At 66.3% G+C, this 55874-nt stretch carries 54 protein-coding genes (2 of these 54 running past the window's edge); 29 read left to right on the top strand and 25 right to left on the bottom strand.

All coding sequences use genetic code 11. The annotated features are described in order from the left end of the window. Together Q0Q48_RS13705 and Q0Q48_RS13710 are read right to left on the bottom strand one after the other, a co-directional pair. Window positions 1-313, bottom strand: the beginning of a protein-coding gene (locus Q0Q48_RS13705) for an aminotransferase class III-fold pyridoxal phosphate-dependent enzyme (protein WP_295138469.1). It extends 980 nt beyond the left edge of the window; only the first 313 of its 1293 coding nucleotides appear in the window; its start codon is at window positions 311-313; the stop codon falls past the left edge of the window. Between the two features lie 14 nt (window positions 314-327). Continuing rightward, window positions 328-678 (bottom strand): hypothetical protein, encoded by a 351-nt coding sequence (locus Q0Q48_RS13710; RefSeq protein WP_295138471.1) that lies wholly within the window; start codon window positions 676-678, stop codon window positions 328-330. A gap of 49 nt (window positions 679-727) precedes the next feature. On the opposite strand from Q0Q48_RS13710, the gene Q0Q48_RS13715 reads away from it, so the two are divergent. Further along, the gene (locus Q0Q48_RS13715; protein WP_295138472.1) at window positions 728-1390 is read left to right on the top strand and encodes an HAD family phosphatase; all 663 of its coding nucleotides are present in this window, start codon (window positions 728-730) and stop codon (window positions 1388-1390) included. A 63-nt stretch (window positions 1391-1453) separates the two neighbouring features. Beyond that, entirely contained in the window at window positions 1454-2269 is an 816-nt protein-coding gene (locus Q0Q48_RS13720; protein WP_295138474.1) for a MipA/OmpV family protein, read from the top strand. Between the two features lie 13 nt (window positions 2270-2282). Here Q0Q48_RS13720 and Q0Q48_RS13725 read toward each other — a convergent pair whose 3' ends face one another. Then, the gene (locus Q0Q48_RS13725; RefSeq protein ID WP_295138827.1) at window positions 2283-2984 is read right to left on the bottom strand and encodes an SDR family NAD(P)-dependent oxidoreductase; all 702 of its coding nucleotides are present in this window, start codon (window positions 2982-2984) and stop codon (window positions 2283-2285) included. Between the two features lie 68 nt (window positions 2985-3052). Here Q0Q48_RS13725 and Q0Q48_RS13730 point away from each other — a divergent pair, with 68 nt between their 5' ends. Further along, window positions 3053-3724: a DsbA family oxidoreductase gene (locus Q0Q48_RS13730; RefSeq protein ID WP_295138476.1), complete on the top strand. Its 672-nt coding sequence runs from the start codon at window positions 3053-3055 to the stop codon at window positions 3722-3724. Between the two features lie 21 nt (window positions 3725-3745). Here Q0Q48_RS13730 and Q0Q48_RS13735 read toward each other — a convergent pair whose 3' ends face one another. The 4 genes from Q0Q48_RS13735 to Q0Q48_RS13750 all read right to left on the bottom strand — a co-directional run bounded on the left by Q0Q48_RS13735 (window position 3746) and on the right by Q0Q48_RS13750 (window position 10267). Then, window positions 3746-7033: an AsmA family protein gene (locus tag Q0Q48_RS13735; RefSeq protein WP_295138478.1), complete on the bottom strand. Its 3288-nt coding sequence runs from the start codon at window positions 7031-7033 to the stop codon at window positions 3746-3748. 133 nt (window positions 7034-7166) lie between these two features. Continuing rightward, on the bottom strand, window positions 7167-7619 hold the full coding sequence (locus Q0Q48_RS13740) for a YaiI/YqxD family protein (RefSeq protein WP_295138830.1): 453 nt from the start codon (window positions 7617-7619) through the stop codon (window positions 7167-7169). Window positions 7620-7628: 9 nt separating this feature from the next. Further along, complete coding sequence (locus Q0Q48_RS13745) at window positions 7629-8735, bottom strand: enolase C-terminal domain-like protein (RefSeq protein ID WP_295138480.1); 1107 nt, start codon at window positions 8733-8735, stop codon at window positions 7629-7631. Continuing rightward, the gene (locus Q0Q48_RS13750; protein WP_295138482.1) at window positions 8732-10267 is read right to left on the bottom strand and encodes a carboxylesterase/lipase family protein; all 1536 of its coding nucleotides are present in this window, start codon (window positions 10265-10267) and stop codon (window positions 8732-8734) included. The genes Q0Q48_RS13745 and Q0Q48_RS13750 overlap by 4 nt, the downstream gene beginning before the upstream one ends. 146 nt (window positions 10268-10413) lie before the next feature. On the opposite strand from Q0Q48_RS13750, the gene Q0Q48_RS13755 reads away from it, so the two are divergent. The 5 genes from Q0Q48_RS13755 to Q0Q48_RS13775 all read left to right on the top strand — a co-directional run bounded on the left by Q0Q48_RS13755 (window position 10414) and on the right by Q0Q48_RS13775 (window position 19863). Beyond that, window positions 10414-11139, top strand: a complete 726-nt coding sequence (locus Q0Q48_RS13755; protein ID WP_295138484.1) for an ABC transporter substrate-binding protein — start codon at window positions 10414-10416, stop codon at window positions 11137-11139. Window positions 11140-11145: 6 nt separating this feature from the next. After that, window positions 11146-11838, top strand: coding sequence for a hypothetical protein (locus tag Q0Q48_RS13760; protein WP_295138486.1), 693 nt, complete (start codon window positions 11146-11148; stop codon window positions 11836-11838). Between the two features lie 334 nt (window positions 11839-12172). Then, entirely contained in the window at window positions 12173-17644 is a 5472-nt protein-coding gene (locus Q0Q48_RS13765) for a HAMP domain-containing protein (protein WP_295138488.1), read from the top strand. 23 nt (window positions 17645-17667) lie between these two features. Continuing rightward, window positions 17668-19536 carry an HWE histidine kinase domain-containing protein gene (locus Q0Q48_RS13770; RefSeq protein ID WP_295138490.1) on the top strand — a complete coding sequence of 623 codons (1869 nt, stop codon included), beginning with the start codon at window positions 17668-17670 and terminating at the stop codon, window positions 19534-19536. Between the two features lie 135 nt (window positions 19537-19671). Continuing rightward, complete coding sequence (locus tag Q0Q48_RS13775; RefSeq protein ID WP_295138492.1) at window positions 19672-19863, top strand: hypothetical protein; 192 nt, start codon at window positions 19672-19674, stop codon at window positions 19861-19863. Here Q0Q48_RS13775 and Q0Q48_RS13780 read toward each other — a convergent pair. Next, on the bottom strand, window positions 19860-21188 hold the full coding sequence (locus Q0Q48_RS13780; protein ID WP_295138493.1) for a histidine-type phosphatase: 1329 nt from the start codon (window positions 21186-21188) through the stop codon (window positions 19860-19862). The genes Q0Q48_RS13775 and Q0Q48_RS13780 overlap by 4 nt on opposite strands. A 73-nt stretch (window positions 21189-21261) precedes the next feature. Here Q0Q48_RS13780 and Q0Q48_RS13785 point away from each other — a divergent pair, with 73 nt between their 5' ends. After that, window positions 21262-21642 carry a hypothetical protein gene (locus Q0Q48_RS13785; RefSeq protein WP_295138495.1) on the top strand — a complete coding sequence of 127 codons (381 nt, stop codon included), beginning with the start codon at window positions 21262-21264 and terminating at the stop codon, window positions 21640-21642. A 37-nt stretch (window positions 21643-21679) separates the two neighbouring features. Next, window positions 21680-23536 carry an ABC transporter ATP-binding protein gene (locus Q0Q48_RS13790; RefSeq protein WP_295138497.1) on the top strand — a complete coding sequence of 619 codons (1857 nt, stop codon included), beginning with the start codon at window positions 21680-21682 and terminating at the stop codon, window positions 23534-23536. A gap of 84 nt (window positions 23537-23620) precedes the next feature. Here the strand turns inward: Q0Q48_RS13790 and Q0Q48_RS13795 are convergent, their stop codons facing one another. Both Q0Q48_RS13795 and Q0Q48_RS13800 read right to left on the bottom strand, forming a co-directional pair. Further along, window positions 23621-23965, bottom strand: a complete 345-nt coding sequence (locus tag Q0Q48_RS13795; RefSeq protein ID WP_295138499.1) for a hypothetical protein — start codon at window positions 23963-23965, stop codon at window positions 23621-23623. 64 nt (window positions 23966-24029) lie between these two features. Further along, the gene (locus tag Q0Q48_RS13800; protein WP_295138502.1) at window positions 24030-24452 is read right to left on the bottom strand and encodes an OsmC family protein; all 423 of its coding nucleotides are present in this window, start codon (window positions 24450-24452) and stop codon (window positions 24030-24032) included. Window positions 24453-24592: 140 nt separating this feature from the next. On the opposite strand from Q0Q48_RS13800, the gene Q0Q48_RS13805 reads away from it, so the two are divergent. The 3 genes from Q0Q48_RS13805 (at window position 24593) to Q0Q48_RS13815 (ending at window position 26840) form a co-directional block, all read left to right on the top strand. Continuing rightward, window positions 24593-25516: a hypothetical protein gene (locus tag Q0Q48_RS13805; protein ID WP_295138505.1), complete on the top strand. Its 924-nt coding sequence runs from the start codon at window positions 24593-24595 to the stop codon at window positions 25514-25516. 27 nt (window positions 25517-25543) lie between these two features. Continuing rightward, a complete protein-coding gene (locus Q0Q48_RS13810; RefSeq protein WP_295138507.1) occupies window positions 25544-26518 on the top strand; it encodes a tripartite tricarboxylate transporter substrate binding protein in 975 nt (324 codons plus the stop codon). Window positions 26519-26684: 166 nt separating this feature from the next. After that, entirely contained in the window at window positions 26685-26840 is a 156-nt protein-coding gene (locus Q0Q48_RS13815) for a hypothetical protein (protein WP_295138509.1), read from the top strand. Window positions 26841-27096: 256 nt separating this feature from the next. On the opposite strand, the gene Q0Q48_RS13820 is transcribed toward Q0Q48_RS13815, so the two are convergent. The 4 genes from Q0Q48_RS13820 to ugpC (Q0Q48_RS13835) form a co-directional block, all read right to left on the bottom strand. Further along, window positions 27097-27999, bottom strand: coding sequence for a carbohydrate ABC transporter permease (locus Q0Q48_RS13820; RefSeq protein ID WP_295138511.1), 903 nt, complete (start codon window positions 27997-27999; stop codon window positions 27097-27099). Then, window positions 27992-28891, bottom strand: a complete 900-nt coding sequence (locus Q0Q48_RS13825) for a carbohydrate ABC transporter permease (RefSeq protein ID WP_295138833.1) — start codon at window positions 28889-28891, stop codon at window positions 27992-27994. Before Q0Q48_RS13825 ends, Q0Q48_RS13820 begins: the two co-directional genes overlap by 8 nt. Before the next feature lie 121 nt (window positions 28892-29012). After that, window positions 29013-30344, bottom strand: coding sequence for an ABC transporter substrate-binding protein (locus Q0Q48_RS13830; RefSeq protein ID WP_295138513.1), 1332 nt, complete (start codon window positions 30342-30344; stop codon window positions 29013-29015). A gap of 48 nt (window positions 30345-30392) precedes the next feature. Further along, window positions 30393-31445, bottom strand: coding sequence for a sn-glycerol-3-phosphate ABC transporter ATP-binding protein UgpC (gene ugpC, locus Q0Q48_RS13835; RefSeq protein ID WP_295138515.1), 1053 nt, complete (start codon window positions 31443-31445; stop codon window positions 30393-30395). Window positions 31446-31654: 209 nt separating this feature from the next. On the opposite strand from ugpC (Q0Q48_RS13835), the gene Q0Q48_RS13840 reads away from it, so the two are divergent. The 4 genes from Q0Q48_RS13840 to Q0Q48_RS13855 all read left to right on the top strand — a co-directional run bounded on the left by Q0Q48_RS13840 (window position 31655) and on the right by Q0Q48_RS13855 (window position 33856). After that, window positions 31655-32053 (top strand): DoxX family protein, encoded by a 399-nt coding sequence (locus Q0Q48_RS13840; RefSeq protein ID WP_295138517.1) that lies wholly within the window; start codon window positions 31655-31657, stop codon window positions 32051-32053. Window positions 32054-32162: 109 nt separating this feature from the next. Next, the gene (locus Q0Q48_RS13845; protein WP_295138519.1) at window positions 32163-33146 is read left to right on the top strand and encodes a tripartite tricarboxylate transporter substrate binding protein; all 984 of its coding nucleotides are present in this window, start codon (window positions 32163-32165) and stop codon (window positions 33144-33146) included. A 13-nt stretch (window positions 33147-33159) separates the two neighbouring features. Next, entirely contained in the window at window positions 33160-33498 is a 339-nt protein-coding gene (locus Q0Q48_RS13850; RefSeq protein ID WP_295138521.1) for a Lin0512 family protein, read from the top strand. 13 nt (window positions 33499-33511) lie between these two features. After that, complete coding sequence (locus Q0Q48_RS13855) at window positions 33512-33856, top strand: Lin0512 family protein (RefSeq protein ID WP_295138522.1); 345 nt, start codon at window positions 33512-33514, stop codon at window positions 33854-33856. Window positions 33857-33872: 16 nt separating this feature from the next. On the opposite strand, the gene Q0Q48_RS13860 is transcribed toward Q0Q48_RS13855, so the two are convergent. The 6 genes from Q0Q48_RS13860 to Q0Q48_RS13885 form a co-directional block, all read right to left on the bottom strand. Next, complete coding sequence (locus tag Q0Q48_RS13860; RefSeq protein ID WP_295138524.1) at window positions 33873-34097, bottom strand: hypothetical protein; 225 nt, start codon at window positions 34095-34097, stop codon at window positions 33873-33875. A gap of 70 nt (window positions 34098-34167) precedes the next feature. Continuing rightward, a complete protein-coding gene (locus Q0Q48_RS13865; RefSeq protein WP_295138526.1) occupies window positions 34168-34695 on the bottom strand; it encodes a UGSC family (seleno)protein in 528 nt (175 codons plus the stop codon). Between the two features lie 12 nt (window positions 34696-34707). Then, window positions 34708-35763 (bottom strand): hypothetical protein, encoded by a 1056-nt coding sequence (locus tag Q0Q48_RS13870; RefSeq protein WP_295138528.1) that lies wholly within the window; start codon window positions 35761-35763, stop codon window positions 34708-34710. Window positions 35764-35877: 114 nt separating this feature from the next. Then, on the bottom strand, window positions 35878-36798 hold the full coding sequence (locus tag Q0Q48_RS13875) for a LysR family transcriptional regulator (RefSeq protein WP_295138530.1): 921 nt from the start codon (window positions 36796-36798) through the stop codon (window positions 35878-35880). A 25-nt stretch (window positions 36799-36823) separates the two neighbouring features. Then, window positions 36824-37912, bottom strand: coding sequence for an LLM class flavin-dependent oxidoreductase (locus Q0Q48_RS13880; RefSeq protein WP_295138532.1), 1089 nt, complete (start codon window positions 37910-37912; stop codon window positions 36824-36826). 2 nt (window positions 37913-37914) lie between these two features. Continuing rightward, a complete protein-coding gene (locus Q0Q48_RS13885) occupies window positions 37915-38880 on the bottom strand; it encodes a tripartite tricarboxylate transporter substrate binding protein (protein WP_295138534.1) in 966 nt (321 codons plus the stop codon). A gap of 96 nt (window positions 38881-38976) precedes the next feature. Between Q0Q48_RS13885 and Q0Q48_RS13890 the strand changes: the two genes are divergently transcribed. After that, window positions 38977-40590 carry a gamma-glutamyltransferase gene (locus Q0Q48_RS13890; RefSeq protein WP_295138536.1) on the top strand — a complete coding sequence of 538 codons (1614 nt, stop codon included), beginning with the start codon at window positions 38977-38979 and terminating at the stop codon, window positions 40588-40590. Window positions 40591-40594: 4 nt separating this feature from the next. Here Q0Q48_RS13890 and Q0Q48_RS13895 read toward each other — a convergent pair whose 3' ends face one another. Then, entirely contained in the window at window positions 40595-41032 is a 438-nt protein-coding gene (locus tag Q0Q48_RS13895; protein ID WP_295138538.1) for a CBS domain-containing protein, read from the bottom strand. Between the two features lie 118 nt (window positions 41033-41150). Between Q0Q48_RS13895 and Q0Q48_RS13900 the strand changes: the two genes are divergently transcribed. From Q0Q48_RS13900 to ugpC (Q0Q48_RS13950), 11 genes are all read left to right on the top strand, one after another. Then, window positions 41151-42746 carry an ABC transporter substrate-binding protein gene (locus Q0Q48_RS13900; protein ID WP_295138540.1) on the top strand — a complete coding sequence of 532 codons (1596 nt, stop codon included), beginning with the start codon at window positions 41151-41153 and terminating at the stop codon, window positions 42744-42746. A 59-nt stretch (window positions 42747-42805) separates the two neighbouring features. Beyond that, window positions 42806-43741 carry an ABC transporter permease gene (locus Q0Q48_RS13905; RefSeq protein ID WP_295138542.1) on the top strand — a complete coding sequence of 312 codons (936 nt, stop codon included), beginning with the start codon at window positions 42806-42808 and terminating at the stop codon, window positions 43739-43741. Next, window positions 43738-44592, top strand: coding sequence for an ABC transporter permease (locus tag Q0Q48_RS13910; RefSeq protein WP_295138544.1), 855 nt, complete (start codon window positions 43738-43740; stop codon window positions 44590-44592). Before Q0Q48_RS13905 ends, Q0Q48_RS13910 begins: the two co-directional genes overlap by 4 nt. Window positions 44593-44602: 10 nt before the next feature. Further along, window positions 44603-45580: an ABC transporter ATP-binding protein gene (locus Q0Q48_RS13915; protein ID WP_295138546.1), complete on the top strand. Its 978-nt coding sequence runs from the start codon at window positions 44603-44605 to the stop codon at window positions 45578-45580. Further along, window positions 45573-46550, top strand: a complete 978-nt coding sequence (locus Q0Q48_RS13920) for an oligopeptide/dipeptide ABC transporter ATP-binding protein (RefSeq protein ID WP_295138548.1) — start codon at window positions 45573-45575, stop codon at window positions 46548-46550. The genes Q0Q48_RS13915 and Q0Q48_RS13920 overlap by 8 nt, the downstream gene beginning before the upstream one ends. Window positions 46551-46565: 15 nt before the next feature. Next, the gene (locus tag Q0Q48_RS13925) at window positions 46566-47783 is read left to right on the top strand and encodes an adenylate/guanylate cyclase domain-containing protein (protein ID WP_295138551.1); all 1218 of its coding nucleotides are present in this window, start codon (window positions 46566-46568) and stop codon (window positions 47781-47783) included. A gap of 67 nt (window positions 47784-47850) precedes the next feature. Then, window positions 47851-48333, top strand: a complete 483-nt coding sequence (locus Q0Q48_RS13930) for a Dps family protein (RefSeq protein ID WP_295138553.1) — start codon at window positions 47851-47853, stop codon at window positions 48331-48333. 130 nt (window positions 48334-48463) lie between these two features. After that, window positions 48464-49783, top strand: coding sequence for an extracellular solute-binding protein (locus Q0Q48_RS13935; RefSeq protein WP_295138555.1), 1320 nt, complete (start codon window positions 48464-48466; stop codon window positions 49781-49783). Between the two features lie 28 nt (window positions 49784-49811). Next, window positions 49812-50741: a carbohydrate ABC transporter permease gene (locus Q0Q48_RS13940; RefSeq protein WP_295138557.1), complete on the top strand. Its 930-nt coding sequence runs from the start codon at window positions 49812-49814 to the stop codon at window positions 50739-50741. A gap of 16 nt (window positions 50742-50757) precedes the next feature. Then, complete coding sequence (locus Q0Q48_RS13945) at window positions 50758-51609, top strand: carbohydrate ABC transporter permease (RefSeq protein ID WP_295138559.1); 852 nt, start codon at window positions 50758-50760, stop codon at window positions 51607-51609. Between the two features lie 6 nt (window positions 51610-51615). Next, window positions 51616-52707, top strand: coding sequence for a sn-glycerol-3-phosphate ABC transporter ATP-binding protein UgpC (gene ugpC / locus Q0Q48_RS13950; RefSeq protein WP_295138561.1), 1092 nt, complete (start codon window positions 51616-51618; stop codon window positions 52705-52707). Between the two features lie 102 nt (window positions 52708-52809). On the opposite strand, the gene Q0Q48_RS13955 is transcribed toward ugpC (Q0Q48_RS13950), so the two are convergent. The 4 genes in view from Q0Q48_RS13955 to deoA are tightly spaced (each overlapping or abutting the next) and all read right to left on the bottom strand, a layout consistent with a single transcriptional unit that may run on beyond the window. Continuing rightward, window positions 52810-53664, bottom strand: a complete 855-nt coding sequence (locus tag Q0Q48_RS13955; RefSeq protein WP_295138563.1) for an HAD family acid phosphatase — start codon at window positions 53662-53664, stop codon at window positions 52810-52812. After that, the gene (add, locus tag Q0Q48_RS13960) at window positions 53661-54620 is read right to left on the bottom strand and encodes an adenosine deaminase (RefSeq protein ID WP_295138565.1); all 960 of its coding nucleotides are present in this window, start codon (window positions 54618-54620) and stop codon (window positions 53661-53663) included. Before add ends, Q0Q48_RS13955 begins: the two co-directional genes overlap by 4 nt. Next, a complete protein-coding gene (locus Q0Q48_RS13965; protein WP_295138567.1) occupies window positions 54617-55408 on the bottom strand; it encodes a phytanoyl-CoA dioxygenase family protein in 792 nt (263 codons plus the stop codon). The genes add and Q0Q48_RS13965 overlap by 4 nt, the downstream gene beginning before the upstream one ends. Beyond that, a protein-coding gene (gene deoA, locus Q0Q48_RS13970; protein WP_295138569.1) for a thymidine phosphorylase crosses the window boundary here: on the bottom strand, window positions 55405-55874 show its final stretch. The gene runs 853 nt beyond the window's last position; 470 of the gene's 1323 nt are visible here — the last part of the coding sequence; its start codon lies beyond the right edge, outside the window — the gene reads right to left on this strand; its stop codon occupies window positions 55405-55407. The genes Q0Q48_RS13965 and deoA overlap by 4 nt, the downstream gene beginning before the upstream one ends.

Raw genomic sequence — 55874 nt, forward strand, 5'->3', positions numbered from 1 at the left:
CGCAGGGAACCGCATCGACGATCGCCTCGGCGAGCGCGATGCCGTGGCGGTTGTTGCCGAAGAAAGTCGTGCCGAGCGGCACCTGCGCCTGCACCGCGGCGGTGACCTCGGGATGGGCGTGGCCGATGAACATCGGGCCGGAGCCCAGCAGGAAGTCGACATATTCCTTGCCGGCTTCGTCGTAGATGTGGCCGCCCCGGCCCTCCTTGAGGATCACCTCGGCCGGCATGTTGCCGAAGCTGCCGCCCGGCAGCACGCGGCGCGCCTGTTCGACGAGCTGGTTGGTGGGATCGACCGGAGTCTGGATGTTCATGGGATACCCTTACGCTATTCGATGGGAACGAAGATCGAGTGCCGAAGCTGGCCGTTGATCGCCTTCGAGAAGTGGCCCTTGCCGTGCGTGTCCTCGACCAATATCACCTCGCCGGCGCCGATGATGCGCGTCTCGCCGTCGCTGGCCTGGATGGAAACGCCGGCGTCGAGGTTGATGATGTACTGCCGGCGCGGCGCCGGATGCCATTCATAATCGTAGGTGCCGGGCGTCTCGCGGAAAATGATGCCGGTCGCCGGCAGCGTGGCGGAGGTCTTGCCGCCGCGACCTTCATTCTTCCACTCGATCTCGATGTCGCGGAAGTGCGTCTCGCCGTCGGCGTCTACATACAGGTTGTGGATACGCATGAATTTTTCTCTCCCTTGCCCTCTTCGCCCGGCAGCTTAGAACGAAAGCATGCTGAAGAAACCCGTTGAAGCCATCCTTTTCGACATGGACGGTCTGCTGATCGACACCGAGGCCGTCTACATCGATGCCCTGCAGGATGCCGCCCGCGATTTCGAGATCGAGATGACCCTGGAATTCTGTCACTCGATGATCGGCGTCTCGGGGCGCGAATGCGACGTCATGATCCAGAATTTCTATGGGCCCGACTTCCGCATCGATCATTTCCGCGAGCGTTTCTCCGGCCATGCCAAGCGACGGCTGGAGAGCCATCTGCCGATCAAGTCCGGCGTCGTCGAGATGCTCGACTTCCTGGCGGGCCGCGGCCTGCCCCTCGCCGTCGCCACCGGCTCCGGCCGGATCACCGCGGAGCGCCATCTCGGTCGCGCGGGTCTCATCGATCGCTTCGCCGCGGTCGCGACGCGCGACGATGTCGAGAACGCCAAGCCTGCGCCCGACGTCTATCTCGAGGCCGCCCGCCGGCTCGGCGTGACGCCGGAGCGCTGCATCGCCTTCGAGGATTCCAACGTCGGCCTCACCGCGGCCCATGCCGCCGGCACGATGGCCTTCATGGTGCCCGACATCCTGCCGCCGTTGCCCGAAGTGCGCGCCAAGTGCCTGCGCGTGTTCGAGGATCTTCACGCGGCGCGGCTGATGCTCGAAGAGTCGCTTTAATTCACAGCGACTGATCCGCCGGTCCGCTGGGCGCGTAGAGGAGCGTCAACAGCGGAGTTGCCCGTGCGCTTGCTACGTTTTCTCGTCTCCTGCCTCGCAGTCGTCACGGTGCAAGCTGGAACGGCCCATGCCCAGCCCACCAGTATCGGCAGCGAGCCTGCGGGCCCGCCGCCGAAGGATTGGACCTTCGACATCGGACCGGGCGTGGTGATCGCCCCGTGGTTCGAAGGCAGTGCGAACTATCGCGTGCTGCCGATTCCGAATCTCGACCTGCGCTACCAGCGCGACAAGGTCTTCATCTCGGCGCGCGACGGCATCGGCGCCACGCTGCTGGATGTCTCCGGCTTCAAGGCCGGTCCGATCTTCCGCTACCGCTTTCCGCGCAACCAGGGTGATGGTGGCTACCTCTACGGCACGGGCAACGTCCCCTTCACGATCGAGGGCGGCGCCTTCCTGCGCTACGATCAGCCCTTCCTCTCGGCCAAGGTCGAGTTGCGGCGCGGCATCGGCGGCAGCAACGGCCTGATCTTCGATGCCCTGATCGACGGCAAGCTGAGGGTGAGCGACAGCGTGTTCCTGTCCGGCGGACCGCGGCTCTCGGTGACCGATGGCACCTTCAACCAGGCCTACTTCGGCATCACCGCGCTGCAATCGATCAACTCGGGTTATGCGCAATACTATCCCGGTGCCGGGCTTCGCAGCGTCGGCGTCGGGGCGAGCGCGTTGTGGCGCATCCACGACCAGCTGAGCTTCGTCGCGTTCGGCAGCTACAACTACCTGGCCGACACGGTCGCCAATTCGCCGATCGTCACGGGACCCGGCGGATCCCGGAACCAGTTCGTGGCCGGCGCCGCGCTCACCTGGCGCTTTTCCTGGTAGCGCGCGGGTCGCCCTAGAACTTCTCGACCCAGGGCCGCACCTCGACCTCCCAGCTCCAGGCGCTGCGGTGCTGGTTGAGCACATGCCAGTAGGTCTCGGCGATGGCGTCGGGATCAAGCAGGCTGTCGGGCCTGTCGTCTGACACCGGCCGGGCGGCGCTGCGAATGCCGCCGTCGATCACGAAATGGGCGACGTGGATGCCCTTGGGCGACAGCTCCCGCGCCATGGACTGCGCGAGCCCCCGCAGCGCGAACTTGCCCATGGCGAAGGTCGCCGACAGCGCGAAGCCCTTCACGCCCGCCGTCGCCCCCGACAGGAGAACCGCGCCTTCCCCTCTGGGCAGCATCCGCTTCACCGCCTGCTGCGACACCAGGAAGGCGCCGAAGGCGCTGATCTCGATGGCCCGCTTCACGTCGTCCGGCGCCAAGTCGACCAGCGCGCCGCGCACCCGGTTGCTGGCGTTGTAGACCACGACGTCGGGGGTGCGACCGGCTGCGTCGAGTGCCTCGAACAGGGCCGCGACTTCCGATGGCTCGGCGGCGTTGCAGACGTGAACGGATGCCGCGGTCTCTTTCGCAAGTGCAGCGAGCTTGTCGGTCTGGCGGGCCGCCAGGGCGACCGACAGGCCGTTCTTCGCGAACAGGCGGGCCAGCGAGGCGCTGAGGCCTGGACCAGTCCCCACGATCAGGGCGGAGCGGTATTTCGGCATGTGCAGGGGTCCTCTCGTTGCCGGGGATTCCCGGCAGGTATAGGCTTCCCGTCAATAGGGAAGGAAACAAAGCCATGGACCAGGTCCAACCGACCGGCCGCATCGACGTCATCTCCGACGTGATCTGCCCCTGGTGCTACATCGGCAAGCGCCAGCTCGAACGTGCGCTCGATCTCCTCGCTACGCAGCATTGCCGGGTCGCCGTTGCCTGGCACCCCTTCCAGCTCAATCCCGAGATGCCGGCAGAGGGCGTCGAACGCACGAGCTACCGCATCGCCAAGTTCGGCAGCCTCGAGCGGTCCAGGCAGATGGACCAGCGCATCACCGAGACCGCTGCCACGGTCGGGCTCGAATTCCATCTCGATAGGATCGTCCGCACTCCCAACACGGTGAATGCCCATCGCCTGATCCGCTTCGCGGGCCAGCGCGGCGTGCAGGACGCGGTCGTCGAGGAACTGTTCGAGAGCTACTTCTGCAAGGGCGCCGACATCGGCGACTCGAATATCCTGGGCGACGTCGCCGCCGAAGCCGGACTCGATCGTGCCGAAGTGCTGGCCATGCTGGCCAGCGACGAAGGGCGTCGCGAGGTGCTGGCCGGCGACCAGATGGCGCGCAACGCCGGCATCCAGGGCGTGCCAAGCTTCGCCCTGCAGGGCCATGTCCTGTTCTCCGGCGCCGTGCCCGCCGAGGAAATGGCGCAGACCTTCCGCCGGGCCTGGGAAATTCTCAAGGAACGCGCGGCTTAGAGCGGCGTCGCAGCGACCGCGTCACTTCCCGCGGATGCTCATCGTCGGCGCAGAGACGGGTCCGCTCACCGTCATCACATAGTCGGTCGCACCGTTCGAGCCCGAGTCGAGCGCGATGGTCGTCTCGGTCGTCGCCGCGGTCAGGCTGGTACGGCTGTTGATTCGCGCCGTCGCATTCGGCCCCTTCAACGCGTGATTCTGCAGGTTGATCTCGCCATTGGACAGGGTGATGTCGCCTTCAATGGTGCTCTGCGCATTGATAAAGCCCGAGATGACCGCCGAGTTGAAACCCATCTCGGTGCTGAAGAGACTGCCGATTCCGGTCGCGAAGGAGGCGAAGCCCAGCGACCCGCCGGCCACGGAGGGATAGACGACGCCCGACAGGTGGCCCTGGCCCGTCAGCGAATCGCGAAGCTGCTCGGGCGTGTTCCCCTGCCCCTGCAGCGCCACCTTCATGACGTTGATCTTGCCGTCGACCGCCACCTTCAGATGCTCGTTGCCGAAGACATTCTGCCCGGCCGCGCCGCGCAGCAGCTCGCCGACGTAGATGCCCTGCAGGGTCCCGGCGACGTCGACCGTCATCGTGTCCTTCGACGCGTCGACCGTGCCCGTGAAGTCGACGGCGCCGCTGTAGAACTGTCCCGTAAGCTTCGATACCTGGAACACGCCGTTGCGCAGGGTGGCGTTCATGTCGGCGTAGGTCACGCGGAGCGCCCCGACCTCGATGGCACTTGTTTCGAGGTTGAGCGAAGCATCGAAGGCGCGCAGGCCCGAAAGATCGATCTGCTTGCCCGTCGCGACGCGCGGCCCCTTGGAGGGCAGCGGCACAGCCTCAGCGTTTGCGCCGCCCGGAGCGACCGGCAACGCAGGCGTGGGCACGGAAGGCACGGGCCCGTCGGTGACGCCCAGCCAGTGGTCGAGGTCGAGCGTGCCGGGGATACGCAGGTTGGCTGCGAAGTTCGGCCTCGCCCCGAGCGTGGCATCGATACGCCCCGACATCGGCGTGCCGATCGCCGTCAGGTTGCCCTCGAACGAAGCGCGCTGGTCGTTACCCTTGAAGGCGCCTTCGGCGGCCAGTCCGCCGAGGCCCGTTTGCGGCTTCCCGGTGGCCACCGACACCAGGCCGCTCGCATCCTGCGCCTGCACGTTGAAACTCGAGAGGTCGAAGGCGAACTTGTCGCCCAGCACCAGCGATCCGGTGGCGCGCGCGGTCGCACCGGCCGCGGTGACCGAAGCATTGCGCAGGGTCAGCGCCTCCATTGTGCCTGCCACGTTGCCACTCGCGGTCGAGGCCCCGAGCTTCCCGTTCACGAACTTCGGCATGCCGGCATAGACCAGCAGCTTGTCGGTGTCGGGCATCGTGGCGTTGAAGGTGAAGTCGAACTGTGGCGCGGTGCCGAAGTCGGCCACCTGCCCCTTGAGGTCGAACTTTGCCCCCAGAAGCTCGGCGACCTTCAGGCCGTTCACCTTCAGGAGGTTGCCCTGCACGGCGAGATCGGCATCGATACCGTTCAGGGCCCCGCCGCGGAACAAGAGCTTCGCCACCTTGGCCTTGAGCCCGAGGACAGGCAGGGTCTTGTCGGGCGCTGCGGGGGCGGCGGGCGGGACCGGGACCGGCGCCGTCGATGCCGCGGGGTCCGAAACGACCGATTGCTCGACGGGCGGCGGCAGGTAGGCATCGAGGTCGAAGCTGTCGAGTTGCACCGAGGTCGCCACCGTGAGCGGCAGGCCGAAGGTGATGCTGCCGCTGCCGGTCGCACGCTGGCCATCCAGATCCATCGTGAGATCGGAGATCTGCAGGCTGCTGGCGGTCGATGCCACCTTGCCCTCGATCGCCAGGGTCTGGAGTTTGCCGGCCGGCACACCCGACGTATCGATCTCCAGCCAGGCCAGCGTCTCGCGCAACCGCGAGCCGGCGAGACTGAACTGCCCGGTGGCCTGTACGGAAGGAGCGCTGGCCGGCTTGGACGCAGGCGCGACCGCTGGCGGCGTGGCGTTGGCCTTCAGGATCATGTCGCCTGGCAAGGTGGCGTTCAGGCGCGGCACGGTAATGACGCCTTTGCGAATTTCCACGGCAAGCGACACGTCACGCGCCGTACCCCTGCGAAACGCCACTTCCCCGGCGTCGATCGACAGCAGGACGGTGAACGCGGGCGGAAACGGCGACAGCGAGGCGGAAGCCGGCGTCGCCTTGGCGGGGGCGGCGGGCGCGGCGGCAGGGGCTGCGGCCGGCATGGTGGGGGATGACACGGGCTTCGGCCGAAACAGTCCCGGGTTGGACAGCAGCGCACGCCATTTCTCGGCGTCGACCCTGGGCAGGGACAGGCGGCTCTCGAGGGACGGGTTCGCACCCGTCACCAGTGTGACACTGCCCGACACGCCTTCACTGCCGATCGACATCCTGAAATCGGTGAGCGCCAGCTTCTCGGCCGAGAGGTCGATGTCGCCGTCGAAGGCGAAAGGTCCGATCGCCGCAGCGTCGAAGGCGGGCGCGTCCTGACCGCCCGCCTGTACGAGGCTGGCGATGAAATCGGTCAGGCCGCCGGTGGCGAGAGAGACCTTGCCCTTGATATCGGCATCCGGTGCGATGCGGCTGACATGCCCGTCGAAGTTCAGCGTGCCGCTCTGCACCTTGAGCTTGAAGGACATGTCGCTGCCCTTGTCGGTCGGCGCGCCGACCTTCGCCATCAGCGACAGGGGAATCCCGTTGACGGTCGCCGTGGCGTCGAACTCGAACGGCCCCTGCAGGGAGCCGACGGACGCCAGGGCTTCCAGGTTCTCCGCCCTCAGCGTCTTTCCCGTCTTTGGATTGGTGTAGCTGAGCGTCCCTTCGCGGATCTTCACGGTGCCGATGGCGAGATGGAGGCCGCTGCTCGGCGCCCCGGCTGGCTGGGCGGCGCCGGCACCGGGATGGAACTCCCAGTTGGGCCGTCCTTCGGCGTCGCTCTCGAGGACCAGGGTCGGCCTGAACAGCGTGAGCCGTTCGATCTCGATGTGTCCCTGCATCAGCGCCCAAAGGGAGGGCCTCACGCCGATCCAGCGGACATCCACCATCTGGGCGCCCTTGGCGCCCACGGCATTGGCGAAATGGACCTGCCGGGCGCTGATGCGCGGCGACGGGAACACCGTGAGCTTCAGCGGGCCCTCGATCACGAGTTCGCGGCCGGTCGCCTCCTTCACTGCCGCGATCATGGCGGGCTTGTACTGATCGATATCCAGCAGCGAGGGCGCGGCCAGGCCAGCAAGTGCAACGAGCGCGGAAAACGCCACGACGCCCGCGCCAGTCCGGATCCAGGTTCGCTTCTGCATGGCCATCTACTCGTGAACGCCCCGACCCCTTGAACGCCGCAAGGCGCTGCAGGATGCCACCCTAGTCTATTGCAGGTCCTGCTCTTGGGCTATTCCAAGGCGGCGCGCTGCCCATGGAGCTGGCCGCCGCACGCTAGGTCCGGCGTCGCCTCACCTTCTGTATGGCCTCGTCGAGCGCCGACAGGAAGCGCGACCGGTCGCGCGCTGCCATCGGCTTCGGCCCGCCCGTGATCTCACCCATCGCCCGAAGATTGGACATCAGTTCCCGGTTCGCCATCGCCATGCCGATCGAGGAGGCGGTGAAGGGCACGCCGTTGGAACCGATGACCGAAGCGCCCTTCTTGAGGCTGCGATCGGCGAGCGGGATGTCGGAGGTGACGACGATGTCGTCGGGCCCCGCCCGCTCGACGATCCAGTCGTCGGCCGCGTCGAAACCGTCGCTCACGACGACCCGTTCGATCCGCGGATCGCGCGGCACGTTGATGTAGGCATTGGCCACGACGAAGACCTTCAATCCGTAGCGCTCCGCCACCCGATAGACCTCGGCCTTTACCGGGCAGGCATCGGCGTCGATGTAGATGTCGATTCCAGCCTCCTAGCTCAGGACGGCGAGCTTCTTGCGCTCGATCAAGGCGAAATCGATGTCCGCTCCCAGGCCCGGACCGTTCGGCACATGCACCATGCCGTCGCGCCCGACGACGATGTCCTTCTCGAGACCGTACTTCTGCGCGCCGTCGGGCAGCAGAACCTCGAAGAACTCGGTGTTGCGGATCGCGGCGATGACATGGAGGTTCGCGACGTTGTTCAGCGAGTTGCCGCCGTGATGGACCTCGTAGTTCATGCGGAAGGCCTCGGCGAGATGAGCCGTCTTCACCAGGGTGGTGATACCGCCCTTCACCGCCACGTCGCCGCGCAGATAGTCGGTGGCCTGCTGGAGGATCCACGGCTGGTAGGAATCGAGGCCGGTCTGCGGATACTCGGTGGCCATGATCGGAATTGAAAGAAGCTGCTTCAGCTTGGTGTAGTTGTAGATGTCCTGGTCGGCGAGCGGATCCTCGTACCAGTAGAAGCCCATCTCCTCGACGGCGCGGCCGACGCGGATGGCGGCCGGATAGTCGTAGCTCCAGGTCGAATCGAGCATGATCGTGTAGTCGCCGACGGCGCGACGCACTGCCTCGCAGACCTTGATGTCTTCCCGCCAGCGCGTCGGCGGATGGATCTTGTAGGCGGCCCAGCCATACTCCTTGAACTGCATCGCCTCCTCGGCGTACTCGGCGGGCGAGGCCAATACGGCGGAGCTGGCGTAAGCCGGAACGGACTGGCGATAGGTGCCGAGCAGGCGATGGATCGGCTGGCCCATCGCGTTGCCGACTAGGTCCCACAACGCCACGTCGACCGCGCCGATGGCGCGCACGCCCGCGGAGCGCTGGCGCTTCCAGATCTCCTGGTTGATGTGCTCGCGCTGGAACGGGTCCTTGCCGATCAGCACCGGCTTGATGTGGCTGATCAGCCCCTGCCCGTCCGTCGTCGCGGGATTCATCGCCGAGCCCAGGAAGGCGTGACCTTCCAGTCCTTCGTCGGTGACGATACGCAGCAGGCCCAGCGCGCTCTTGCCCGAGAAGCGACCGGTGTGCGCGCCATAGGTCGTGGGCGGGATGTCGTCCCAGGCGAACAGCGTCAACGTGACGTCGGTTATCTTCATGCCTTTGTCTCCCAGACCCGCCGCTCCGTGCCCAGCGGGTCGATGTCCAGGTGGCAAACCGTGTCGAATATCATCGTGGCGCGCATGCGCGCCGAATAAGTGGGCCATACCGGCAGGCCGGGATGGTTCGGATCGCCACGCTTCGCAAAGGCGATCCAGGCCCGGCTCATGGTCTCGCCGAGCGCAAGACGCCCGGGATCGTCGCCGGTCAGCTCCGCCGTCTCGAGATTGGAGAAGACGAAGGGGATCTCGAGCGTGTGGCAGGAGCGCAGCCGGCCGCCCAGCACCGGCGTCTCCCAGGCGAAGAGATAGACGAACACCGGCGCCGCTTCCTGCGCCAGCTTGCGCTCCGCGATCAGGAGCGACGGCGCGCGGATACCTTGGTCGGAAACGATGGCGATCGCGATCTCGTCGGGCCGGAGCCTCGGCTGCGCCTTGCGATAGACCGCGACGATGTCGGCCGCCCGCGCGCCGAGATAGGGCGTGAGCGACTCGGGCAGGCTCTCGAAGGTCGCATCGGCGACCCACGGCATGTGGCCCAGGAAAAGGGTCATCTCGTCCTTGTTGCTGCCGATCATCAGCGGGACGTCGATCGAAGGCAGCGGCGCATCGGGCGCGAAGGGCCCGCCGGGAAACAGCGCGCCGTCGATCACCGGGTTGAAGCCGAGCCGCCGCCGGTCGGCGAAGGCTGCGCGACTGACACCCGCCAGCACCTTGACCTGCGCTTCGAGGAGCTTCGCCGCCGGCAGCGTGCGCAGCTTGCCGGCGTTGGCCGCATCGAGCCCCAGATGCTCCAGCATCTGGCGCGCGGTCCGGGTGCCGTCCTCGCGATTGGCCATCTGAACGGCCGGTCCGCTCTGGATGATGGCCTTGTGGAACAGGCCCCTGGCCGGCGGCATGGCCATCAGCACGCTCACCTTCGCGCCGCCGCCGGATTCGCCGAAGATGGTGACGTTGTTCGGATCGCCGCCGAAGCGGGCGATGTTGTCGCGTACCCATTGGAGCGCGGCGATGATATCGAGCACGCCCGCGAGCCCGGCATGCTCGAAACCTTCGGCCGTGTCCTCCATATGAAGATAGCCGAACGCGCCGAGGCGGTGATTGAACGAAACGACCACGACATCGTCGAGCCGGCAGAGATTGGCGCCGTCCGACGAGGGCGAGGATCCCGAACCGGTGATGAAGGCGCCGCCATGGCACCAGAACAGGACGGGCCGCTCCGCCCCCTCGCGCCCCGAGGTCCAGACGTTGAGATAGAGGCAGTCCTCGTCGAGCTTCTGCTTTCCGGCGAGCGTGAAGAGGCGCAACAGGTCGTCGGGCAGCGCGAAGACATTCTGGCTCTGCACCGCCATGTTGCCGTACGCGAGCGCATCGCGAACGCCGGCCCAGGGCACGGGCTTGCGCGGCGGCCGGAAGCGCAGGTCACCGAGCGGCGGCTCGGCATACGGAATCCCCTTGAAGATCTCGACTCCGCGATCGCGGACGCCGCGGATCCGGCCGGCAGTGGTCTCGACGACGATTTCTGCTGTCATGGGTTTCAGTCTAGCGCGAACGGACGGGCCAGTGCTGTGACTGGACCGCATCAATTTCGCCTAGCTGCATCGCAACGCGGTGTGTGACCTGGCGGGACATGCTCATCTTCCTACCATCCGGTGTCGGTTGGCCATAGACTGTCGCCATGAACGACAAGGTCCGAGCCCAACTTGCCCCCACCGGCGTCCTGCGCGCCGGCATCAATCTCTCCAATTTCCTGCTGGTCACCGGCCGCAGCGACAGCGGTGACCCGACCGGGGTCGCCCCCGACATGGCGCGCGAGATTGCGGCCTCGCTGGGCGTGCCGGTGAAGTACGTGACCTTCAAGTCTCCCGGCGAGCTCGGCGACCAGGTCGGCAAGGACGTGTGGGACATCGGGCTGATCGGCGCCGAGCCGCAGCGCGCCGAGAAGATCCAGTTCACCGCCGCCTATGTGGAGATCGAGGCGACCTACATGGTGCCCGAGGGCTCTCCCATCAAATCGATCGCCGATGTCGACAGGAAGGGCGTGCGCATCGCCGTCTCCGCCCGCTCTGCCTACGATCTCTGGCTGGTGAACAACATCAGGAACGCCACGCTGGTGCAGGTGAGCGGCCTCGACGCGGCCTACGAGAAGTTCATGTCCGACAAGCTCGAGGTGCTGGCGGGTCTCCGCCCCGGCCTGCTCAAGGATGTCGAGAAGGCGCCGGGCCTCAGGATCCTCGACGGCAAGTTCACCGCGGTCCAGCAGGCCGTCGGCACGGCCAAGCCCAATGTCGAGGGCGCGGCCTTCCTTGCCGACTTCGTCGAAAAGGCCAAGAAGTCGGGCCTGGTTCAGGGCTTCATCGACCGTCACAAGGTCAAGGGCCTGTCCGTCGCGCCGCCCGCCTGACCGCCCATGGAACTGAACGTCAAGACCCTCTACCTGATCGGCGGCATCGTGACCGTCGCCAGTGCGGGTGCGGCGCTCCTGACCTGGTACCACCATCGCAACGCGCCGGGGCTTCGTGCCTGGGCGGTGGCCCTGTTGCTCACCGTCCTCGGTGCGCTCATCCTGCGCGTCCGCATCGCCCAGGCCGATCTCGCGCTCCTGCTGGCCGCCGACATGGTGATCGTTACGGGTTTTGCCGCGATGTGGCTCAGTCTTCGCTTCGCCAATCAAGGTCGCACCGACATTGTCCGGCTCATTGCGCTCGCCGTGGGCATCAGCGCGGCCTTCCTCGCCCTGTTCGTCGTCCTGAGGGCCCTCGGTGCGGGACGACAGGCCGCGTCGATCCCCTTCTCCCTGCTCCTCGGCCTGCTGGGGCTGGCCTCCGCCTGGGAGATCTGGCAGGGCCGCCACAAGGATGATCTGCACAGCCGGCTGCCGGCGGCCCTCGCCTTCGCAGGTCTCGGAATCGCCCGTGTCGCTCGCGCCGCCGTCCTGGGCGGCGAGGTGGTCCACGTCCTGCCGCCGGGTGCCGCAGCGGCGACGCATCCCTATACGCTCTACGCCACGATCGTTTTCACCGTGGTGGTGACCTACGGGCTGGTGACGATGGCCAACGAACAGGCCGGCCGTCGCGAGGCGAAGCTGTTCGCCGGGCAGTGACGGCTCGAGTTCGCAGCCCACGAACGGCCTGACTCACCCGTCTTCGGATCGGCGAACAATTCCGCCGTCGCCCCGATCTCCCAGACCTTGCCACGACGCGTGTACACGACCGGTTCGGTTACGCCGGGCCAGGTCCTCCATCACGGCCGGCACCTCGGCGGCAACCTTCGTGGCCTCGCCTGACCACTCCGGGTCAAATGCAAAAGACCATGCAACCCGGTGCACCTCGAGGCGTTGTTCCCACCGTTGCGGGGGGTCTGGAAGTGTCCCGAGCGGGTTCCAACGGAAGAGAAATTAATTCGTGCGACATGCCTCCTTCCGAGGGGGCTTCCGCATGACCGCCGACGCTGGCTCGTCACTGGTCGGTGGTCCGACGATTGCTTCGCCCTCTCCCTCTCGCGACCAGCTCCCGTCGGCCGGGCTCCGCGACCTGCTGGCTGTGCTGGAGGCTCTGCGCAGCGGCGATTTTTCGGCCCGGCTGGCGGCGGACCATGACGGCACCCTGGGGAGGATCGCCGCGGTGGTGAACGACATCGCCGCCGGCAACGAGAGCATGGCCCAGCAGCTCGAACGCATCGGCAAGGCGGTCGGCGAACAGGGCCGCACCCGCCAGCGCGTCAAGTTCGGCCTATCGGGGGGCGCCTGGGGCGAGATGGAGAGTTCGGTCAACACGCTGATCGACGACCTCGTGTGGCCGACCACCGAGGTGACGCGCGTCATCGGTGCCGTGGCGCAGGGCGACCTACTGCAGACGGCACGGCTCGATGTCGATGGTCGGCCGCTCAAGGGCGAGTTCCTGCGCGCCGCGACCATCGTCAACACCATGATCAAGCAGCTCTCCGTTTTCACTTCCGAGGTCACCCGCGTGGCGCGCGAGGTCGGGACCGAAGGCAAGCTGGGCGGCCAGGCCAAGGTGAGCGAAGTGACGGGTGTCTGGCGCGAGCTGACCGAGAGCGTCAACTCGATGGCCAACAACCTGACGGCCCAGGTGCGCAACATCTCCGACGTCACCATCGCGGTGGCCAACGGCGACCTCTCGCGCAAGATCACAGTCGACGTGCGCGGAGAGATCCTGCAGCTGAAGGAGGCCATCAACACGATGGTCGACCAGTTGCGCTCCTTCGCCTCGGAAGTGACGCGCGTGGCCCGCGAGGTCGGCACCGAGGGCAAGCTCGGCGGCCAGGCGATCGTGCCGGGCGTCGCCGGCACCTGGAAGGACCTCACTGACTCCGTGAACGCCATGTGCGGCAACCTCACCGACCAGGTGCGCAACATCGCCGACGTGACGACCGCCGTGGCGCGTGGCGACCTGTCGAAGAAGATCACGGTCGATGTGCGCGGCGAGATCCTGCAGCTGAAGGACACCATCAATACGATGGTCGACCAGCTGAACGGTTTCGCCGGCGAGGTCACCCGCGTCGCGCGCGAGGTCGGCACCGAAGGCAAGCTCGGCGGCCAGGCGCAGGTGCCGGGCGTCGCCGGCACCTGGAAGGACCTCACCGACAACGTCAACTCGATGGCGACCAACCTCACCGCACAGGTGCGCAATATCGCAGAGGTGACCACCGCCGTCGCGACGGGCGACCTGTCGAAGAAGATCACCGTCGACGTGCGCGGCGAGATCCTTCAGCTGAAGGAAACCATCAACACGATGGTCGACCAGTTGAACGGCTTCGCCGGCGAAGTGACGCGCGTGGCGCGCGAGGTCGGCACCGAGGGCAAGCTGGGCGGCCAGGCCCAGGTGCCGGGCGTCGCCGGCACCTGGAAGGACCTCACCGACAACGTGAACCTGCTGGCAGCGAACCTGACCACACAGGTGCGCAACATCGCCGACGTCACGATCGCGGTCGCAGGCGGCGACCTGTCCAAGAAGATCACCGTCGACGCGTCGGGCGAGATCCTGCGCCTGAAAGAAACCATCAACACGATGGTCGACCAGCTCAACTCCTTCGCGGGCGAAGTGACCCGTGTGGCGCGCGAGGTCGGCACCGAGGGCAAGCTGGGCGGCCAGGCGCAGGTGCCGGGCGTCGCCGGCACCTGGAAGGACCTCACCGACAACGTCAACTTCATGGCCACCAACCTCACCGGCCAGGTGCGCAACATCGCGGAAGTAACGACCGCCGTGGCCAACGGCGATCTTTCCAAGAAGATCACCGTCGACGTGCGCGGCGAGATCCTTCAGCTGAAGGACACCATCAACACGATGGTCGACCAGCTGAACGGCTTCGCCGGCGAAGTGACCCGCGTGGCACGCGAGGTGGGCACCGAGGGCAAGCTGGGCGGCCAGGCCCAGGTGCCGGGCGTCGCCGGCATCTGGAAGGACCTCACCGACAACGTGAACCTGCTGGCCGCGAACCTGACCACCCAGGTGCGCAACATCGCCGACGTCACTACCGCCGTCGCGACGGGCGACCTGTCGAAGAAGATCACTGTCGACGTGCGCGGCGAGATCCTGCAGCTGAAGGACACCATCAATACGATGGTCGACCAGCTGAACGGTTTCGCCGGCGAGGTCACCCGCGTCGCGCGCGAGGTCGGTACAGAAGGCAAGCTTGGCGGCCAGGCGCAGGTGCCGGGCGTCGCCGGCATCTGGAAGGACCTCACCGACAACGTGAACCTGCTGGCCGCGAACCTGACCACCCAGGTGCGCAACATCGCCGAGGTGACCACCGCCGTCGCGACGGGCGACCTGTCGAAGAAGATCACCGTCGACGTGCGCGGCGAGATCCTTCAGCTGAAGGAAACCATCAACACGATGGTCGACCAGTTGAACGGCTTCGCCGGCGAAGTGACGCGCGTGGCGCGCGAGGTCGGCACCGAGGGCAAGCTCGGCGGCCAGGCGCAAGTGCCGGGCGTCGCCGGCACCTGGCAGGACCTGACCGGCAACGTGAACCTGCTGGCCGCCAACCTCACGACCCAGGTCCGCGCGATCGCCGAAGTGGCGACGGCCGTCACCAAGGGCGACCTGACGCGCTCGATTCAGGTCGACGCGCTGGGCGAGGTGGCGGAGCTGAAGGACAAGCTCAACACCATGATTGACAATCTCCGCCTGACGACGGAGCGCAACACCGAACAGGACTGGCTGAAGACCAACCTCGCCAAGTTCACCAACATGCTCCAGGGTCAGCGCGATCTCGGCACCGTAGGCCGCATGATCCTGAGCGAGCTGACGCCGCTCGTCGATGCCCACCAGGCGGTGATCTACCAGACGCACGAGGATGGCACGCAACGCCTGCTGCGCCTTGTCTCGGTCTATGCCGATGCCGTGGGCGACGGTCACCCCGAGATCCTGCATGTCGGCGAGGGCCTGATCGGCCAATGCGCCGCCGATGGAAGGCCGATCCATATCTCGACCATGTCGGAAGCGGCGCGGCCCATCACCTCGGGCCTGTTCCGCGCCGTGCCGACGAGCATCGTCGTCCTGCCCATCCTGTTCGAGGGCCAGGTCAAGGCCGTGATCGAGCTTGCCTCGCTCAGCAGGTTTACCGAGTTGCAGCTCGCCTTCCTCGAGCAGCTCACCGCCTCGATCGGCATCGTGCTGAACTCGATCGAAGCGACGATGCAGACCGAGAGCCTGCTGCAGCAGTCTCAGAAGCTCGCCGGCGAGTTGCAGAGCCAGCAGAGCGAGCTGCAGCAGACCAACGAGCAGCTCGAGCAAAAGGCCGCCCAGCTTGCCGAACGCAACGCCGAGGTCGAGCGCGCCAACCAGGAGATCGAGCAGGCCCGCCGGGCCGTCGAGGAGAAGGCGTCCGAGCTGGCGCTGACCTCGCGCTACAAGTCCGAGTTCCTGGCCAACATGAGCCACGAGCTGCGCACCCCGCTCAACTCGATCCTGATCCTGGGCCAGCAGCTTGCCGACAATCCCGAAGGCAACCTGCACGCCAAGCAGGTCGAGTTCGCCCGCACCATCCACGGCGCCGGCACCGACCTGCTGAACCTGATCAGCGACATCCTCGATCTCTCCAAGATCGAATCCGGCACCGTCACCGTCGACGCCGAGGAGATCTACTTCACCAACGTGCTGGAAAGCGTGGCGCGGCCGTTCCGTCACCAGGCTGAATCGCAGGGCCTCGTCTTCGAGGTCCAGGCCGATCCCGGGCTCGGCCGCTCCATCGTCACCGATTCCAAGCGACTGCAGCAGATCCTGAAGAACCTGCTGTCCAACGCCCTGAAATTCACCGCCGAGGGCAGCGTGCGGCTGCGGGCCGTTCCGGTCACGGGCGGATGGCGTTCCGACAATGCCGCGCTGAACCAGGCACGCTCGGTGGTGGCCTTCGAGGTCACCGACACCGGCGTGGGCATCCCTGTCGAGAAGCAGAAGATCGTCTTCGAGGCCTTCCAGCAGGCCGACGCCAGCACCAGCCGCAAGTATGGCGGTACCGGCCTCGGCCTCGCGATCAGCCGGGAGCTGGCGAGCCTTCTGGGCGGCGAGCTTGCGCTGCGCAGCACGCCCGGCGTCGGCAGCACCTTCACCCTGTACTTGCCCATGATGTACACCGGTCCGCGCACCGCCGTGCGCCAACCGACCCAGGGCCAGGGCCAAGGCCAGGGTTCGCAGCCCTTGCCGATGGCGCCGCTGCCTGAGCATCTCGCCGACCAGTTCCCCGACGACCGCCACGAGTTGCAGCCCGGCGATCGCACGCTGCTGATCGTTGAGGACGACCCCAACTATGCGGGCATCATGGTCGATGCCGCACACGCGGCGGGGCTGAAAGCCGTGGTGACGGCGCGCGGCGCCGAGGCGCTCGACCTCGCCCTGCAGTACAAGCCGGTCGCCATGTCGCTCGATGTGTTTCTGCCCGACATGCTGGGGTGGAACGTCCTGAGCCAGTTCAAGCGAACGCTGGAGACCCGCCACATCCCGGTGCAAGTCCTCACCATGGACGAGGACCGCCAGCAAGGCCTGTCGCGCGGCGCCTTCTCCTACCTCAGCAAACCCACCACGACCGAAGGACTGAGCGCCGCGCTGGCGCGCATCAACGACTATGTCCAGCCGCGGCGCAAGAAGCTGCTGATCGCGGAAGACGACGAGGGCGAGAGGCTGAGCATAGCCGCCCTGCTCGACCATCCCGACGTGGAGATCACGGCGGTTGCCTCGGGCGAGGAGGCCCTGGAGAGGCTTCGCACCGAGCGCCACGACTGCATGGTGCTCGACCTGCGCCTGCCGGATATGTCGGGCTTCGATGTGCTGGACACCGTCCAGACCGACCCGGCGCTGGCCGACCTGCCCGTCGTTGTCTTCACCGGCCGCGACCTCACGGCCGAGGAGGAGGCCCGGCTGCATTCAATGGCGCGCAGCATCGTGGTCAAGGGTGCGGCGTCGCCCGAGCGGCTGTTCGACGAGACTTCGTTGTTCCTGCACCACGCCGCGGCGGCCCTGGCGCCGGAAAAGCAACGCATGCTGGAACGGCTGCACGGCTCCGACGAGGTGCTGTCGGGTCGTACCGTGCTGGTGGTCGACGACGACGCCCGCAACATCTTCGCCCTGTCGAGCGCACTAGAGCGGCGCGGGATGCGGGTGCTGACGGCGACGACCGGCCACGAGGCGATCTCGATCCTCGAGACATCGCCCGACGTGTCGATCGTACTGATGGATATCATGATGCCCGAGATGGACGGCTACGAGACCATGGCGCTGATCCGCGGCAAGCCGGCGCTGCGCCGCCTTCCCATCATCGCACTGACCGCCAAGGCGATGAAAGGGGATCGCGAGAAGTGCCTGGAGGCCGGCGCCTCAGACTACCTGGCCAAGCCGGTCAACACCGAGCAGCTCTTCTCGGCGCTGCGCCTCTGGCTGCATCGCTGATCTTGGCCGCCGCTTCAGCCCCCATGGACAAGGTCACCATCCTGCTGATCGACGATCAGCCGGCCAAGCTCCTGAGCTACGAGGTCATCCTCGGCCAACTGGGCGAGAACCTGGTGAAGGCCAACTCGCCGCACGAGGCGCTCGGCCTGCTGCTGAAACTGGAGGACGTCGCCGTCGTGCTGATCGACGTGGTGATGCCGCAGATCGATGGCTTCCAGCTGGCCGCCATGATCCGCGAGCATCCGCGCTTCCAGAAGCTCGCCATCATCTTCGTCTCGGCGGTGCAGATCGCCGAGACCGACCATCTGCGCGGCTACGAGATCGGGGCCGTCGACTACGTTACGGTGCCCGTGGTGCCGGAAGTACTGCGCGCCAAGGTCCGCGTCTTCATCGAGCTGTACCGCAAGACCCGCGAGCTCGAGGCGATGAACCGGGAACTCGAGAAGCGCGTCGCCGAACGGACGGCGGAACTCGAGGCCCAGACGGAGCAGCTGCGCCGCAGCGAGGAGCGCCGGTCCATTGCGCTCAGCGCCGGCGACATGGGTTCGTGGGAAGTCGATATCGCGTCCGGCCACGTCGAGTGGGATGACGGGCCCTATCGGATCTTCGGTGTCGACCGCGCTGCCTTCGAGCCCACTGTCGAGCGCATCGAAGCGATGGTCCATCCCGATGATCGTGAGAAGATCGCGGTCGACGCCATCGTCGCAGCGGGCGACGACCGTTTTCAGGTCGAGTTCCGAATCATCCGACCGAGCGGCGAGGTCCGCTGGTGCTTCGGCGCCGGCGTTGTCACGCGCGGCTCCGACGGTATCGCCATGCGTATGAACGGCGTCACCGTCGACATCACGGAACGCAAGCGCGCCGAGGAGCGGCAGCTCGTGCTGGCGCGCGAGGTCGATCATCGCGCCAAGAACATGCTGGCCGTCGTCCTGTCGGTACTGCGCCTCACCAAGGCGAAGAGCACGCCGGAATTCGTATCGACGGTCGAAGGCCGCATCCATGCGCTCGCCGCCACGCACAACCTCCTGTCGGCTACACGCTGGCAGGGCGCCAATCTCAACCAGATCGTCGACGAGGAGCTGGCGCCCTACCGTACCGACCACCGCCGGCGCATCGAGTCGGGCGGTCCGCCGGCCATGCTACTGCCCGCGACCGCGCAGGCCGTGGCGCTCGCGGTGCACGAACTCGCCACCAACGCCGCCAAGTACGGCGCCCTGTCGACCGAGAACGGCCACCTCAGCCTCGTCTGGACGATCGACGATCAGGCGCTGGTCGTCGACTGGATCGAGACGGGAGGGCCGCCTGCCGTCGAGCCCAGGTCGCTGGGCTTCGGCCTGTCGATCGTACGGTCCTCGATCGAGGCACAGTTCCGCGGCGGCGTCTTCTACGATTGGCGGCCGGACGGCCTGCATTGCCGCCTGTCCATTCCGCGGGCCCAGATCGTCGGGCCGGCACCCGCACGACAGCCCGAGCAGGAAGGCCCTAGAGACATGACCGGACGGCGTACGCGAAGCCTCGCGGGCCGGCGCCTGCTGATGGTGGAGGACGAGGTCCTGGTCGGCATGATGGCCAAGCGCATCCTGGAGGATCTCGGCGCCACGGTGCTGGGGCCCTATGGCGGCCTTGCCGATGGTCTGGCAGCGGCGCGGAGCGAGCGATTCGACGGAGCACTCCTCGACTTCAATCTCGCGGGCGAGCTCGCCGATCCGCTCGCCGACTTGTTGATCGCGCGCGGCATTCCCTTCGTATTCATCACGGGATACCAGCGCGACAGCATCGACCGGCGCTATGCCAACGTTCCCGTCCTGCCCAAGCCGCTCGAAGCCGAAAGCCTCGAACGCGTGCTGGTGTCCCTGCTCGACCCACCGTCGCGCGTCACGGTTGGCGCATAGGCTCGGCGAAACAGGGCGAAGTCGGGGCGGTTCCCCGCGTAATCGAGGTCTGCGCCGTCAACTTTCACATCGCCCCGCCGTTATCACCGTCCAACGACAGAGGTGATAGCCAACATGGCGAGAGACATCCGAACTATGCCCAGAGGCCTGATCGCGCCGCTCACCCAGGCCGCTCTTGCCTCACTGCGTGCGCTGGCCGAAGGCACGGCCCCATCGATGCCCGACGAGCATCGCGCACGCCTCCTCCACCTGGCATTGATCGAGACCAGCCCGGAAGGCGATGCGATCACCGCGCTCGGTCGCGAGCGGCTGATTTCGGATCGTTAGTAGTTTCCGGGCGTCGCCGTGACGCATCCGGGATCGACGGCCGTTTTCACGATCTTCAGAAAGGTCTCGAGAGGACAGGCATTGTTCACCAGGTCGGCCGAGCAGGCCGGCAGGGCCACTTGCACCATCCCCGCCGGGTCGCGGTAGCTGAGCGGTGAGCGATGGCGCATCTCGTCCAGCGTCTGCGCATAGTAGGCGATCCGCACGTAGCGCTTTTCGCTCCTCACCTCACGAAACTGCTCGAAGGCCAGCGCGCCACCGGGTGAGGCCTCGCCCGGAAGGAAACCCGGAATCTGCCAGGTGAGGTCGAGCAAGGCGGCAATGTTGTGGATGTTGCTCTCGTGGCCCACCAGAAAGCCCAGGCGCACCGGCTGCCCCGTGGCCGCATGGCCCGGGAAACTGTGGCCGTTTACCAGGATGGCGCCGATCAGTGACAGCAGGTTGGAGCCGCGCTGCTGGGCGATGGGCTTGGTCTTCTGGGTGAGATCCTGATCGAGCTGGTGGAGTGTCAGGAGCTCGCGAAGCGAGGCATCGTGAGCCAGCCGCCCCCAGGCGACCTGGTCCTTGGGCATCCCCTCGGCTGCCTGCATGAGGAAGTTCTCGGCCGCCGTCGAGGCATAGCCGATGGGGCCGCGCAGCCGGACACCGTCTTCGGTGCCGCCGACGATGCTGTTCGGCGTGCCCGCTTCACCACAGCTGCCACCGCCGGCCCCCCGGGTCGCTCCGCCCGGACAGAGGACGGACTGCATCATGGAGAGCGACGCGGCATAGTCGCGCTGGACGGAGGCGAAGCTGCCCCCCAGGCGCGCCAGGATGGCGGTGCGGTTGGCCGCGAGATCCATGGGGCAGGATGCCGTCGGCTGCGGATTGAAGAGGGGATCCGGCACAGTGAAGTTCGCCTGGTTGCGCAGCGGCAGGTTGGCGCAGCGCGGATACATGCCGGCCAGGAGTGCGGCGCCGGACGTGCGCGTGCGCTGCGAGAGATCCGTCCAGGCCGCGACGGTTCCGGCGGTCGGGCAATCGTCCGCCTGGACCAGACCGCGCCCGCCGTACAGCACACGGTAATAGGTCCCCATGAGCCGCAACAGCTCCTCGCCCTGGGGCGAGAGGAATCCGGGTTCGACGGGCCAAGTGGGCCAGGCCGTCGCACTGTATTTGTCGAGCTCATCATTGGGCGCGGTCGGCGAGCGCACGCCGTGCCGGTTCACAAGGACCGCCCGTTCGATCTGCCAGCCCGGCGGCGTTGGCAGGATCTCGGCGCTGGTCGGCATCAAGGCCGCCGCGAGCAAGGCAACGAGGACGACGGTAAAGACTCGAATTCTCATGGTACTCCCCCGGAGGCCGCACTATGCCGCCTCCAGGTCCCGCGCGTCATCCATTCCGTGCTAGAATTGGAATATGTCCGTGCAATGGACGATCTCGCATGCCGACCGGCTCGTCGTAGCCGTCGCCCGGGGCACCGTGACGGTGAGCGACATCGAACGCTATTTCGCCGGCGTCACCACCGAAGGCGCGATGGGGTATCGCAAGATCTTCAAGATCACCCACGCGCCCGGGGCGTTGAGCGACGATAACCTGCGGGCGCTGGGCAGGCGGGTGGTGCTCTATGCCCACCATGGCCAGGTCGGGCCCCTGGCGATCGTCGCCGCGTCCGACAGCAGCTTTGAGCAGGCGAAAACCTTCGCCGCAGCCGCCACGGCGCGACGCCCCCTCGCCATCTTCCGGGAGCTTCACCTCGCGCGACAATGGCTGGATGCCCAGCCCCTGCCGGATGAGTGAGCCGGAACCCGCACCCCTTTCCCGGGGTTGAGCCACGATGCCTTCACCGTCGACGATCAGCGCCAGCTCGTTCCGCGAGCGCGTCGGCGCGCTGAGAAACCTGCGGCCCTTCCTCGCCATGGTCTGGGCCACCAGCCCGACCCTGGCGGCAGCGACGATCGTGCTGCGCCTGATGCGCGCCCTGCTGCCGGTGGCCACGCTCTATATCGGCAAGCTGATCATCGACGATGTCGTGATGCTGGTTCAGCTACCCGACAAGCCGGCGACGCTGCGGCAATGGATCGACAGCGGCCATCTCAACCGGCTCGGCCTTCTGCTCGGCGCCGAATTCGCGGTGGCGGTGCTGGCCGACGCGCTGGGCCGCATCGTTTCCCTGCTCGACGGGCTACTGGCCGAGCGTGTCAGCACCAGCTCGAGTGTGCGGCTGATGGAGCATGCCGCGACGCTCGACCTCGAGGATTTCGAGGACGCCGAGTTCCAGGACCAGCTCGAACGCGCCCGCCGTCAGACCAGCGGCCGCATGACCCTGATGAGCCAGCTCTTCTCCCAGGCGCAGGACCTCGTCACCGTGGCGAGCCTCGCCGCCGGCCTGATCGTGTTCGCGCCGTGGCTGATCGTGCTGCTGGTCGTGGCGCTGGTGCCCGCGTTCCTCGGTGAAGCCCACTTCAACGCCAAGAGCTACTCGCTCGATTTCGGCCGCACGCCCGAGCGGCGGGAGCTCGACTATGTCCGCCAGACCGCGGCGAGCGTCGAAACCGCCAAGGAAGTGAAGATCTTCGGCCTGCACGACTTCCTGATCGACCGCTATCGCCGACTCGCCGCATCCTTCTACGAGGCCAACCGCCGTCTCGCGCTGCGCCGGGCCGGCTGGGGCGGGCTGTTCACGACCATCGGCACGGTCGGCTACTACCTCGCCTACGCCTACATCGCCTGGCGCACCCTCACCGGCGAATTCTCGGTCGGCGATCTCACCTTCCTGGCGGGCTCGTTCCGTCGCCTGCGCACCCTTCTCGAGTCGCTGCTGAGCGGATTCTCCTCGGTGGCCGGCCAGGCGCTCTATCTCGACGATCTCTTCTCCTTTTTCGAGGTCCGGCCGGAGATTCATTCGCCGGCAAATCCCCTGCCCTTTCCCAGGCCGATCCGCGAAGGCTTCGTGTTCGAAGATGTCGGTTTCATCTATCCCGGCGCCGAGCACTGGGCGGTGCGCCATCTCTCCTTCACGCTGAAGGCCGGCGAGGTGGTGGCGCTGGTCGGCGAGAACGGCGCCGGCAAGACCACACTGGTCAAGCTGCTGACCCGGCTCTACGACCCCGATGAGGGCCGCATCCTGCTCGACGGCCGCGACCTGCGGGACTACGGGCTCGACGCGTTGCGCGGCAGCATGGGCGTCATCTTCCAGGACTTCGTCCGCTACAATCTGCCGGCCGGCGACAACATCGCGGTCGGGCGCATCTCGGCACGCGGCGACCGCGAACGCATCGCGCGCGCGGCCAGCCGCAGCCAGGCCGACGGGGTGATCGCCCGCCTGCCCCGAGGCTACGACCAGATGATCGGCAAGCGCTTCAAGAACGGCGTCGAACTGTCGGGCGGCGAATGGCAGAAGATCGCCATCGCCCGCGCCTACATGCGCGAGGCCGAGGTGCTGATCCTCGACGAGCCGACCGCCGCCCTCGACGCCCGTGCCGAATTCGAGGTGTTCCAGCGCTTCAAGGAGCTGAGCCGCGGCAAGACCGCGGCGCTGATCTCCCACCGCTTCTCCAGCGTCCGCATGGCCGACCGCATCCTGGTGCTGGCCGACGGCAGGGTCGAGGCGCAGGGCACGCACGAGGAGCTGATGGCGCAACAGGGACGCTACGCCGAACTCTTCGAGCTGCAGGCGGCGGGATATCGGTAGAGTCTTTCTGGGCAAGATCGAATCGAGCCGGGCATGCGCCGGCGTGGATCGACCTGCCGCTTCTCGGCTGAGCTCCGCTCAGCCTCACATCGCCGGAGGAAGTTCCTTCAGGGCCTGCGTGGCGATCGGCATCATCTTCTCGCAGAAGTCCTTCTTGTTCTTCTCCGCTTCCCTTTCCATCGTATCGTAGGTCTTGTCGAGCTTGCGGTCAGCGATGTCGAGCTGCTTCTCGGCCCACTCGATCCAGAACTCGAGGCGGGTTTCCTGCTCCTTCGTCATGTCGAGGTCGCACGTATCGACAGCCACGGAGATCGCGTAGAGACCGATCACCATCTTCCCGGCATCTTCCTTCGTGAGCGTGGTCTGGGCCGTCGCAGCCGCGAGGGGCAGGACCAGCAACGCGAGCGAACTGGCGAACGCACGAACCATCGAACTCTCCCCCGGCTTGCGGGGCGCCGCTCGAAGCGGCGCGCCCGTTTGTGATGGCCGGAGACTACTTCAGAGTCTTGTGGAGCGTAATCTCGGCATTGAGCAACCTGGAGACCGGACACCCCTTCTCCGCCGCCTCGGCCAGCTTGTCGAAGGTCGACTGATCGAGGTTCGGCACCTCGGCCACCAGGGTGAGGGCGGACTTGCTGATCTTGAAGCCGGCGCCGTCCTGTTCGAGCGAAACGGCCGCCTCGGTCTCGAGCAGGGACGGCGTGAAGCCTGCCGTTTGCAGCTGGAACGCCAGCGCCATGGTGAAGCAGCCGGCATGGGCGGCAGCGATCAATTCTTCGGGATTTGTGCCCTTCTCGCCCTGGAACCGGGTCTTGAAGGAATAGGGCGTCCCGGACAGGACGCCGGAATCGCTGGTGAGGTCGCCGGTGCCGTCCTTGCCGGTGCCGCGCCAGTGGGCCTTTGCCTTGCGGATCATCTGTCGTCTCCTTCAGGTTGTCGATGGCGCACCATGCCCGGGCCATGTGACGGAAGCGATTCCTCCCTTGGTATAGGAGCGGGCTGCGCAGGGACCGGATCGTCTGTGCTATCCTGGACCGCTGGCGAGGAGATGAGTTCATGCGGGTAATTTTCGCGGCGCTGTTGTCGGCGCTGCTGTTGATCGGGTTTGCGACCGGCACCTGGGCGCAGAACGGGCTGGAGCGCTTCGAAAAGGAGATCAAGCCCCAGTTCGAGCTCAAGACGCTGAGCTATGCCGGCGCCGAGCCGCTCGGGGCCTCCGGCTTCGTCCTGAAAGACGTCGTGGCCGTCGTCCCGGCCAACGCCGCGACCGGCGACAAGGAAAGCACCATCAAGATCGACAAGGTGACGGTCGAGGACCTCGACTTCGATCGCCTCCGGAAGGATTCCAAGGACGATCGGGCTCCGCGGTTCGCCAGGCTCAGGATGGAGGGCATGACGGGCGACGACGAGATGTTCACCGCGCTCGAGCCCTACGGCGTTCCCAAAGTTCCCTTCGACATCGCCCTCGACTATCGCATCGATCCGGCCGGCAAGGTCCTGACCGTCAACATGCTGGAGGTGACCCTGCGCGGTCAGGCGCGTTTTGCCCTGTCGATGATCGTGGATGGGGTGAGCGACGACACCGACATGGACACCGCCAAGGACGAGGGCCGGCTGCGCAGCGCCTCCCTGACCGTCGACGACAAGGAACTGCTGGGCAAGCTGGTCCCGGCCGTGGCCAGCGAGGAAGGCATCAAGGCCGAGGAGTTGATCACGACCGCGCTCGACGCGCTGGCCGGCTTCGCCCAGGCCCAGACCGGGGAGACCCTGAAAGCGCTCGACGCCCTCGCTTCCTTCGTCGGCGACTGGAAGGCGCCCAAGGGCCCGCTGGTGTTGGGCGTGAAGCCCACCAAGACCGCCGGCCTCGACGACCTCGACAAGATCATGGTGCCCAACGCGCTCTCGACCCTCTTTGGCTTCACCGCGACCTATCCCGGCACGCGGGGCGGGGCGGCCAAGGCAGGCTCCAAGGGCAAGTAACAAACCAGGACGCAAATGGAGGAAACGATGAAGCGGCGTACCCTTCTGGCCGGCGCGGCGATGCTGCCGCTCGGCGTCCCGGTTCGGGCCCAGGAAGCCTATCCGTCGCGGCCGATCACGATGATCGTGCCCTTCCCGCCCGGCGGCGTGGCCGACATCACCGGCCGGCCGACCGCGCACGTCATGGGCAAGCTGCTCAAGCAGTCGGTCGTCGTGCAGAACAAGGGCGGCGCCGGCGGCTCGGTGGGCACGGCGCAGGCCGCGCGCGCGACGCCGGACGGCTACACCCTCCTCATGGCGCTGTCGTCGATCTCCGTATTGCCGGTGGCCGATCGTCTGCAGGGCCGCGCGCCCGCCTACGAACTCGACCAGTTCGCGCCGATCGCCCTGATCAGCGCCGATCCCACAGTCCTGGTCGTTCGCGAGGACGGTCCCTACAAGACACTGAAGGATCTCGTCGACGCCGCGAAAGCCAAGCCCGGCACGATCAACTATGGCTCCTCGGGCGTCTACGGCACGCTGCACGTGGCGATGGAGATCTTCGCCGACGCCGCGGGCATCAAGCTGTTCCACATCCCCTATCAGGGCGGCGGACCCGCGGTCGCGGCGCTGCTGGGCGGGCAGATCGACGCCCTGGCCTCGGGCCCGTCGGCGGCCATCGGCCAGATCAAGGCCGGCAAGATGCGTGCGCTCGCGGTCTGGGGCGACAAGCGCCTCGCCTCGATGCCGGACGTGCCCAGCATGAAGGAGCTGGGCTACGACGCCACCTTCTACATCTGGTCGGGACTGTTCGCGCCTGCCGCGACGCCCGCCCCGATCCTCACGACGCTCCGCGACGCCGTGCGTCGCACGGTCGAGGATCCGGAATTCAAGGAGGCCATGGCCAAGGTCGAAACTCCCATCGCCTATCTCGATGCGCCCCAGTTCAAGGACTTCCTGGACAAGGACGCAGCCCGACTGAAAGTCGCCGTCGAGCGCATCGGTAAAGTGCCGGAGAAATAGAGGCGCAACGGCGTGGGTGCGTGTGATCGTCCTCATAGGGCACGCCTGAATTCTCTCGAACCCTGCAGGTCCAGAAACGGAAGGGCGTGCAACCCCCTTCGCGAGGGAGGCGTTTTGTAAGCAGCGGTCGTCATTTCGGCGGTCGCGGCGAACATGGAGAAACGCCATGAACGACCAGAAGCAGAATCCCTCGCAGCAGCAGGATCGCGATCGCCAGCAGCGCGAACAGGTCCAGCGCGAGCAGCAGCAGAAGCAGAACCAGCAGCCCAACCAGGCGGGCCAGCCGGGTCAGCGTCAGCAGCCGCAGAACAAGGACCACTAGTCCCAGGTTCCCCGAAGCCGAATGCCCGCCGTGAGGCGGGCATTCGTTTTTCCGTCATCAGGAGAGGCTTACAAATGAAGTTGCATGCCGCAAATCCGCCGCGCGAAGTTCCCGCCGTCCCGCCTGCTCCGGGCAAGGTCGATCCCATCCCCCCCGAGATGCCGCTTCCGCCGGGCACGCCGGCGCCGGAGGACATGCCTACGCCCGTGCCTCATCCCCAGGGCCCGCCGGGCCCCGTTGCCTGAGGCGGAATACGCTACTCCTTCACCGCCCCGGTGAGGGAGGAGACGTAATAGTCGACGAAGAACGAATAGAAGATCGCCACCGGCAGCGATCCCAGCAGCGAGCCTGCCATCAGGGAACCCCACTGATAGACGTCACCCGACACGAGTTCGGTCAGGATGGCGACGGGGACGGTCTTCTTCTCGCTGCTCTGGATGAACGCGAGCGAATAGATGAATTCGTTCCACGACAGGGTGAAGGAGAAGATGCCGGCCGAGATCAGGCCGGGCACTGCCAGGGGGAGTGTGATGCGCCGCAGGATCTGCAGGCGCGTTGCGCCGTCGATCAGCGCGCATTCCTCGAGCTCGTACGGGATCGACTTGAAGTAGCCGATCAGCAGCCAGGTGCAGAACGGCACCAGGAAGGTCGGGTAGGTCAGGATCAGCGCCAGCGGCGTATCGAACAGACCGAGTTGGTAGACCGTCGTCGCCAGCGGGATGAACAGGATCGACGGCGGCACGAGATAGGCGAGATAGATGCCCAGGCCGACATACTGGCTGCCCCTGAAGCGCAGGCGCTGGATCGCGTAGGCCGCCAGCACGCTGGAGAGCAGCGACAGGAAGGTCGAGCAGACCGCCACGCCCATCGTCGTCATCAGCCACTTCGGATACGACGTCTGGAACAGCAGCTTGTAGATGTGATCGAGCGTCGGGCTGCCGATCAGGAACGGATTGTAGGTCTTGTAGTCGTACAGTTCCGCGTTCGGCTTGAAGGCCGTGATTCCCATCCAATAGAACGGAAAAAGCAGGATGATCACGAAGCAGATCAGCGGCAGGTAGATCGTCACCATCCGCCGGCCGCGGGTCTCCCACACCATATCTTCGGCGGGTGCGGTCGAACTGGCCGGAGTCGGTGCCGTCGAAGCGGCGTCAGTCATTGGCCTCTCCCTGCTGCCACTTGCGGCGCGCGAGCGCGAAGTAGCTGAACAGCGTGGCGAACACGAGGAACGGGATCATGGCGACGGCGATCGCGGCGCCCTCGCCCAGCTCGCCGCCGGCGATGCCGCGCTGGAAGGCGAGCGTTGCCATCAGGTGGGTCGAATTGATCGGCCCGCCACGGGTGATCGCATAGACGAGCTGGAAGTCGGTGAAGGTGAAGATGATCGAGAAGGTCATCACGATCGCCAGGATCGGCAACAGCAGCGGGAAGGTGATGTAGCGGAAGCGCTGCCAGGCCGTAGACCCGTCGAGGAGGGCCGCCTCATAGAGCGACGGCGAGATGGTCTGCAGGCCGGCCAGCAGCGAGATCGCCACGAACGGGATGCCGCGCCAGATGTTGGCGGCAATCAGCGACCAGCGTGCCGGCCAGGTCGTGCTCAGGAAGTCGAAGGGCTTCTCGCGGACGCCCAGCACGTCGGTGGCGAAATAGGAGATGATCGAGAACTGCGGGTCGTAGATCCACCAGAAGGCCAGCGCCGACAGCACCGTCGGCACGATCCACGGCAGCAGGATGATGGCGCGCAGCAGGTTCTTGAGCGGCAGGTGCCGGTTCAGCAGCAGCGCGAGCCAGAGGCCCAGCGCGAATTTCCCGAACGTCGCGACGCCCGTGTAGAAGACGCTGTAGAAGACCGCGGTCCAGAACTGCGGGTCCTCCATCAGGTACTCGAAGTTCTCGAGGCCGATCCAGTTGCCGGTGCGGCCGATCTTGGTGTCGGTGAAGGACAGCCAGATGCCGAGGCCCAGCGGATAGGTGAGGAACACCATCAGCAGGCCGCAAGCCGGCAACAGGCACATGAAGATCAGGAATGCCTTGTTGTCGAACAGGCGCATCAGCCAACCCGGCTGGCTGCGAGCCTTGTTCCAGTCGGTCATCGTGGCGACTGTCATCTTCCCTCCGGAGAGTGGAGATCGGCGCGACCGGCGAACCGGTCGCGCCCTTCCCTGTCAGGCCCTAGCGGTAGTAGCGGCGCGTGCGACGCTCGGCTTCCTTGGCCGCGTCGGCCGGAGTCGCCTGGCCGGAGGCCACCGAGGCGAACATCTGCACCAGGATGTATTCCGCGGCGACGGTGCCGGCGGCCTGGGTGATGGGGCCCTTGTAGCCGCTCCAGAAGCGGTTGTTCATGGTGCTGCGATAGATCGTGATCTTCGGATCGCTGGTCCACACCTTGCTCTTGTCGTAGGCGTTGAGCGGGTGTGACCAGTAGCCCAGGCAGCCCGTCAGCCACGGATCGTACTGCTCGGCCTCCATCATGAAGGTGAGGTAGGCCTTGGCGGCGTTGGGGAACTTGGTGTGCTTGAACACCATGGCGTTCAGCACCGTGGCGCTCATCGGCGCCGAGCTTGCCACGCCCTGGGTCAGCAGCGCGTGCTCGGTGTCGTCGGCGATCGCCTTGGTCGCTGGATCGTTCTTCAGCGCGAAGTACATCGACACGCCGTTGGCGGTGAAGAACAGCTCGTTCGACGCATAGGCCCGGTTGTTGCTGATGTCGTTCCACGACATCGTGCCCGGGATGAACGTCGGATAGAGCTCCTTCACGTAGTTGAGGGCGTTGACGGTTTCCTTGCTGTTGATGATGACCTTGCCGTCCTCGTCGACCAGCGCGCCGCCATGGCTCCACAGCATCCAGTTGGCGAAGCCGTTGGCGTCGCCCACCGCGTTGCCGAGCGCGAAGCCCGCCGGCTTCTTGATCTTCTGGAGCTGCTGGCAGAGCTTCAGCAGCTCGGGAAGCGTGGTCGGCACCTTGTCGAAGCCGGCCTCCTTCACCGCCGAGGCGCGATAGACCAGCGGGCCGCCGGTGCCGCCCATCGGGATGCCGATCCAGTTGTTGGTCTTGGCCTTCTTGCCGAACTTCTCGCCGAGGAACATCCAGCCGCCGTACTTCTTGCCGAGATACTCGGCGACGTCGCTGAGCTCGACCACCTTGTCGGCGTAGATGTGCGGGTCTTCCGCCCAGCCCAGCACGATGTCGGGGCCGGCGCCGGTGTTGGCCGACACGGCGGTCTGCTGGCGGATGTCTTCCCAACCCACGAAGTCGACCTTGATCTCGACACCGGTTTCCTTGGCGAACTTGGCGCTGTTGGCGCGGAAGATCACCTCGTCGGGCTCGACGAAGCGCGCAGGCCGGATCAGGCGGAGCGTTGCGCCCTTTTCGATCGGCAGCTTGGGCGCCGGCACGTCGGCCTTGGGGATCTCCGACTGTGCGTTGGCCTTGCCGGCCATCGCCATTGCCGCCGCCGCGGCACCGAGGATGATCGACTCACGCCGCTTGATGATGAACGCCATTGTTGTTTCCTCCTGACTGACCTTTGGTTTGTCTTCTTTTCCCCGTTCTCAGAGGCGCTGGCCCGACTGCTGGTCGAACAGATGGACCAGGGCGGGATCGGGCCTCACGGGCAGGATCTCGCCGGGTTTCGCCGTGACACGCTCGCGGAAGGCGCCGATCACGGACTGGCCGCCGATCCGCATCAGGACCTGGGTTTCCGACCCGGTCGGCTCGACCACCTGCACGGTGGCCGGGATGCCGCCGGGATCGAGGATCAGGTGTTCCGGCCGCACGCCGTACACGGCGGGCCCGTCGGCCGGACGCCCGCCATTGGCGGGCAGCGGCCAGGCCGTGCCGTCCTCCATGCGTAGGGCGCCGTTCGAGACCGTGCCCTTCACCATGTTCATGGCCGGCGAGCCGATGAAGCCGGCGACGAACAGGTTGGCCGGCCGGTCGTAGAGTTCCAGCGGCGCACCGATCTGCTCGATATGGCCGTTGTTCATCACCACGATCTTGTCGGCCATGGTCATCGCCTCGATCTGGTCGTGCGTGACGTAGACGGTGGTGACCTTGAGCCGCTGGTGCAGCTCCTTGATCTCCGAGCGCATCTGCACGCGCAGCTTGGCGTCGAGGTTCGAGAGCGGTTCGTCGAACAGGAAGACCTGCGGGTTGCGCACGATGGCACGGCCCATCGCGACCCTCTGGCGCTGGCCGCCCGAGAGCTGGCGCGGGAAGCGATGCAGGAGCTGTTCGAGACCGAGGATCTTGGCAGCCCGGCCGACTTCCTGGTCCATCACCGACTTCGGCGCCTTCGCCAGGGTCAGCGAGAAGGCCATGTTGTCGTAGACGGTCATGTGCGGGTAGAGGGCGTAGTTCTGGAACACCATCGCGATGTCGCGATCCTTTGGCGGGACCGTGTTGACCACCTTCCCGCCAATCGCAATCTCGCCCGACGTGATGTTCTCGAGTCCCGCCAGCATGCGCAGCAGGGTGGACTTGCCGCAGCCCGACGGCCCGACCAGCACCACGAACTCACCATCGGCGATGTCGACACTTACGCCATGTAGAATCTCAACAGGCCCGAACGCCTTCCGCACAGTGCGGACCTCGACCGTCGCCATACTTCCTCCACGCGCGCGGCCTCGGGCCGCTTATTACTTGTACATCTGCCGGTTCTTTCGACCGGTCGCGCGGGATCATAGGCAAACCGCGCGCGAAGTGCGAGTACTCACTGACGGATCGGTAACCGAATCACCTGCAATCGCTTGTCGAAAGAGCGAGCCGCCTGCAGGATGCTCGAAGTGCAATTTGGTTCGGGGAATTCATCGCAATGAACTTCGATGCAATCGGCGCTGCATGGGCGCCGCGCCTGCTCAGTGTGCTGCGAATCATGAGCGGCCTCCTCCTGCTGCAGCACGGTACCGGCAAGCTGCTGAAATTCCCGGCAGGCGTCGTCCCCGCGAACTTCAACCTCGTGACGATGCCGGGCTATGCCGGCATCATCGAGTTCGTCTGCGGCATCCTGCTGGTCATCGGGCTCTTCAGCCGCACCGCCGCCTTCATCGCCTCCGGCATGACGGCCGTGGCCTACTTCATGGTCCACGCCCCGCTGGGCTTCTACCCGATCCTCAACAAGGGCGAACTCGCGGTTCTCTACTGCTTCGTCTTCCTGTACCTCGCCGCCGCCGGCCCCGGCCCCTGGAGCATCGACGCCGCGCGCCGGAAGTAGCGCTTAACGCGCCTGCGCCAAGACGCTATGGAACGAACAATGGACGGCTGCCTCGTGCAGCCGTTTCGTCACGTGCAGGATTTGCAGGAAAGAAACGGGAGAAGCGTCCATGTCCCAGCCGGTCTCGATCAACCGTCGCCGCTTTGCCACCTTGGCCGGCGCGACGGCGCTCAGCACCCCGATGCTGGCCCGCGCCCAGACCCGCTGGAAGCCCGAGAAACCGATCACGATCTACAACCCCTTCGCAGCGGGCGGCGTCACCGACGTGCACATGCGCCTGCTCGCCGAGGCCGTGGGCAAGATCCTGGGGCAGCAGGTCATCATCGACATCAAGCCGGGCGCCGCCGGCACGCTCGCACCGGCCATGCTGCTGAACGCGAAGCCCGACGGCTACACGCTGGCCGTGATGAGCATCAACACGCTGCGCTATCCGCACTACCAGCAGACCAACTGGAATCCGCTGACCGACTTCACCTACATCACCGGCCTCTCGGGCTACACGATGGGCATCGTCGTGCGCTCCGATTCTCCCTGGAAGACCTTTCAGGACATGATCGCTGCCGGCAAGAAGGACCCCGACAAGTACAATTTCGGCACCTCGGGCGTCGGCGGCACGGGCCAGCTCATGATGATCGAGGTCGAGCAGGCGACCGGCGCGAAGTTCACCCACGTCCCCTACAAGGGCGGCGCGGAATGGATGCAGGCGCTGATGAGCGGCGAGATCCAGTTTATTGCCGACGCAGCCCAGTGGGCGCCGTTCGTCGACGACGGCAAGTGCCGCATCCTGGCCTTCGCCACCGAGAAGCGCATCCCCCGCTACCCCGATGTTCCGACGATGATCGAGCTCGGCGTCAACGTCGTGGGCCAGAGCCCCTATGGCCTGCTCGGCCCCAAGGGCATGCCGCCGAATATCGTCGACACGCTCTACCAGGCCTTCAAGCAGGCCTCCGCCGAGCCGAAGGTGATCGAATATCTCGCGAAGTTCATCCAGGTGCCCTGGGACAAGAACCCCGCCGAGTTCCGCGCCTTCGCCGAGAAGTACTATGTCGACGTGAAGCCGCTGCTCATCAAGGCGGGCCTCGCGAAGTCCTGAACGGGAGAATGCCATGGCGTTGAAGAAGGTGGCCCTCGAGATCGGCATGGGCACCGATATCCGGGGCGGCGATTACACGAAGGCCGCCGTTCGCGCCCTGCGGGACGCGCTGTGGCACAACTCGCTCACCGTTGCCACGGCGCTCGGCAAGTCGAGCGACGACATGGTCGTCGAGGTCCTGATCGGCGTGCCCCAGCCCGACAAGGTCGACACGGCGCAGGTGCTGGCGGTGCTGCCGCACGGCACTGGCACTGTGAAGGTCTTCGAAGGCGGGCTGGAGATCGACAACGAAGCCGGCACGGACAAGACGGTGATCGCGCAGGCGGCCGCCATCGTCCGCCTGGACCTGTGAGCGGAGGAAGACCATGACCGCCAAGCGCGTGATCCTCGAACTCGGCACCGGCAACGACCTGCACGGCGGCGACTACACCAAGGCCGCCCTGCGCGCGGTGCAGGATGCCCTGCACCATTCCTCACTCGCCATGATCCGGGCGCTGAAGATCGACACCAAGACCGGCATGTTCGTCGACGTCACGATCGGCGTGCAGCAACCCGACAAGGTCGACGCGGAGAAGGTCAAGGCCTCCCTGCCTCACGGCATCGTGACCGTGAAGGTGGTGAAGGGCGGCCTGGACGTCGCCGATCCGGAAAACAACGATCCGGCGGTTATCGCCAGCGCCGCCATCGCGGTCCGGATGGAGATCCCCTGACGGAGGGAAAGCGCGCTCAGCCGCGGGCGGCACGGCCCATGAACAGGAGGCCGGCACCCGCGATCACGGCGACGATGCCGGCGATGGTGGGAATGGGGATGGTGCGCTGCTCGTCGGCCGTGACCTTCAGCGGGCCGGCATCGACGATGGTCTTGCGCTCGGTGAAGGAGATATTGTCGATCGCCAGGCCGGCAATGCCGATCACAATCAGAAGAACACCCAAAATCGCCATCGGCTTCATGCCGTGAACTCCCGCTATTGGTTCCCCCGGGCAACGCAAAATGCTGCCCGAGGTTGCCTTTGGGGGAAGTTCACGCCTTCGGTCGCACCAGCATCGCCAGGCCCTGCTCGATGGCCGTACGCGCCATGTCGCGGAGCTGGTCGTCGGTCGCGCTGCTGACCGGGTGACCGATCTGGGCGAAGGCATAGCCCGGCATACCGAGCACGCGGCTCATCATCTCCGCCGCGCTGGCGAACCGGGTCGTCATCACGCTGAAAGCGGGAACTTCCAGTCGTTCAGCGGTAACTGAGTCGTGCAGACTGCACGATGAGCAGGACCCTCAATCCCCCAGGCCGGAGACGACCGCATCCCACCCTTTGATCTCCGCCACGATGTGAGGGTCGGCCGGCGCGCTGTAATTCGACTTGGTGCGGCTCACCACGTTGGCGACGCCGTATTCCTCGCGCAGGATCTGGTCGAGGTGCCTGAAGAAGCCCTTGGTGCCTTCCTTGCCGTTCGAGATGAAGCCGACCGTCTTGCCTTCCAGCGTGTCGAGGCGCGGGGCGAGCCGGCCGGCCGGCGGGGCGGTGCCCGGCGTGGGATCGAGAACTTCGAACATCGGGGATTCCTCCTATTTCTTGGGCGGTTCGCAATCGACGCAGACGCCGATCGGCAGGGTGACGGCGTAGCTCTTGTTGCCGAGCCAGGGCGGGATGACGGCGCCGAAGCCGCCGGCGGGCCCACCGGCCGCCACGACCAGCAGCTGGTCGGGCGAGTCCATCGCCGTATAGACGCTGTCGCCGCGGTCGCGGACCACGGCGCCCTTGCCGACTTCGGCCCATTCGCGACGATGGATGCGCGCCCGTTCATGGATGAAGGTGGCGATGTCGGCCTTGGTCCAGCCGCCGGCCTGCAGATGCTCGCGCAGCTGCTTGGGAATGATCAGCGCGTAGTTGCCGGGATGAATCGAGTAATGGCGCATGTTGGCGCGCATCTCGGCCGCGAAGGTTTCGAGGATCTCCTCCGGCTTCGTGGTCCATTCGTTCATCAGCTGGCGCGGCGCACCCGCCGCCATCACGGTGACCGAGGAAGCGCCCTTCGGCACGCCGCGATGCTCGGCCAGCGGCAGCCAGGTCGTGTCCTCCTCGTCCTCGGCGACGCAGTAGCTGAACTTGCCGGGATGGCCGAGGGTCGAGCGGTCGATCACACCCGGCCGGTCGTCCAGCAGGTTGATCAGGCAGAGCCGGATCGCGCGCCCGATGACCGCCGTGGCGCGATCGGAGTTGGCGAGCGCGTTGAACGAGCCGCTGGCGCCGATCTCCAGGCGGATCGGACCGTTCAGGATGACCAGCACCGCGCAGCCGCCGGTGCTCGCCGTCGCGCCGTGCATCAGGAATTCCTCCTGCATCATGGCGGTCCAGGCCGTCACGACGACCGGGAAGTGCATCGGCAGGCAGCCCGCCATGACGGCATTGATCGCGAGCTTCTCGGCGGTGATCGCGAGACCCCGCACCGGCTCGATGCCGATCAGCTGGTCGGGCGGCATCATCACCCATTCGAGGCATTCCTGAACCGCCTCGCGCGTCGGCGGCACGATGGGCAGGCCGTCGGTCCAGCCGTTGGAATGATAGAGCTCCTGGACCGCCGAAATGCTGTCGGCCGAGTAGGATCGGGATGCAAACTGCATGTCGTTTCCTCCACCGCTCCGGGCACATGACTCCGGTCGGCTTCTGGCCAGAATAGCCGCAAGGGCGCTTATGCCAACTGCAAGCTGATAGCCGTCATTGTTCCACTTTTGACATTAACGTCGCTGCGGTCTGGGCCACGACTTCCGGGTCAGGGCGAGGAAGCCGGCGGCCGCCGGGGACGGCTCGCGCTCCCGCAGCAGGACGATGCCGAGGCGGCGCGAGAGCTTCGGCTCTCCCAGCGGAATGGCGCGCAGGTCGCGACCGAGGAACAGGCCCGTGGCACCCGTCGGGACGATGGCGAGGCCGACGCCGGCCCGCACGCATCCCATCAGTGTCGCGAACTGGCTCACGACGACGATCTGGCGCAGCGTAAGGCCTGCGACTGCGGCGGCTGCATCGATCGTCCGGCGGGTGCGCGCATCGCTGGGCAGCGCCACCAGCGGCTCGTCACGCAACTCCGCCAGGGCGACGCTGCGGCGCCGGGCCAGCCGGTGGCGGCGCGGCACCACGAGACAGAAGGTTTCCCGCTGCAGCGCTTCTCCGGAGATCGCATCGGGCAGTTCGTCGACATAGGTGAGGCCGAGATCGGCGGCGCCACTGCGCACCGCCTCCAGCACGCTCCCGTGCACGCCTTCCTGGACATGGATCTCGATGCCTGGCCGGTCGGCACGATAGGCCGCAAGCAGCAACGGCAGAGTCCCACTCGCCACCGACATGATGCTGGCAATGGCGAGCCGGCCGCGCTGCTCCTCGGCCACCTCGCGGATCGAGCGCACCGTGATGCGCAGGTCGTTCAGCATGCGCTCCGCCACCGCCGCGAACTCGCGACCGGCCGGCGTGATCTGCACATGCCGCGTGCTGCGCTCGAACAGGCGTACGCCCAGCGCCGTCTCGATCCGCTTGATGGAGCGAGTCAGCGCCGGCTGCGAGATGCGCAGCCGCGACGCCGCGGCGATGAAGCTGCCATATTCGCCGACGGCGAGGACCGCCTCGAGCTGGCGGGCGCTGAAGTCCGGCAGGGTCGGCTGGGCCATGGCCGCCACCCTAAGCAGATGGAAGCTACGCCGCCAGCATGCGCTCGCGGTTGCGCTCGCGCAGGATCGGCATGATCCATTTGCCGAACCGTTCCGCCTCCTCGTCGTGCAGGTAGCCCGACAGGCAGAAGGAATGGCAGCCGAGGTCGATGAACTTCTGCAACGTGTCGGCGCACTGCTCGGGATCGCCGACGATGGCGATTCCGGCGCCGGGCCGGACCTGGGTGATGCCGGTCCACAGATGCGGCTCGATGGTCTCGCCGATCGCCGCCAGCTCGCGCACGCGGCGGTTGGCTTCCGAGGTGGCGAAGCGCTCCTTCACGAAGGCCTTCTGCGCCTCGCTGGCGTGCTCGACGAGCCCATGGGCGAAGTCCCAGGCCTCCTTCTCGGTCTCGCGGCAGACGACCTGCAGGCGCATGCCGAAGCCGATCTCCTTCTCGCGGCCATGGCGCGCGGCCATCGACTTGATCTCGGCCATGTTGGCGCGGATGCGCTCGTAGGTGTCGCCCCAGAAGAGATGCACGTCGGAGTGCTTGGCGGAAATCTCCCAGGCCTGCTTGGAGCCGCCGCCCAGATAGAATCGCGGATGCGGCTGCTGCAGCGGATAGGGCCGGATCTGCGCGCCCTTCAGCTGGTAGAACTTGCCGTCGAAGTTCACCGGTCCCTTCGTGATCCACAGCGCCTTCAGGATCGAGACTTCCTCGTCCATGATCTCGTAGCGCTCTTCCTTGCCCCACTTGATGCCTTCGGAGGCGTTCTCGGCCTCGCTCTGGCCGGCGATCAGGTTGATGCAGATGCGCCCGCCCGAGAGCTGGTCGAAGGCCGTGATCATCTTCGCGAGCAGCACGGGATTGATGTAGCTCGGCCGCGCCGCCACCAGCATGCGCATCGACTTGGAGCGCGCCACCATCATGGCGCTGGTGATCCAGGCCTCCCAGCAGGCCGTCTGGACCGGCACCAGCATGTACTCGAAGCCCGCCGCCTCGGCCGCGCCGACGATCTTGTCGAACAGGTCGAGCGATGGCGGCACCTGTGCGCTCGGCAGCCCATAGGCGGTGGTGTCGCCTGCGGTGGGCAGGAACCAGCCGAATTCGAGGCGCTTCTTCTCCATCATCTTCATTCCTTCTCGATGCCGGCAGCCTTGGAGAGCCGCCCCCATTTCTCGATCTCGGACTTGATGAAGGGCCGGACATCCTCCGGCGCCTTGCGCTGCGGCTGGAACGAGATGCCGCGCAGGCGCTTGATCACCTCGGGATCGGTCACGATCTCCTGCACCGCCGTATCGATCCGCGCCACGATCTCCGGCGGGGTCTTCGACGGAGCCATGATCACGAACCAGGCATCGAGCGCGAACTGGCCCAGCCCCGCTTCCTGGAAGGTCGGAACCTCGGGCAGCAGCGACGAGCGCGAGTCCGACGCCATCACCAGCGCCTTCACCTTGCCCGCCTTCACCTGCGGCACGGCGATGGCCACGTCGGCAAAGGTCATGTCGATCTGGCCCGACAGGAGGTCGGCCAGCGCCTGCGGCGCGGACTTGTAGGGCACGTAGGTGATCTCGGTGCCGAGACGCTCCGCCAGGGTCGCGGTGATGACGCGCGCCGACGGCGTGCCGGCTCCCGAGGTGAGCGGCGGCTTGGCCTTGGCGCGCTTGATGAAGTCGGCGAGCGTGTCCATGCCGGTATCGGCTCGCACCAGCAGGACGAACTGGATGAAGCCGTAGAACCCGGCCGGCGCGAAATCCGTCAACGAATCGTACGGCACCGACTTCATGAGGTTGGGATTGCCCGCATGGGTCGCCGCCGTCGCAATCATCAGCGTGTAGCCGTCGGGCGGCGCCTTGGCGACGAAGTTGGCTGCGATCGAGCCGTTGCCGCCGCCCTTGTTGTCGACGATCACCGGCTGGCCGAGCCTGGGCGCCAGGTATTCCGCCATGACGCGGGCCAGCGTGTCGGTGGCGCTGCCCGCGGCGTAGGGCACCACGATGGTGAGCGGCTTTGCCGGCCAGGATTGAGCGCGTGCGGGAGATGCAGCCGCGGACGCTGCAGCGAGGATCGTCAGGGCTTTGCGCCGGCCGATTGTCATGGCGGCCTTTATGCTAGCGGCAGCACCGATGCGCAATTGTCGCTGGTCGAGGCGCGAAAGAGGCGGCACGATCCGCGCGCTTCAAAGGGAGATCTCATGCTGCAACACGGCAGGCGTCCGACAATCGCATCGCGGCACGGCATGGTGGCGGCGGCCCATCCACTCGCGGCGGCGGCCGGTGCGCGCATCCTGTCGAACGGCGGCAACGCCTTCGATGCGGCGGTCGCAACTGCAGCGGCACTGAACGTCGTCGAACCCTATATGTCCGGCCTCGCAGGCCGCGGCGTCGCGACCTGCTTCGTCGCTGCTGAGAAGCGCGTCCGCACGCTCGACTTCGTCGGCCCGATCTCCAAGAACTTCCCGATCGACAAGCTCAGCAACCGCGCGCAACTGCAGCGCGGCGCAGTCGCCGTCGGGGCGCCGGGCAATCTCGCCGGCTGGTGCGAACTGAACCGGGCGTACGGCAAGAAGAAGCTGCCGGAACTCTTCGCGCCGGCGATCGCCATCGCGCGCGACGGCTTCCGGCTGATCGAATTCAACCTCGAGGAAATGCAGGCCGTCGCGGGCGACCTCGCGGCCCACAAGGCGCTGCATCCGGAATGGTCGCGTGTCTATACCGGCGGCGCCGGTACCGTGAAGCCGGGCTTCGTGCTGAAGCAGCCCGACCTCGCGCGCACGCTCGAGGCGCTGGCCAGCGAAGGGCCGGGCCTGCTCTATGGCGGCCCGCTCGGCCAGAAGATCCTCGACCGGCTGACCGAGTTGGGCGGCTGCATGGTCATGGACGACCTGCTGGCCGCCAAGGCGACCTGGCGCGACCCGGTCGCCGTCACCTATCGCGGCCGCACCGTCCACGTGCCGCCGCCGCCCTGCGAGGGTTTCCAGTTCCTGCTGACCCTGCGCATCCTGGAAGGCTTCGACCTCGCCGCGATGAAGCGCAATTCGACCGAGCATCTCGACACGGTGCTGCGTGCCGTCCGCATCGCTGCCGGTGTGCGCATCGCGGCCGGCGTGCCGGCGCCGCAGAAGCTGGCCGAGATCCTGTCGGACGCCCATGTCGAGACGCTGCGTGCCCGGGTGCGCGACGGCAAACCGGTGATCGGCCCGACCGAACAGTGGACGCCGCCGCAGCAGCCGGTCTCGCCGACCGACGAGAGCCACACCACCTCCTTCTCGATCGCCGACAACGAAGGCAACCTGATCTGCCTGACGCAGAGCCTGGGCAGCGTCTTCGGGTCGGGCGTCGTGGTGCCGGGCACCGGACTCTGCCTCAACAACTTCCTCTACTGGGCCGACGTGAACCCGCAGAGTCCCAACCGCGTGAAGCCGGGCGACCAGCTACCGATGTGCATGGCACCGTCGATCTCGACGAAGGACGGCGCCCCGATCCTCGCGCTGGGCACGCCGGGCAGCTACGGCATCTTGCAGACCCAGCCACAGGCGATGGTCCAGCACGTCGATTTCGGCCTGCCGCTGCAGCAGGCGATCGAGGCGCCGCGCGGCCGCCTGACCGACGGCGCCGCGGTACTGCTCGAATCGCGCCTTTCGCCGGAGGTCCATGCCGACCTTCGCAAGCTCGGACACGACGTGACCACCGGTCCGGAATGGACCTGGAGCGTTGGCGGCATGCAGGGCGTGGCGGTCGATCCCGAGACCGGCATCTTCACCGGCGGCTGCGATCCCCGGCGCGACGGCTACTGCGTTCCGGCCTGAGCCGCTACTTGAGCGGCCGCGACGGCTCGGAGATTTCGGACACGGCGGCGCCGACACGGCCCGGATCGGCAGCGTCGGGCTCGGTGGCGATGTCGCCCAAGGCGACGATGCCGGCGAGGTTCTTGTCGCGGTCGAGGACGGCGAGGCGCCTGATCTGCAGCACTTTCATGCGTTCGAGGACTTCCTCCGTCTGCTCGTCGCAGAAGGCATAGGCGACGTCCTCGGTCATGCAGTCCTTCACGAGGGCGTCGACCGGCGACCAGCCGGCCGCCACCGCGCGCACGACAATGTCCCGGTCCGTGATCGTGCCGACCAGCCGCTTTCCGTCGCAGACCGGCAGCGAACCGACGCCCATCGCCTCCATCGCCTCGGCAGCCGCCTGGAGAGACGCATCAGGCGCGATCGTCTCGACCTCGCGCGTCATGACCTCGGATACCTGCATGCTCGGGTAATGCGACTCTCTAGACATGGTTGCGGCCGTCTTAGGCATTCCTCTTGCACGGAGGCGCAAGGCAAGATGGAATGCGTGCCAACGAGAATGTTCTGGAGGGGGATGGTTGATGCGTAAACTGGCATGGCTCGCGGTCGCCGCGATTGCCGTCATCGGCGTCGGCACGGCGAACGCCCAGCAAACCCCGCGCAAGGGCGGCGCGCTTCGGATGACGGCGCCCTACGCCGCGAGCTTCGGCAGCCTCGACCCGCACGTGACGCCGCGGGCCCAGGACGACATCGTCGGCAAGGCGCTGCAGCGCTCGCTGTATAATTGGAACACTGCGGCCAACAAGCTCGAACTCGAGCTCGCCAAGTCCGTCTCGGTGTCGGCAGACGGCCTCACATATACCTATAAGCTGCGCGACGACGCGTTCTTCCATAACGGCCGCAAGATGACGGCCGACGACGTGATCTTCTCCTTCACCCGCATCATGGACGGCAGCAAGGGCTATCCCGGCGCCCGCTACGTCCGCCTGATCAAGGGCGCGGTCGACGTCGAGAAGGGCACGGCCAAGGAGATTTCCGGCCTCAAGAAGATCGACGACTTCACGCTGGAGATGACGATCACCGATCGCGTCGATCCCGGCTACTACTTCTTCGGCGGCTCGACCGCGATCCTGCCCAAGGAAGAGGTCGAGAAGGGCAATTATGCCTCCAATCCGGTCGGCCTCGGACCCTTCAAGTTCAAGGAGCACATCCCGGGCTCGCGCGTCGTGATGGATCGCTTCGACAAGTTCTACAAGCCGGGCAAGCCCTATCTCGACAAGCTCGAAGTGCTGATCATGGCCGAGGCGGCCGCCCGCGACGTCGCCTTCCGCAACAAGGAGATCGACACCTCGATCCTGGGCCCGGCGCAGTACGTCGCCTATCGCGCCGATCCGCAGCTCTCGAAGGGCATCCTCGAAGTGGCCGAGATGTTCACGCGCTCCATGCACATGAACCTCGGCTCGATCAAGCCGTTCCAGGACAAGCGGGTACGTCAGGCGATCAACTATGCGATCGATTCCAACCTGATCATCTCGCGCCTGGTCAAGGACAAGGCCTATCGCGCCACGAGCTGGCTGCCGCCGTCGTCCGCCGCCTTCGACAAGACCATGAAGCCCTATCCCTACGATCCGGAGAAGGCCAAGAAGCTGCTGGCGGAAGCGGGCTTCCCCAACGGCTTCGAGTTCGAATGGACGACCAGCCAGAACGAGAGCTGGGGCCTGCCGATCGTCGAGGCGGTGATCCCGATGCTGGCCAAGGTCGGCATCAAGGCCAAGCCCAAGCTGGTCGAGGTCACGGTGCTGACCGAGCTCCTGATGAAGGGCGACCACCAGGCGCTGATCGCATCCAGCTTGACCGGCCCCGACTCGCTGGCGACGCTGCGCTGCTACTACTCCAAGACGCCGCGCACGGCCTGCAACTACACCGGCTTCAACAACGCCGACTTCGACAAGCTGCTCGACGCCGCCGCCCAGGAAGGCGACATGGCCAAGCGCGACGAGATCCTGAAGAAGGCCAACAACCTGCTCTACGACGAGGCGCCGGTCTGGTTCTTCAACTACAACAAGGCAGTCCTGGCCTTCCAGCCGTGGGTGCATGGCCTGCAGGCCAACCCGACCGAGATCACGCATCAATACCCGGAGGACATCTGGGTCGACGCAAGCTCGCCGGCCAAGTAACGGCGAACGAAGAAAGTCGAGGGTTCCCCGCCAGGCGGGGAACCCTTTGAATCATTGCAATGCTCCTCGTCCTCGGCCGCCGCCTCGCCAACATCATCCCGACGATGCTCGCCGTCGTGGCGCTCGTCTTCCTGCTCTTCTCCGTCCTGCCGGGCAGCTTCATCTCCGGCATGAACGAGGACGGCCGCTCGACCATCGACCCCGCGGTCATGGAACGCATGCGCAAGGAGATGGGCCTCGACGACCCGCTGGTCGAGCGCTTCGCCAAATACGTAGCCGCCACCGCCACCGGCGATCTCGGCACCTCGTTCCGCACGCGCGAGCCGGTCACCAAGATGCTGGCCGTTCGCATCTGGCCGTCGCTGAAGCTGGTCCTCGCGGCCATGACCTTCGCCATCCTGGTCGGCGTCACCCTGGGCTTCCTCGCCGCGCTCAAGCCCGGAAGCTTGGTCGATACCGCCGCCATGGTCGGCGCCATCTCCGGCCTCTCGCTCAGCCAGTTCTGGTTCGGCCTGATGCTGATGTACCTGTTCGCACTGAAACTCCAGTGGCTGCCGAGCTTCGGCTATGGCGACGGCGGCCTGCGCAACCTGATCCTGCCGGCGATCGCACTGGGCGTCGGGCCGATGGCCCTGCTCGCCCGCACCACGCGCGCCGCCGTGCTCGACGTGCTCAACGCCGACTTCGTCCGCACCGCCCGCAGCAAGGGCATGAGCGAGCGCCGGGTCGTCGAATGGCACGTGCTGCGCAACGCGCTGGTCCTCGTCATCACGATCGTGGGCCTGCAGTTCGGCTCGCTGATGGGACAGGCGGTCGTCGTCGAGAAGCTGTTCGCCTGGCCGGGCGTCGGCTCGCTGATGGTCGACTCGGTGTTCCAGCGCGACATGCCGACGGTCCAGGGCTGCATCCTGATGATCGTGCTGTTCTTCCTCGTCATCAACACACTGGTCGACATCGCCTATGTCGTGATCGACCCCCGGATCCGGTACCGATGAGCCGCGCCCTCAAGCTTCCCCGCCTGCGCCTCAAGGGCGGCGCCTCCCTTTGGGTCGGCGGCGGCCTGGTGGCCATCGCCATCTCCTCGGCGATCCTGGCGCCGTGGATCGCGCTCACCGACCCGGTGCTCGACGCCAACCTGATGAACGCCGAGATTCCGCCCTGCTGGGAATTCCCCTTCGGCACCGACGCGCAGGGCCGCGACATCTATTCCCGCATCGTGTGGGGCGCGCGCGTGTCGCTGAGCGTCGGCATCATCAGCCAGATCTGCAACAGCCTGATCGGCGTGACGCTGGGCCTCACCGCGGGCTACTGGGGCGGCTGGTGGGACGATCTGGTGAGCGGCCTCACCAACCTGATGCTCGCGATCCCGTCGCTGGTCTTCGCGCTCGCCATCATGGCGATCCTCGGTCCCGGCCTCGTCAGCCTCGTCATCGCGCTCGGCCTCACGAGCTGGTCCTATTCCTGTCGCATCGCGCGCGCCCAGGTCCTGTCACTGAAGAGCCAGGGCTACATCCAGGCGGCGCGCATCCTGGGCTATGGCGATCTGCGCATCATGTTCACGCAGATCCTGCCCAACATCCTGGGGCCGCTGATCGTGATCGCGACCCTGGGCATGGGTGGCGCCATCCTCTCCGAGGCGGCGCTGTCGTTCCTCGGCCTCGGCATCCGCCCCCCCTTCCCGAGCTGGGGCAGCATGCTGTCGGAAGCGCGCGACCAGATCACCACCGCGCCCTGGCTCTCGGTCTTCCCCGGCCTCGCCATCTTCTTCACCGTGCTCGGCCTCAACCTGCTGGGCGACGGGCTGCGCGACTACCTCGATCCGCAGTCGACGACGCGGCGCGGATGAGGGCACGCGCATGACCACGCCCCTTCTCAAGGTCGAGAACCTGCGCATCGCGCTGGCCGGCGACGGCGTCACCTACAACGCCGTCGAGAATGTGTCGTTCGAGATCGGGCGCGGCGAGGCCTTCGGGCTGGTGGGCGAGTCGGGCTGCGGCAAGAGCATCACGGCGCTGTCAGTGATGGGCCTGCTGCGCCGGCCTTTGTCGCTGGCGGGCGGCAAGATCGTGCTCGACGGCCAGGAGATCCAGAACGTCTCCGCCGCCGAGATGCGGCGGCTGCGCGGCAAGCGCATCGCCATGATCTTCCAGGAACCCATGACGGCGCTCAATCCGCTGTCGCCGGTCGGCCGGCAGATCGCCGAGATGTTCGTGCTGCATCAGGGTGCCAGCTGGAACGAGGCAATGGACCGCGCCGAGGACGCACTGCGCCAGGTCCGCGTGCCCTCTCCCGAGCGGCGCATCAGGGACTATCCGCACCAGCTCTCGGGCGGCATGCGCCAGCGGGTGATGATCGCCATTGCGCTCGCCTGCGGCCCCGACCTGCTGGTCGCCGACGAACCGACCACGGCGCTCGACGTCACGGTGCAGGCGGAGATCATCGACCTGATGGCCGAACTCTGCGCCGCCAAGGGCACGGCCGTGCTGATGATCAGCCACGATCTCGGGCTTGTCGCCAACATGTGCAAGCGGGTAGCCGTCATGTATGCCGGCCGCATCGTCGAGAGCCAGGTGGCGGATTCGATCTTCGCGCGACCGAGCCATCCCTACACGCAGGGCCTGATCGATTCCCTGCCGCGGCTCGGCGAGCGCGCGAAGCGCGGCCGCCAGAAGCTGCGTGAGATTTCGGGTGTCGTGCCGTCGATCGCCAACTATCCGCCTGGCTGTCGCTTCAATCCGCGCTGCCCCGCCGTTACCGATATCTGCCGCACGGTCGTGCCGGAGGCGACGCCGCTGCCGGCCGAAGGACTCGTGAGGTGCCATCACCATGGCTGACGGCCTGCTTTCGCTCGACGACCTGGCGGTCCATTTCAAGGTCGGCAACGCGCTGGGCGGCGGGATCAAGACCCTGAAGGCGGTCGACGGCGTGACGCTCGACGTGAAACCCGGCGAGTGCCTCGGACTGGTGGGCGAATCGGGCTGCGGCAAGTCCACGCTCGCGCTCGCCATCATGGGCCTGCTGCCGCCGACGCGCGGCACGATCGGCATCGACGGGCAGCAGATTTCCGGCAACACGCCGCCCGACCGCATGAGGATGGCGCGCACGGTGCAGATGGTCTTCCAGGACCCCTACGCCTCGCTCAATCCGCGCCAGACCGTGCGCCGCACCCTGGCCGATCCGCTGCGCCTGCACGGCGTCACCGACAAGGCCGAGGTCGAGGCACGGGTGATCGACATGATGGCCAAGGTCGGCTTGCGCCCCGAGCAGGCCGACCGCTATCCGCACGAATTCTCCGGCGGCCAGCGCCAGCGCATCGGCATCGCCCGCGCCCTGATCCTGAAGCCGAAGCTGGTGCTGTGCGACGAGCCGGTGTCGGCGCTCGACGTCTCGATTCGCGCCCAGATCATCAACCTCCTGCTCGAACTCAAGGATGAGATGGGGCTGGCCTACATCATGATCAGCCACGATCTCGGCGTGGTCGAGCATGTCAGCGACCGCGTGGCCGTCATGTATCTCGGCCGCATCGTCGAACAGGGCGGCTGGCAGGAAATCTTCGAGAATCCGCGCCATCCGTATACGCGCGCCCTGATCGCCGCGATCCCCGACCCTTTCCATCGCGCCGCCATCAGCGCCGACGCCAAGGCGCGCGGCGAGATCGCCAGCGCACTCAATCCACCCTCAGGCTGCCATTTCAATCCGCGTTGCCCGCTGAAGGCCGACATCTGCACGGCCGAGTATCCGGCGTTCGGCGAGGTCTCACCGGGCCATCGCGCGGCTTGTCATTTCCGCGATCGCGTGGGTTGATGGGGCAATAGCCCCATGACCCTTCTCGATACCGACATCCTTCTCGACTGGCTCCTTCGCCGCGGCCTCGACGGCCTCGACGAAGGCGAGCTGCTGCGCGAATTCTGCGAGAAGTGCCGTGAGGCCGGCCTCATGGTGTCGCGGGCACTGTCCTTCATCGACACGCTGCATCCCGTCCATGAAGGCCGCATCTATCGCTGGCGTGACGATTCCGTCGAGGAAGAAGCGGCCACGGACTATGCACGCACCGACCAGGGCGGTCCCGCCGCCGAATCCTGGCAGCGCAGCCCATTCTTTCATCTGTTGGAAACCGGCGGAGAAGAATTGCGCCGCCGCGTCGGTTTCGGCGAGGAGCCGGACTTTCCTGTCATCCAGGAGATGAAGGATGCCGGCCACACCGACTATATCGTGTTCATCCATCGCTTTGCCGGCAACACCAAGATCGGCGACATGGACGGCGTCTATTCGGCCTGGTCGACGCGCCATTCCGGGGGCTTCAGCGACGCCAACATCGCCGCGTTGCGCCGCCTGGTGCCGGCGCTGGCGCTCGCGATCAAGAGTGCCGCCCTGGCGCGCATCGCCGACACGCTGGTCCAGGTCTATCTCGGCCGCGACGCCGGCCGTCGCGTGCTGGAGGGCAGCATCCAGCGCGGCGTCGCCGACCGGGTCGAGGCAGCGCTCTGGTTTTCCGACCTGCGCAGCTACACCGCCATCACCGACACCGCGAAACCCAGCGAGATCATCCCGCTCCTGAACGATTATGCCGAGGCGGTGATCACCTCGATCCACGAGGCCGGCGGTGACGTGCTGAAGCTGATCGGCGACGGCACGCTGGCGGTCTTCCGCGCCGATAGTCCGGCCGAAGCCTGCGTCTGCGCGCTTCGCGCCGAGGAAAACCTGCGTGTCCGCATGAAAGAGCTGAACGATCGCCGCCAGGCCGAAGAGCATCCGATCACCAATGTCTATATCGGCCTGCATATCGGCGAGGTCTTCTACGGCAACATCGGCAGCCTGGACCGCCTCGACTTCACGGTCGTGGGTCCCGCCGTCAACGAGACCAGCCGCATCGCCTCGATGTGCCGCTCGGTCGACCGTCCCCTTCTCGTCTCATCGACTTTCGCGGAGACCCTTCCCGCGGAGGAACGCGCCCGCCTGGTCTCCGTCGGCCGCTTCGCCCTGCGCGGCGTCGGCAGGGCGCAGGACCTGTTCACCATCGATCCCGGGCTACTCTGAACTTTCGTATGATTGCCGATATCACGGACGCTGCTACGTTCGCGGCCTGACTTCAGAGGAGCAGCCCATGGCCAGGACACCCGCCATCTCGATCGGCATCAAGGAAGCGGACCGCAAGAAGATCGCCGAGGGCCTCAGCCACCTGCTGGCCGACACCTACACGCTCTATCTCACGACCCACAATTTCCACTGGAACGTCACGGGGCCGATGTTCACGTCGCTCCATACGATGTTCATGACCCAGTACACGGAGCTCTGGAACGCGGTCGACCCGATCGCCGAGCGGATCCGCTCGCTGGGCTACCCCGCCCCCGGCTCCTATGGCCAGTTCGGCAAGCTGAGCTCGCTCGCCGACGCACCAGCCAAACCACCGAAGGCGCTGGAGATGGTGAGCATCCTGGTCACCGGCCACGAGGCGGTGGCGCGCACCGCCCGCGGCATCTTCCCGGTGGCCGACAAGGCCGGCGACGAGCCGACAGCCGATCTGCTGACGCAGCGCCTCACCGTGCACGAACAGTCGGCCTGGATGCTGCGCTCCCTGCTGGAATAGGAATCGTCAGGCGATATTCAGTATCGCTCGTAAAAATTCCGTATCCCGGCTTGCGCCATGTCCTCGCAGGTGCCTACGATGACGGCAATTCAAAAGCCGTCCAACGAGGCGGCAGTCCTGGGAGGACAACATGGCCAAGACTAAGCGTCGTAGCGTGCTTAAGCTTGCCGGCGGCGCTGCCGCTGCGTCCATGGGCGGCATGGCCGCCATTCTCGCAACGGGCCGCATGCCGGCCTTCGCCCAGCAGAGGACGGTCCACTGGCTGAAGTGGGTCGACTTCGTGCCGGCCTCGGATGCTCTTCTCCGCAAGGAGATGCTGCCGGAGGCCGAGAAGGCGTTGGGCATCAAGATCAATCTCGAGACCGTGAACGGCAATGATCTGCAGCCGCGGGTGACCGCAGGCATCCAGTCGGGGGCCGGTCCCGACCTGATCATGGCGTTCAACAACCAGACCTATCTGTACGCCAACAGCGTGGTCGACCTGACCGAGATCGCCGAAGCCGTCGGCAAGGCGCAAGGCGGGATGTACAAGTACGCCCGCGCCGTCTGCAGCGACGGCAAGATGTTCATGGGCATGCCCTGGGCGGTGATCGGCGGCATGATCGCCTATCGCAAGTCGTGGTTCGAGGAAGCCGGCGCCGCGAAGTTCCCCGAGACCTGGGAACAGTACCGCGAGGTCGGCAAGAAGCTGAAGGCCAAGGGCCGGCCGATCGGCCAGACGCTCGGCCACACGTTCGGCGACGCGCCGGGCTTCACCTATCCCTATCTTTGGTCATGGGGCGGCATGGAGGTCGATCCCTCCGGCAAGGTGATCATGAACAGCAAGGAGACGCTTGATTCGGTCAAGTTCATGCAGGCCTTTTGGAAAGACGCGCATGACGAGGGCGGGCTGGCCTGGGACGACACCAACAACAACCGCGCCTTCCTGTCCCAGACGATCTCGGCGACGCTGAACGGCGCCTCGATCTACATCGAGACGCTGCGCAAGCCCACCCAGTACATGACCGAGAAAGGCGCGCCGATGCATACCGACATCCTGCATTCGCCGCTGCCCAAGGGGCCGGCCGGGCAGTTCGGGTTCCATCTGCTGCAGTCGCACATGCTGATGAAGTACTCGAAGAACCAGGACCCCGCGAAGGAGTTCCTGAAGTGGATCCACACCGAGAAGAACTTCGAGAAGTGGTTCGTCTCGCAGAAGGGCTTCGCTACGCCCTGCACCGAGAAGTGGGAAGGCCACAAGGTCTGGACCGATGATCCCGTCATGGCGCCGTTCAAGGTCGCGGCAAAGCTCGGCCAGGCGCCGGGCCATGCCGGACCGCCCAATGCCAAGGCAGCCGAGGCCCTGTCGAAGTACATCGTCACCGACATGTACGCCAAGGCGGTGCAGGGCATGCCCGCCGAGGACGCGGTGAAGTGGGCCGACGCCGAACTCAAGAAGATCTACGTCTGAGCCCGGCCCCGCGGACGGCGCCCGGATCATGGCTGTTACCGCACTCGCAAGCGCGGAGGGCAAGCGTCCCTCCGCGCGGTTGCGACGCCTCGAGGACGAGCGCTGGCTGGCGCTCGCCCTTCTCACGCCGACGGCGGTGCTGCTCGGCCTGTTCATCGCCTACCCGTTCGTCGAAGGCGTGCTGCTGTCGCTCAGCAGTGCCCGCGTCGGCGACCCCGGCCACTTCGTCGGTTTGAAGAACTTCCAGAAGATCTGGAACGACAGCATCTTCCACACGACCGTATGGAACACGTTCTGGTACACGGGCGTGACAACGGTGTTCAAGCTGGCGCTGGGCCTGTGGCTGGCGATCCTGCTCAACCGGCACTTCAGGGGCAAGGCGATCATCCGCGCCTTCATTCTCCTGCCGTTCATCATCCCGACGGTGCTGTCGACCTTCGCCTGGAAGTGGATGTTCGACCCGACCTTCAGCGTCATCAACTGGACCCTGTTCCAGCTCGGGCTGATCACGACGCGCATCAACTGGCTCGGCGATCCCGATCTCGCGATGACGTCGATCATCGTGATCAACATCTGGCGCGGCGTGCCCTTCTTCGCCATCACCCTGCTGGCCGGCCTGCAGACCATCAGCCCGGAACTGCACGAGGCTGCCGCCATCGACGGCGCCCGGCCCTGGTCGCGCTTCTGGCATGTGACGTGGCCCCTGCTCATGCCAGTCACGCTGGTGGTCGTACTGTTCTCGGTGATCCAGACCTTCGCCGACTTCCAGCTCGTCTACGTCATGACCGGCGGCGGCCCGGCCAATGCCACCCACCTCTTCGCCACCTATGCCTACCAGCTCGGCATCGGTACGGGACTGCTGTCCGAAGGCGCCGCGATCTCGCTGGCGATGTTTCCCTTCCTGTTCATCATCGTGGTGGCGCAGCTCCTGTACATTCGCCGGGTGGAAACCAGATGAGCCGGGAGATCCGCCGATGATCGAAGGCGCGCTGTGGCGGCGATGGGTCTTCTACAACATCCCGCTGATCCTGTTCGTGTTCGTCCTGCTGTTCCCGTTCTACTGGATGATCATCACGACCTTCCGGCCGGACGGCGAGCTGTACCGGCCGTGGAACGCGGTCAACTACATGCCGTTCTGGACGAACAATCCGACGATCGAGCACATACTCTATCTGTTCGAAGAGACCAATTTCATGCGCTGGATGCTGAACACGATGATGATCGCGTTCGTATCCACGGTGATCTCGCTGTTCTGCGGCGTGCTGGCGGGCTACGCGCTCGCCCGCCTCAACTTCCCCTATGCCGGCGGCCTCGGCACCGCGATCTTCATCACCTACCTGGTGCCGCAGACGCTGCTGTTCATCCCGCTGGCGGAGATCATCCGCAACTTCCAGCTGGGCGACACGCCCTGGTCGCTGATCCTCACCTATCCGACGTTCCTGATCCCCTTCTGCACCTGGCTGATGATGGGCTACTTCAAGGCGATCCCGAAGGAACTGGAGGAGTGCGCTCGCATCGACGGCGCCTCGCGCTGGAAGGCGATGGTCTACATCGTCATCCCGGTCGCCGTGCCCGGCATCCTGTCCTCCGGCATCATCGCCTTCACGCTATCGTGGAACGAGTTCATCTATGCGCTCGTCTTCCTCTCCTCGCCGGATCAGAAGACCGTGCCCGTCGGCGTCACCTCGGAGCTGATCCGCGGCGACGTCTTCTTCTGGGGACCGCTGATGGCCGGCGCCCTGCTGGGCTCGATCCCGGTGGCGATCGTCTATTCATTCTTCGTCGAACACTACGTCTCGGGCCTGACCGGGTCGGTGAAGGGGTAGCGCATCATGGCCGAGGTCAGCATCCGCAAGCTCAACAAGATGTTCGACGTCACCCACGTGGTGAAGGACGTCGACCTCGAGATCCGCGACAAGGAGTTCGTGGTCCTGGTCGGTCCCTCGGGCTGCGGCAAGACGACGACGCTCCGCATGGTGGCCGGGCTCGAGGCCATCACCTCCGGCCAGATCCTGATCGACGATTCGGTGGTGAACGAGGTCCCGCCGATGGATCGCGACATCGCCATGGTCTTCCAGAACTATGCGCTCTATCCGCACATGAGCGTCGCCGGCAACATGGCCTTCGGTCTCAAGATGCGGAAATTCGCGAAACCCGAGATCGAGACCCGCATCAAGCGCGCTGCCGCCATCCTCGGCATCGAGAACCTGCTGGAGCGCAAGCCGCGGCAGCTTTCCGGCGGCCAGCGCCAGAGGGTTGCGCTCGGCCGGGCGATCGTGCGCGATCCCAAGGTCTTCCTGTTCGACGAGCCGCTCTCCAACCTCGACGCCAAGCTGCGCGTGCAGATGCGGGTGGAGCTGAAGAAGCTGCACGAGCGGCTGGGCACGACGGCGATCTACGTGACGCACGACCAGGTCGAGGCGATGACCCTCGGCGACCGCGTGGTGGTGATGAAGGACGGCTGGGTCCAGCAGGTGGGCGAGCCGCTCGAACTCTACAACACGCCGGCCAACCGCTTCGTGGCGGGTTTCATCGGCTCGCCGGCGATGAACTTTATCGAGGCCACGCTCGGCGAGACCAACGGCGCCGTCGTGGCCGAGGCGCCCGGCCTGCGCCTCACCTTGCCTGGCCCCCAGGCCGCGCGTGCCCGCGCCAGGGCCGGCCGCACGGTCACGCTCGGCATCCGCCCGGAGGACGTGCACATCGCGACCGACAGGGACGCACCCGACCTCTGCTTCGACGCCACTGTCGAGGTCGTGGAACAGCTCGGTTCGGAGATCCTGCTCGACACGCGGGTCGGTCCCGCAACGGTCGTCGCCAGCGTCGAGCCCACGATGCGCATCCGCAGCAACGACCGGCTGCACCTGTCACTGAAGCCCGAGCGCCTGCACCTGTTCGACGCGGAGACCGAGGCGGCGATCTGAGTGATCAAGGGAGCGCGCAATTCCAGTTGCGCTCATACCTCGCTGATCGACGGCGCTTGGGCGCCACTGGAGTGGCGCGCTCCAATGAGGATGCTTGCCCGCTTAAGGCGTCGGCCCGCTCCACGACTCCAACACGTCCCACTTCGCCTTGCGCTGCTCGCCGCGCGGCTTCTTGAAGTCGTGGCCGTAGGGCGACGTGTCGAACGAACCGTAAGTCGGGTTGGCCAGCATCAGCCACTGCTTGCCCCAGTAGGGCATGGCCGCCTCGAACACCTTCACCCGGTCGCTCTCGCTGCTGCGGTAGCGGTCGTCGAAATCGCCGAGATTGTCGCCGATGTTCAGCAGGATGCGATAGTCCTTCGCGATCGCGGCGCGGCGGGCGCTCTTGGCGCCGGTCCATTCGGGCTTCTCGCCCTGCATCAGGAACGTGTCGACGTTTCCGCCCATGGGAAAGCCGAGCTTCGCCATGTTCTCGCGCGTGTCCTTCTCGGTCTCGGCGCCGCGGTTGGTGACGTAGAAGACCTTCACGCCCTTCGCCTCGGCATACTTCGTGAATTCGACGGCTCCGGGAATCGCAGCCGAGATCTGGGCGGCGCAGAACTGGTTCCAGCTCTTCGTGCTGAAGCTCTGGTCCGCCCGCATCAGCCAGACCTGATATTTCGAGTTGTCGAGCAGGGTCTCGTCGACATCAAGCACGACGGCCGGCGGCAGGTTCTGGAAATCGCCCGTCTGCTCGCCCGGCGCCGCCGTCCAATTCCTGTCGGACAGCGCCTCGTCGAGGCGGATCCGTGCCAGCGCGTACACGGTGAGCGCATTGGCCTTGTATTCGACGGCGCGCTGGATCCACAGATTCGCCAGCAGCAGATCGTGCGCCGGCGGAACGTCCTGAGCGCGGACCGCGCCTCCGGAAAGGACGGCGAGGAGAAGGGCGAGGATCAGGGACTTGCGAGCGCTCATGGCGATATCCTCTCCAGCAACAGCCGCCGGGTCGCCGCATCGGCAAAAGACGCCTCGATCGTCGTGCGGGCGATGCCGCGCAGGTGCCCCTCGTCGAGGCCGGCTAGGTCGTATTCGGTGCCCAGCGTCGTATGGAAAAAGGGTGGATCGTCCGAGTTCAGCGTCACCCTGACGCCGGCCGCGATCAGCCGATGAAGAGGATGCGAGGTCCGGTCGGGATAGAGTCCAAGCGCAACGTTGCTGCCCGGACAGACCTCCAGGACGATGCCGCGCCGCGCCAGCTCCTCCATCAACGCCGGATCGTCCGCCGAGCGCACGCCATGGCCGATGCGCGTCACGGGCAGGTCGCGGATCGCGGCCCATACGCTCTCCGGACCCACGACCTCGCCGGCATGGACGGTGCAGCCGTAGCCGTTGTCGTGCGCGAGGCGGTAGGCCGGCGCAAAATCGGCCGGCGCGAACTTGGCCTCGTCGCCGCCCATGCCGAAGCCCACCACATAGGGATGCGGCTCGGCCAGCATGGCACGGACCATCGCTTCTGCCCGCTCCGGTCCGAGATGGCGGATGCAGATGATGATGATGCGACCGACGATGCCGAACTCGCGCCGTGCGTCGTCGATGCCCTGCGCCAGCGCCTCGAGCCACTGCACATAGGAGATGCCGAGCGCGGCCGGCCGCTCGGGCGAGCAGAACATCTCGACATAGACCGCGCCCTCGCGTGCCGCCCCGGCGAGGTAGCTGTAGATCACATCACGGAAGTCACGCGGCTTCTTGAGAGCCGTACAGACGCGGTCGTAGGAGTCGAGGAAGCTCCAGAAATCCTTCCAGGCGTAATGCCCCTTCTCGTCGAACAGGTTGGGCGGCAGGATGAGGCCGTTTCGTTCGGCCAGTTCGACGGCCAGCTTCGGCGGAATCGAGCCTTCGAGATGGCAATGGATTTCAGCCTTGGGAATCACGCAAATCCTCGGAGCGGCAGGTCGGGTCGTTGCAGCCAGTTGTCCTTCGGATAATCGGCCCGAGCGTCGATCAGGTGCAAGCTGTAGGCATGACGCGGCCGCGACGAACGGTTGGCGGTACTGGCATGGGGCAGGAGCCCGTGCAGGACGATCAGGGTACCGCGCCGGACTTCCAGCGCAACCGGCTCGACCTCCGGCCAGGGCGTGGCATCGAGCGTCCGGGTGACGAGTTCGCCGTCCCGATAGCCGAACCACTGGCGCAACGGTCCGCGATGGGCACCCGGCAGCGCGACCAGGCACCCATTGCTCCGGTCGGCATTGTCGAGGGCGATCCAGAAGCCGATGACGCTGGCCGGTTCGGTACGCAGGAAGGTCGCGTCCTGGTGCCAGCCGACCTCGGCACCGACATGCGGCTGCTTGAACAGGTACATCGACTGCAGCAGGAGCGGCTCTTGGAGGCCAAGGGCCTCCGCGAGCGCGGCCAGCCGCGGCTGGCGCGAAAAGCGGTCGAACACCGGATCCAGGTCATGGAGCGCGTGCCCCATCTTGTTCAGCTGGCCCGGCGCCTCCGCCTCGACGAAGAAGCGGATGGCACCGCCCGATTCGCGAAAGTAGCGGTCCCTCGCATGGGCCTGATCGACGGTCGAGAAAGCCGTGGGTGCGCCCGCCGGCTCGAATCCGGCCACGAGTTCGGCAGCGCGCGCCTCGAGAGCCTCGCAGTCCTCGATCGGGACGAAATCCGGCAGGATCGCGAAACCGTCTCGTGCATAGGCGTCGAGGTCGATCACAGCGCGACCCGTTCGAGGATCGCAGGCCTCTCGGGCGGCGCCTCCTCTTCGATGCGCACGGCGCGGCGTATCAAGGAAATCGCCGCGTCGGCATCGGCCTCGCTGGCGGCATGGACGAGGCAAAGCGGCTCGCCGCTCCGAATCTGCCGCCCGACATCGACGAACCCGGTGAGGCCGACCGATGTATCGATGGCATCGTCGGCGTGCCGGCGGCCGCCGCCCAGTTCGACGACGGCAATGCCGACCTCGCGGGCATTCATTCCGACGACATGGCCGGATCGCTCGGCCGTACAGGCCTTCACCACCGGGGCGCGGCCGAGATAGCGGGCGCCATGTTCGAGGAAATCGCCGGGTCCGCCCAGGGCCGAGACCATGCGGGCGAAAGTCTCGGCAGCGCGCCCGTCGACGAGCGCGGCCTCGGCCCTGGCCCGGCCCTCGCCGACATCCGCCACCAGTCCACCCAGCG

The sequence above is a fragment of the uncultured Reyranella sp. genome (assembly GCF_945957355.1).
Lineage (GTDB): Bacteria > Pseudomonadota > Alphaproteobacteria > Reyranellales > Reyranellaceae > Reyranella.

Excerpts from the sequence above, each read along its gene's own strand:
- Q0Q48_RS13710 (WP_295138471.1), bottom strand. The coding sequence starts at position 678 with ATGCGTATCCACAACCTGTATGTAGACGCCGACGGCGAGACGCACTTC.
- Q0Q48_RS13715 (WP_295138472.1), top strand. The coding sequence starts at position 728 with ATGCTGAAGAAACCCGTTGAAGCCATCCTTTTCGACATGGACGGTCTG.
- Q0Q48_RS13730 (WP_295138476.1), top strand. The coding sequence starts at position 3,053 with ATGGACCAGGTCCAACCGACCGGCCGCATCGACGTCATCTCCGACGTG.
- Q0Q48_RS13735 (WP_295138478.1), bottom strand. The coding sequence starts at position 7,033 with ATGCAGAAGCGAACCTGGATCCGGACTGGCGCGGGCGTCGTGGCGTTT.
- Q0Q48_RS13745 (WP_295138480.1), bottom strand. The coding sequence starts at position 8,735 with ATGAAGATAACCGACGTCACGTTGACGCTGTTCGCCTGGGACGACATC.
- Q0Q48_RS13750 (WP_295138482.1), bottom strand. The coding sequence starts at position 10,267 with ATGACAGCAGAAATCGTCGTCGAGACCACTGCCGGCCGGATCCGCGGC.
- Q0Q48_RS13755 (WP_295138484.1), top strand. The coding sequence starts at position 10,414 with ATGAACGACAAGGTCCGAGCCCAACTTGCCCCCACCGGCGTCCTGCGC.
- Q0Q48_RS13760 (WP_295138486.1), top strand. The coding sequence starts at position 11,146 with ATGGAACTGAACGTCAAGACCCTCTACCTGATCGGCGGCATCGTGACC.
- Q0Q48_RS13765 (WP_295138488.1), top strand. The coding sequence starts at position 12,173 with ATGACCGCCGACGCTGGCTCGTCACTGGTCGGTGGTCCGACGATTGCT.
- Q0Q48_RS13770 (WP_295138490.1), top strand. The coding sequence starts at position 17,668 with ATGGACAAGGTCACCATCCTGCTGATCGACGATCAGCCGGCCAAGCTC.
- Q0Q48_RS13775 (WP_295138492.1), top strand. The coding sequence starts at position 19,672 with ATGCCCAGAGGCCTGATCGCGCCGCTCACCCAGGCCGCTCTTGCCTCA.
- Q0Q48_RS13780 (WP_295138493.1), bottom strand. The coding sequence starts at position 21,188 with ATGAGAATTCGAGTCTTTACCGTCGTCCTCGTTGCCTTGCTCGCGGCG.
- Q0Q48_RS13785 (WP_295138495.1), top strand. The coding sequence starts at position 21,262 with ATGTCCGTGCAATGGACGATCTCGCATGCCGACCGGCTCGTCGTAGCC.
- Q0Q48_RS13790 (WP_295138497.1), top strand. The coding sequence starts at position 21,680 with ATGCCTTCACCGTCGACGATCAGCGCCAGCTCGTTCCGCGAGCGCGTC.
- Q0Q48_RS13795 (WP_295138499.1), bottom strand. The coding sequence starts at position 23,965 with ATGGTTCGTGCGTTCGCCAGTTCGCTCGCGTTGCTGGTCCTGCCCCTC.
- Q0Q48_RS13800 (WP_295138502.1), bottom strand. The coding sequence starts at position 24,452 with ATGATCCGCAAGGCAAAGGCCCACTGGCGCGGCACCGGCAAGGACGGC.
- Q0Q48_RS13805 (WP_295138505.1), top strand. The coding sequence starts at position 24,593 with ATGCGGGTAATTTTCGCGGCGCTGTTGTCGGCGCTGCTGTTGATCGGG.
- Q0Q48_RS13810 (WP_295138507.1), top strand. The coding sequence starts at position 25,544 with ATGAAGCGGCGTACCCTTCTGGCCGGCGCGGCGATGCTGCCGCTCGGC.
- Q0Q48_RS13815 (WP_295138509.1), top strand. The coding sequence starts at position 26,685 with ATGAACGACCAGAAGCAGAATCCCTCGCAGCAGCAGGATCGCGATCGC.
- Q0Q48_RS13820 (WP_295138511.1), bottom strand. The coding sequence starts at position 27,999 with ATGACTGACGCCGCTTCGACGGCACCGACTCCGGCCAGTTCGACCGCA.
- Q0Q48_RS13825 (WP_295138833.1), bottom strand. The coding sequence starts at position 28,891 with ATGCGCCTGTTCGACAACAAGGCATTCCTGATCTTCATGTGCCTGTTG.
- Q0Q48_RS13830 (WP_295138513.1), bottom strand. The coding sequence starts at position 30,344 with ATGGCGTTCATCATCAAGCGGCGTGAGTCGATCATCCTCGGTGCCGCG.
- ugpC (WP_295138515.1), bottom strand. The coding sequence starts at position 31,445 with ATGGCGACGGTCGAGGTCCGCACTGTGCGGAAGGCGTTCGGGCCTGTT.
- Q0Q48_RS13840 (WP_295138517.1), top strand. The coding sequence starts at position 31,655 with ATGAACTTCGATGCAATCGGCGCTGCATGGGCGCCGCGCCTGCTCAGT.
- Q0Q48_RS13845 (WP_295138519.1), top strand. The coding sequence starts at position 32,163 with ATGTCCCAGCCGGTCTCGATCAACCGTCGCCGCTTTGCCACCTTGGCC.
- Q0Q48_RS13850 (WP_295138521.1), top strand. The coding sequence starts at position 33,160 with ATGGCGTTGAAGAAGGTGGCCCTCGAGATCGGCATGGGCACCGATATC.
- Q0Q48_RS13855 (WP_295138522.1), top strand. The coding sequence starts at position 33,512 with ATGACCGCCAAGCGCGTGATCCTCGAACTCGGCACCGGCAACGACCTG.
- Q0Q48_RS13860 (WP_295138524.1), bottom strand. The coding sequence starts at position 34,097 with ATGAAGCCGATGGCGATTTTGGGTGTTCTTCTGATTGTGATCGGCATT.
- Q0Q48_RS13870 (WP_295138528.1), bottom strand. The coding sequence starts at position 35,763 with ATGCAGTTTGCATCCCGATCCTACTCGGCCGACAGCATTTCGGCGGTC.
- Q0Q48_RS13875 (WP_295138530.1), bottom strand. The coding sequence starts at position 36,798 with ATGGCCCAGCCGACCCTGCCGGACTTCAGCGCCCGCCAGCTCGAGGCG.
- Q0Q48_RS13880 (WP_295138532.1), bottom strand. The coding sequence starts at position 37,912 with ATGATGGAGAAGAAGCGCCTCGAATTCGGCTGGTTCCTGCCCACCGCA.
- Q0Q48_RS13885 (WP_295138534.1), bottom strand. The coding sequence starts at position 38,880 with ATGACAATCGGCCGGCGCAAAGCCCTGACGATCCTCGCTGCAGCGTCC.
- Q0Q48_RS13890 (WP_295138536.1), top strand. The coding sequence starts at position 38,977 with ATGCTGCAACACGGCAGGCGTCCGACAATCGCATCGCGGCACGGCATG.
- Q0Q48_RS13895 (WP_295138538.1), bottom strand. The coding sequence starts at position 41,032 with ATGCAGGTATCCGAGGTCATGACGCGCGAGGTCGAGACGATCGCGCCT.
- Q0Q48_RS13900 (WP_295138540.1), top strand. The coding sequence starts at position 41,151 with ATGCGTAAACTGGCATGGCTCGCGGTCGCCGCGATTGCCGTCATCGGC.
- Q0Q48_RS13905 (WP_295138542.1), top strand. The coding sequence starts at position 42,806 with ATGCTCCTCGTCCTCGGCCGCCGCCTCGCCAACATCATCCCGACGATG.
- Q0Q48_RS13910 (WP_295138544.1), top strand. The coding sequence starts at position 43,738 with ATGAGCCGCGCCCTCAAGCTTCCCCGCCTGCGCCTCAAGGGCGGCGCC.
- Q0Q48_RS13915 (WP_295138546.1), top strand. The coding sequence starts at position 44,603 with ATGACCACGCCCCTTCTCAAGGTCGAGAACCTGCGCATCGCGCTGGCC.
- Q0Q48_RS13920 (WP_295138548.1), top strand. The coding sequence starts at position 45,573 with ATGGCTGACGGCCTGCTTTCGCTCGACGACCTGGCGGTCCATTTCAAG.
- Q0Q48_RS13925 (WP_295138551.1), top strand. The coding sequence starts at position 46,566 with ATGACCCTTCTCGATACCGACATCCTTCTCGACTGGCTCCTTCGCCGC.
- Q0Q48_RS13930 (WP_295138553.1), top strand. The coding sequence starts at position 47,851 with ATGGCCAGGACACCCGCCATCTCGATCGGCATCAAGGAAGCGGACCGC.
- Q0Q48_RS13935 (WP_295138555.1), top strand. The coding sequence starts at position 48,464 with ATGGCCAAGACTAAGCGTCGTAGCGTGCTTAAGCTTGCCGGCGGCGCT.
- Q0Q48_RS13940 (WP_295138557.1), top strand. The coding sequence starts at position 49,812 with ATGGCTGTTACCGCACTCGCAAGCGCGGAGGGCAAGCGTCCCTCCGCG.
- Q0Q48_RS13945 (WP_295138559.1), top strand. The coding sequence starts at position 50,758 with ATGATCGAAGGCGCGCTGTGGCGGCGATGGGTCTTCTACAACATCCCG.
- ugpC (WP_295138561.1), top strand. The coding sequence starts at position 51,616 with ATGGCCGAGGTCAGCATCCGCAAGCTCAACAAGATGTTCGACGTCACC.
- Q0Q48_RS13955 (WP_295138563.1), bottom strand. The coding sequence starts at position 53,664 with ATGAGCGCTCGCAAGTCCCTGATCCTCGCCCTTCTCCTCGCCGTCCTT.